Below are 57,671 nucleotides of genomic sequence, written 5' to 3' on the forward strand. Positions count from 1 at the left end.
AAATAAATCCAAGCTTGTAAAACAGATAAAACCGTTTATGAGGACCAATTTAGAATCTGGTTTGATCCAAATCAATACGGATTTTTCGCATCGGATGGCATTCTCCAGTCTCCGCGCGGTGATAATGATACAGTACCGACCTTAGGACCATCTGGCAGACAGGAGCGCTTGAACTGCTGCGCATAGAAACGTCTAAAGAAGTTATCGAGTGTTGATCTAATCTCCTCTTTTGTCACGTTCTTCTGTGCAAATGCTATCTCTGCAAGCTTTTGAATCTTCTCTTTTGTGAAGCCATTTCTGACAAAGTGATACAAGAAGAAATCATGCAGATCGTACTTTCCAATCGTTGCCTCGGTTGACTGGGCAATGTTTCCCTCGGCATCTGGCGGCAGAAGTTCTGGACTGATGATTGTGTCACAGATAGATTCGAGCGTATCATGGACAGCTGGATGAAGCTCAGCATAAGCGCGCACCAGATATTTAACAAGTGTCTTCGGTACGCTGACATTTACTGCATACATAGACATATGATCACCATTATAAGTACACCAGCCAAGAGCCAACTCAGACATATCACCTGTTCCAACTACGATACCGCCCTCTTTGTTTGCGATGTCCATCAAAATCTGGGTACGCTCTCTTGCCTGCGTGTTCTCATATGTGACATCATAGCTATCGCGTTTGTGACCGATATCTTCAAAGTGCTGCAGACATGCATCTGTAATGTTGATCATACGAATAGTAATGCCAAGCTGCTCCATTAATTTCCATGAATTAGTCTTTGTAAGATCAGTTGTTCCAAAACCCGGCATGGTAATTCCGATGATATCTGTAAGCGGCCAGCCAAGCATATCATATGCTTCTTTAATGACAAGGAGAGCCAGTGTTGAGTCAAGACCACCTGATACACCTATTACACACTTGCGGATGCCAATCTTTGTCAGACGCTCTGCAAGACCTGTCGCCTGAAGGCGCATGATCTCTTTGCATCTTCCGGCACGCTCTGCCTCTGATGGAACAAATGGATATGGATTTAATGATTCTGGCCAATGTGCTACGCTGCTTGTCTGCGTATGGAGTCTTACATAACCTTTTCCATTTGATGCCATCTGCGAATATCTTGCTGCAGCATAGGAAATACTGTTATTCTTTATTCGGTCGTTATTAATTCGCTCCAGATCAATAAGTGCCTCTGTCGCTTCTTTGTTGCTGTCCGCCAGAATTGTTCCATTTGCTGCAATAATATTATGACCTGAGAAAATCAGATCAGTTGTACTCTCGCCACTTCCCGAAGAACAATATACATAAGCACACATATTAGTACCGGACTGCATGCGAACTAAATCTCTGCGATACTCTGGTTTCGTTACAACATCATTTGATGCTGACAGATTTGCAATCACATTTGCTCCTGCTGATGCATGAAATGAACTCGGTGGAATATTAACCCACAGATCTTCACATATCTCGCATGCAAGGCGCATACCATTTCGTCCCTCAATAATAAGATTCGGTGTGAATGGGAATGTTCGTTCACCATTCAGTGAAGCGCCTTCATCATAGAAAATTTCATCATAGCTAATCGTATCTGAAAAACGCTGATCTGCTCCTGCAAACCATCTCTTTTCGTAGAACTCCTTATAATTAGGTACAAATGTCTTCGGCACAATACCAAGCAGCTCATTGCCTTTAAAAATCAGCGCGGTATTAAACAGCATGCCGTCCTTTCTAAGCGGGGCTCCAACTGCAATAAGTGTATCTGACTGCGGCAGATTATCACATAGATACGTGATTGCCATTCTGCACTGTTCATCCATAAAGGACTGCAAAAACAGGTCACCACAGCTGTAACCACTTATTGAAAGCTCGCCAAACACAATAAGGTCTGGATTTTTCGCCTCATACTGCTTTACCTGCCTTACAATCTCCTTTGCATTCTCCATTGGTCTTCCCAGCGACGTTTTCATATGAACTGCCACTGCTTTTATATAGCCGCTCTTACTCAATGCCATTTGTACACCTCTCTATTTCTTTTCATTTTTCGTTCCCAGTTTGATTGTCACACGATTGATGTGTCCTGCTCAGATGCAGAAATCTTTTCTAAGTCCGACACAATCTCATCTGGCACAAACTCTCTCCACTTTCCATCACCTGATTTTAAACTGTCACGCACTTTTGTCGCACTAAAATCTGGATAGATTCTCGGCTCATGACTAACCAAAATTCGATCGCGACGCTCACTTAAAAATGGAATTTCTTCAATCATTTTCTCAGGCTCATCTCCATCTCTTGGAATCACCAAAATCTTAGAAAGTGTAAAAATTCCTTCTGGATTATACCAAGTTGAAAGCTCTGAAAGCTTATCGGTACCACAGACATAGACAAGCTCAGTCTCCTGTCCATAACGATCTCTTAAATACTGCATCGTATCATAGGTTCTTGCGCTTGTCTTTCCAAATACCTCGCTGTCCTCACACAAAAATCCATGTGGCTTTACTGCTTTTTCTAGCAGCAAAAGTCGCTTTTTTCCCGACAGGATCTCTTTTTTCTCCATCGACTTCCATGATGTCAAAAAGTGATCTGGTGCCGGGATATATAAAATCTGCCAACCTGGCAGTTCTTTACTCGCGATCTGTCCGATCTCTACATGAGCCTTTGTTACCGGGTTAAAAGACCCGCCAATGATTGCAAATTTTTTCACCGACTTTTGCTCCCTTCTGTTTCGCTATCTGTTATTACGATACTTACGAATTACTCTGTTGCAAAGCAAGCTTATACAGTTCTGATATTGTGAAGCATGCTCATCTTCATCTCGTAGTAATCCGGGCTCATATCAATGTAATGCTTATGCGGATTCTCGAAACGCTGCTCCTCTTCCCAGATCTCATTGTCAAGCTGTTTCTTTACATAAGCCTGAAGTTCCTGAAGCGTCTTTGTCTTTGTCAGGCGCTTTCCACCCTCAATTACCTTATGAAGAAGTGGCTTTGCAGTGCAATTCTCATAGCTTCGATTCTTCCATGGCTTCTCAGGATCTACGTAGCGATACGGTGTGCTAAAATCAACTTTCTCGTCAAAACCAGTAATCAGATCTGCCACTGCATGACCTTCCTCATCATATACACGATATACACTCTTTAGTCCCGGATTAGTGATCTTTTCAACTGTCTCAGAAACCTTAATTCTCGGTGCAAATTTACCATTTTCCTCAACTGCGCAGATCTTATAAACAGCGCCAAAAACAGGATCAGTCTTTGCTGTAATCATGCGCTCACCAACACCAAAGCTATCGATGCAGCCGCCCTGAGAAAGAATAGAAGTGATTGTATATTCATCTAAGCTGTTTGATACAACGATCTTTGCATCGGTAAAGCCTGCCTTGTCAAGCATCTTTCTTGCCTTTCTGGACAGATATGCAAGGTCGCCGCTGTCAAGACGAATGCCATAACGTGTCAGCGGGATTCCTGCATCCTTCATCTCCTGAAATACCTTGATTGCATTCGGAACGCCAGACTTTAAAACATCATATGTGTCAACAAGAAGTGTACAATTATTTGGGAATACCTTTGCATAACTTCTAAAAGCTGTCAGCTCATCGCTGTGTTCCATTACCCAGCTGTGTGCATGAGTTCCGCCAACCGGAATACCAAACATCTGGCCTGCGCTAACTGTTGCAGTACCATTTACACCACCAATGTAGGAAGCACGAGCACCGTAGATCGCTGCATCCATGTTGTGTGCACGTCTTGCACCAAAATCAGATACACCGCGTCCTGCCGCTGCCTTTACGATTCTTCTTGCCTTTGTAGCAATAAGACTCTGATGATTGATCTGGGCCAAAATTGCAGTCTCAACAAGCTGTGCCTCAATTAACGGTGCAACAACTGTTACAACTGGCTCATTTGGATACATGATCGTTCCCTCTTCAAATGCATAAACATCTCCATGGAAGCGGAAATTCTTTAAATAAGTAAGAAAAGCCTCATCAAACAGATTTAATGAACGGAAGTATTCAACATCCACATCATCAAAATGCATATTTTCCAGATACTCGATCACCTGCTCAAGTCCGGCAAAAATAGAAAATCCGCCACCATCTGGGTTCTTACGGTAAAATACATCAAATGCGACCTTCTTCTCTGTATCATTTTCCTTGAAGTATCCGTATGCCATTGTCATTTCATACAGATCCATCATCATTGTTATATTTCTTGATTCAAACTGTGTCATTTTCTTTCGCGCCTTCCATCATTCTTTCTTTTTGGCTATTTCAGGAAATATCATTACCATTCCCTTAACACCCTATGATACCTGTGATTGAAAAGAACGTCAAGGTTTTTTGCTGTGATTTGCTCATAAAAAGCAAATAAAATGTTACTGTTCATGCGTAATGTAACGAAAGCCCTTAGGTGTAATGGTTTCATGAAATCCATTCACCTTCGGGCTAAACATCTATTTAGATATTCTTTTTGTCATAAATATAGCAAGAAGCAATGTGACAGCCTCTGCTGCTGGAAATGCCATCCATACACCTGTGATGCCAAGAAATGTCGGAAGTACTAGTGCGAAAATAATGATTGCAATTATTCCTCTGCTGATTGCTACGATTGAAGACTCTTTTGCATGATCAGTAGCACTTAAAAAGCCTGCACAAATGATATTGATTCCGGCTGCAAAAAATCCAATAAAATAAATACGTATTCCTGGAATAGCATAAGCTGCTAGCTGTGCAGATTGTTCACTGTTAAAGGCACTTGTTATATCTGCTGCAAAAAACCATACTCCTGCGATAAGAACAATTGCAAGAACAATTCCTGTTACTATACTTTTTACAAGAATCTGATGCTTTTCATGTTCTTCTCCACTCGCATGCGCCTCACTTGCAAGAGGCTGAAGTCCCTGGGAAACACCGTTGAAAATAGCTGTACCTACAAGTGCTGTATTGGCAATTACACCGTAAGCAGCAACTGCTGTATTTCCATCAAGTCCCAGAAGGACAAAATTAAAGACCATCGTTGTAACTGCACTTGCAATCTCTCCGACAAAGGCAACTACGCCAAGACTGCAGGATGAGATAAGCATTCTTACAGATGGCACCATAAAATGAAATGATACGCTACTTTTTGGTGACAGATAGTGCACCATACAAATCAAAATACTTACAATTGGTGAAACTGCTGTTGCAAGAGCTGCACCTGTCATACCCATTCCAAGCGGAAACATAAATACATAGTCAAACACAATATTAAACAAACTGCTAAGAAGCGTTGCTGCCATAGCAATATGCGGGGCATTATCATTTCTCACAAATGCAGTAAATGCATAATTCATCATGAAAAATGGTGTAAAGCATAATACTATACGGGTATATGGCATACCAATTGATTCAATTACTGTATCAGCACCCATCACTCGCATAACTTGTCCTGGAAAAAACAGTCCTGCAGCGATAAAAATTACACTAACAATCACATCCCATATCAATGCATTTGAAAAATATTTTTTTGCCTCCTGCTGACCAGTCGCCTTTGCCAATGCGTAACGAATAGCAGAACCTGTTCCAATCATGGAACCAATCGCAAAAATAATACCATAAATTGGCAGTGCCAGATTTAGTGCAGTAATACCATTTGTACCCTGTGCTGTTGCAATAAAAAAAGTATCTGCTAAAATGTAGCATGATATTCCTACCATTGCCAATATATTTGGCGCGATATACTGGTATAAGCGTTTTTGTTTCACAAAATCTTCCTCCTGTTAAAAGTAAATTCAAAGCTATTTTTTTCAAAAGATGGGGGCTACCTTTCGGCAGCCCTCATTCTTATTGTTATCGATACTGGCGGATAATCCGCTGTATACTCTTTTCTGTAAGATAATATTTCTGGGATAATCGCGGGACACTTTCGCCCTCTCTATGCTCCCTGCAAATGGCACTGTTGCGCGCATCCAGCTCCTGTCTTGCCTGTGTGCGCTCGCCCCAGCCCTTTCGATGCTCCAGCTTTCTCGGAATATAAATATTTTCTCCGTCCACGTACTGCTGAATCACCTCGATTAATTCTCTTGGCAGGATCTCCTCTGCCTTTCTATAGCTCATGCCTTCCTCTCATTCTGCGCTGCGGCTGCAGCGGCTTTCCGTGCGGTACTATTCACCGGAAAGCAATGGCTATACAAAACAATTTTCTCACAATTGTCTTTTTGCATTAGCCACTGCTATGCGTCGCACCAATCCTTTGCTTCCACTTCAAACGCCACCGTTCGTTTCTTTATAATTAACATAATGCAATCCTCCTTTTCGCTCTTTTTCGTTTTTTGGTCTTGTTCGTGTTGTTGGCTTGACCCTTCAACGTTATCTGTGTCATTATACCATATTTTCTTTTTTATTACCAGACCTTATTTCTTTTAAGAAATATCTTTGCTCATTGAACTGTTACATTTTACAAAAGCCCTAAGGTGCAATGGTTTCGTCGCCGGACCAAATTCTTCTTTCCAATCAATGCTTTCCATGGTATACTGAGTTTACATGAAACTTACTAAGATTGGAGAATTACTATGAGCAATTTAACTGCTGATATTCAAGCCTCTATTTTAAAGGCAAAAAATTATGTGGATGCGCTTACTATAAACTCTTCATGCAACATTCCAAAGGAAGTCGTTTCTGATGAGCACAAGTTTTTTTCATGGGATAATGAGAAGCGTACTCCTTCTGTCAAACCATATCTGTTTGACTGGAGCTATTACAATGGTGTTGTGATGGAAGGTCTATATGATACATACGAGGCACTACCAGATGAGGGTGCTGAATATAAGAATTATGTATTAGAATATTTGAATGCAATGCTTGTGACTGATGAAAATGGAGTACATCATTTAAACCGCAGCCTTGCAGGATATGTAGATCACCACGGTGCTGACTGCTATAAGACCGCTGCGCTAGTCATGAAGGCTTTTGATGAAAATCCAGCTTACGCTGAGGTTATGGCTGAACTCTACCGCGATCTGACTGATCCAAAGCACGTCAATTCAAAGGGTGATGTTATAGTTGAAAAATATACAGAAGAAGCTCTTGGTGAGAATTACTGGCACTGCTGGGCTGGCGGACAGCCACCTAAGTATAAGGTATGGCTCGATGGTATCTATATGCTGCAGCCGTTTTTGGCTCACTATGCTGCAAAAATTGGCGATACAAAGCAGCTTACTATTATCAATGAGCGCTTGAACTGGGTTGCTGATGTTATGCTTGCTCCTAATGGAATGTATTATCATGCATGCAACAGCCGTGAGGATGTATGCGCGTACCACTGGACCCGCGCAATGGGCTGGTATGCAATGGCAATGGTTGATGTGATGGAAGTGCTACCAGAATGCTATCTGGAAGAAAGAAAAGCTGCATTAAAGCTCTTTGCTGATGGCATGTTAAAGTATCAGGATGAATCTGGTCTGTGGGCAAATTTAGCGGATCAGCCTGTCACCGAGACAAATCGTCTTGAGGTCAGTGGTACTGCAATGATGATTTACATGCTGTTAAAGGGTGTAAGAAAGGGTTGGCTTAACGAGTCCTACCGCGAACCTGCTATCAAAGCATTTAACGCAATTGTAAATACTAAGCTTCACGACAATGTACTGGAAGATATTTACTTAAAGGCAAGTGCAAACAATACCAATAATTATGAGATTCCAGAATATTATCTGCCAGATGAGGGCAAAGGAAGTGGTCCTTTTATTATGGCGTATTCAGAGATGTTATATTTATGAGAGAAAGGCGGCCCAGATTGGACCGCCCTTTTTTGATATACTTAGCACCCTCTCAAAATGCGAACTGTGTCAGTGACTGCCTCGATGATTGTCTCTACCTCTTCTGGTGTGTTTTCATAGTCAAGTGTCAAGCGAAGGGATCCTCTTGCTGTCTGTGGATCTCGTCCAATTGCAAGAAGCACATGGCTTGGATCTAAAAAGCCCGATGTACACGCTGAACCTGAAGAAGCACAAATTCCTTTATTGTCAAGTAATAGTAATAGCCCCTCTGCCTCGGTATCCAGAAAGCAGAAGTTTACATTTCCTGGAAGGCGTCTTATTTCGTCTCCGTTTAATAGCGCACCTGAAATTTTCTTTAGTCCTGCTATCAGCTGGTCGCGAAGCTTTGTCACATAGATGGAGCGCTCTTTTTGAAGTGCACAAGCTTCCTCTAATGCCGCTGCCATTCCCACAATTGCAGGCAAATTTTCGGTTCCAGCTCGCTTTCCTCTCTCCTGTTCGCCACCTTCGATCAGATTGGTCAAAAATACACCTGTTTTTGCGTACAACACTCCGATTCCCTTTGGACCGTTAAATTTATGGGCCGATAAAGACAGCATATCAATCTGATCTTCTTTTACATTAATAGGAAGATGACCTGCTGCCTGTACCGCATCGGTGTGAAACAGCACACCATTTTGTCTGCACACTGCTCCGATCTCACCAATTGGCTGAATAGTTCCTATCTCATTGTTTGCATACATAATAGTCACAAGTGCCGTGTCTGGTCGAATTGCCTTTTCAAGCTGATTTGGGTCTACGATTCCAGACTCTCCCACATCAAGAAGAGTGATTTCAAATCCTTCTTTTTCTAATTTTTTTAATGTATGCAAAACAGCATGATGCTCGAATGCAGTTGAGATGATATGCATCTTGCCCTGTCTCTTTCCAATCGCTGCTGCCGATAAAATTGCCTGATTATCAGCCTCGCTTCCGCCTGAAGTAAAATAAATTTCCTTTGGAAGACATCCTAAACAACGTGAAATTCTTACGCGCGCATCCATCAGCACACCAGATGCCTGCTGTCCCGGTGTATATAAGCTTGACGGATTGTACCAATTTTCTTCTATTGCAGACAGCATCGCCAACTTTGCCGTCTCGCTCATCTTTGTTGTTGCCGCATGATCCGCATAAATCATAAACCACTGCTTCCTTTCTGTACGAACCTCATTTCAATGATTCGCCTATCAGTATTAGCTTACCCTTACAATAAGCGGCTGTCAATTCATTTTTCTTGCAAAATTTACAATGCAAAATCCTCCCTGACATAAGATACCAAATACAAATACATAGTATCTTCATCAGGAAGGATTCTAAGTTCATGAAAAGCCCTTTGTTAAATTTCAGGCTGCCTATTACTTATTCTTTATGTGACTCATTCCACAACTTCTCTGCTGATGGAGTCCAGTTCTTTGCATACTCATCGCACTTGCTGCAAAGATGCTCTGCACTCTCTGGGCTTTGCATATCAGTTGATTTTGCCTGTGTCTTTGCTACCATCTCGCGTAATTTCTGCGGATTCTCAAGCATTGGACATGGGCGAAGATGATTTTCGTTAAATGGCTGATTCTCATGATATGCCATAAATAACGGAGACTGCAGACACTCAAGAAGTGTCTTCTCACGAATGTTGCTGTCAGAGTAATGAATAAATACACAAGGATCTACATCACCATTTGCATTGATATGCAGATAACGGCGTCCTCCAGCTACACATCCTCCAACATACTCGCCATCATTCTGGAAGTCGATTGCAAAGAGCGGCTTTGTACGTCTGCAATAACGAACACGGTCATACATCATCTCTCTCTGAGCTGGTGTCGGCATAAGCTGCGTTACTGCATCATTTCCAACTGGCATATAGTGGAAATACCATGCAAATAATACACCTTTATCAACAAGCCAATCATAAAACTCATCACTGCTGATACTGTCGCAGTTTGCACTTGTATAACAGCATGAAACACCAAATGGAAGCTTCTTCTCCTTTAACAGCTTCATTGCCTTTTCTACCTTCTCGTAGGAGCCTTTTCCTCGTCTGCCGTCATGTGCTGCCATATCACCTTCTACACTGATTGCTGGAACAAAATTCTTTACGCGAAGCATATCATCAGCAAAAGCCTCATCAATCAGCGTTGCGTTTGTAAATGAAAGGAAAATACAATCAGAATGCTTCTTACACAGTGCAATCAGATCATTCTTTCTGACAAGCGGCTCACCGCCGGTATAAATATAGAAGTAAATGCCAAGCTCTTTTCCCTGTTCAATAATGCTGTCAATCTCATCAAATGTAAGATTTAATTTATTGCCGTACTCAGCAGCCCAGCATCCTGTACAATGCAGATTACAAGCAGATGTCGGGTCAAGAAGAATAGCCCACGGAATATTGCAATTATATTCAGCTCTTAACTTCTCCTGTTTTGGCCATCCAAGAATAGCTGCATTTAAGAAGAAGTTTGAAAATACTGTCTTCACAACCTCTGGATCAACCTCTTCAATGACACGCATGATCAGCTGATACATATTTGATTCTGGATGATCTAAAATATCCCATATTACCTTTCTTTGCTCCTCAAAGCTATCTGGACCTTCTCCTGCAATGCGGTCCACCCAGGTCATAAGCTTCCTTAAATTATCCTTTGGATTCTTCTCAATATAACGGTATGCAGTGGCAATACCCATTTTCTTTAATTCCTGTCCAAACATATCGATTCCTCCCATCTCTTGATTGCAATTCGTATTTTGTGAACTGTAATCCTTCGTGGCTGCATCTTTTGTATAAATGCTATTGCCTTTGAATTGACTTTATTGTACCTATTGTTGGAAATAAAAGGAATAGACAAAAAAAAGCACTCTGTTTAAATTTAAACAAAGTGCCTGTTTTGTCTAGCTAATTTTTTTTATTTTTTTCTCCTGCCGGTCGCAATGCCTTACGATCCTTGTTTTCAAATGCCTTCAAACTTTGTGCTATGTACTGGCTAGAGCCCGTCATGACATACATGATCTTTTCAATATCACCTGTCATCTCACTAATCTCCATGCCTGTCTGAATCCATCGCATCACAAGATCCACCCAGAACAAATCATACATGCGAATCATAAATTCGCGGTTTTCCTCAGAAATATCCACATCCTGAATATATTCAGTAAGAATTTCTTCTACAGCCGGCCGAAAATAATTTTGCATAAAACGGTCAATCTGCATAGGGTTTACAGAATAAAATGCATTCAAAATAAGACGTCTATTATCTTCCTTATTCAGTTCATCAATTACAGCATGAAGCCTATCCTGCCAATTTTTCTTTTCTGCTGTTTCTTTTCTGACGCGCTTTCCTTCTTCCACAAAAATCCATTCCAATAATTCATAAATATCCTGAAAGTTATAATAAAAGGTCTGGCGATTTACACCGCAGGTAGCCACCAGCTCTTTTACTGTGATTTTATCTAATGTTTTTTTCTCCAGCAGCTCTTTTAAACCGTCCGCCAGAAGTTTTTTTGTCGCTATAGCCATGAAAAACCCCTTTCCAAAAAGCGGTAAATCGCTTCATATAGCAAGTATACCGCCATTTTCGAAAAGAGGCAAGTTAAATTCCTATAAACACTTTTGCGCTTACTCCGCAAAAATCACATAGTTTTCTTTTCTCGGTGCAGCTGTTGGCTCTTCACAGTCAGCATAACCTAAAATACAATGACCGATGCCTTCATAATCACCTGTAATGCCTAAATCTTTTAAGATCTGCTTTCCTTCTGGGCTTTCAAATTCTTCTTTTGCACGGTGGATCCAGCAGCTTGCTATGCCTAGCTCATGTGCGGCTAACATCAGATTACCCATGACAAGGCTTCCATCGTAAACATAAGTGCCATAATTTTTATTTGCCAGAACGATTAAAACTACTGGTGCACCGTAAAATGGATCGCTGTTTGATCCCATAACCTGTGCATTCATTTTGGAAAGACGATCTCTAAGTTCTTTGTTTGTAACGGCAATAATGATTGGAGACTGCTTGCCCATGCCAGTTGCAGCGTATGTTCCAGCCTCTGCAATCTTCTCAATAATTTCCTTCGGAACCATATCCGGCTTATATTTGCGGATACTTCTTCTTGTTTTCATGTTCTCTAATACCTGATTTTTTTCTCCACTCATTTTGTTTTCCTCCTAATTTTCTAGCTGTTCATCGCCATTTTAACAAATCAAGGAAGTCCCCTGCTTCAATTGCGAAGAGCAATAAGCAGTAGGTGGGGACTTGCTTGTATCAGGAGGGGTACAAGCCCCTCCTGATAAACTGCGAAGCAGTTATTTGGTTATGAGCAAGTAGCGAAGCGGATTGCGAATATCCGCTTGACTGGCAGGTGACAATCATGTTTGCTCGCTCAAAAGTCCCAAGAGAAGCTTCGCTAATCCTGCAAGCTGTCCTGCACTTTCAGATGCGGCTGGAAGCATTAGCTGTGTTTGCTGTATTTTCATAATATAATCTACAAGCGCGGCCTCACTTGACTTTGGATCATTTACGGCGCGTCTTAGCCATTCCCTGCAAAGCATAAAAAGCAGACCGCTGTTTTTATAAAGTGCGGCGGCAAGTCCTTCCTCACTCTGATTTTCGATAAGATCAATCACAAACGCATCCTGGTACATATTTTCCGTTGTCTGACTATGTCTGATAAAAGGAACAATTCCCAAAGAAGAATCCTCATCACGATAACATGCCGTAATTTGCCCTTTATTATAAGGAAAGATGGTCGATAACACTTCATTGCAAACTGATGCCAATAACTGCGCAAGCTGTTTTTTCTCTGAACTCTCACTGCACATAATTGTAAGCTGCAAAAAAACTGTCTCGTACTGATCAGGCTGTCTAAATACTGATTTTTCTTCATATTCCTCATGTATCATATGATCATAATCAGAAAGACTCCTTGTTTCTGCAAGAAAATAAACACCCCTGCATGTTCGTTTTATCTTTGCCTCACAAAGCTGCATACGCCAATTGTTTTGCTCAAGCTTGCTTCCAAGCGGCGCCACATCTTCCATTTCATAGACCATATCCGGCAGGCGAATCATTTCTGGTCGAGTGCTGATAAGCTTTTTCTCTGTGTCTCTCCTTGTCAAAATTGCCTCTGCTGCTGCATCGCTTAAGCGAACTTTCCATTTGCCATGCGGCCAGGCTGGCTCCTCCTCAAATGAAAAGATATCATAGATGTTTTGCACCGGATAGTCTGGAAGAACAGCTGACAATACGTTTTTTAGAAACTCCTCTGTTGATGCATGCTCCATACCAAAGCGCTTTTTTTGTCTGATAAGCCAACTCTCAGGCACCCCATTTTCTGCCTTCATTAAAAGAAGTAATCTTCTGTAAAGACCTGCCTGTGATACAACAAGCCATGGAACTAATTCTCTGCTTTCCTCATTAGATGCTTCTTTTTCCCAGTCAGCTTGATCTTCAACATCGCCTCCTGCATAATAAACAAGTGCTTCTTTTTCCTGTGCGCTCATTGTACAGTCTAAAAATAAATACTGAATCGAAGATTTGCTGCTCCTTTGTGAAAAATCCTGACTAGCCATCTGTCTCCAAAGAGCAAAAAAAGCATCTGCCTGTGTCGTATCTGCCAGAAAACGATGTGAATCAGACAAAATGACGAATCCAACCTGAAAAAACCACTGCGGCCAAATTTGCTGTAAATTTGTATGTAAAAATTCATCCGCATCTGCCACAAGTATATCAATATCTTCGCGATTCTTCAAGTGTATTGATTCACCAATTCTAATCAAGCAAATTTCACCAAATCGTCCTGTAAGCATATCAGTTAAAGTCATCTGCCAATGCAATTTTTCTTCTTTTCCTCTGCATAGAAAGACTACTCTGTGGCGTCTTTGAAAGCATTCATACAGATAATCTGGAAGCACCATTTTCAAATCACTTCTAGATGCCACCCTCAGATTAACACCCAAAAGCAATCGCTCATACGATGCTTGCTTTTTTTCAGCTTTTTGTGTTGCTGACTCTTGTGGTGCTCCCTGTTCAAGTGACCATTTGACATCATAGCTAAGTGCTCTGCCAACACCAGCCATTACAAGACTAATCAAAAACGTAAGCCTAAAAAAGCCGTATAACCACTGTGTTTTTCTTATATAAGAAAACTCTGGAATTTTCACATACACTGCAATCAGTCCGCACACAATTTGAATAAAAAATAAAACGAGCATCGCACTGCTAAGATTCCAGATCCATTTACCAAGTATAGTTGTAAATGGACGTTTTCTCATTTTTTCTTTGATATATATGGCTGCATTTTGCACGCATGTCAATTTGCTCATAAGTAAAATAAACCACCAAATCAAAAGACCAGCAATGCATACTGCAAAATTAATCATCAGTATATAAAAAAGAAAGTATAAAACCTGCGGATTGCTTCCAGACAAAAAATTTGTTTTTATATAAGAAAACAATGCTGTCTTTTTCATTGACTGATACATGCCTTCGCTTCCAATTCCGCACGCAAATACAGCCACAACACCAAAAATTCCATAGCAGACAGCTGCCGCTGCTCCCTGAATCTTGCTTCCTGCCTTTATGAGCCTCTTTACTGAAACAATCAGAGACAAATCAAGTGCCAGAAATAATAAAGCAAAAATAATCGTCACAATTTCTTTCACCTTCCTTGCCCCCTTTCAATCTCATTTTCTGTCCAAACTGGCCAATAGCATTCGTTTCCAAGCTCTTTTTGACTATAATCCATTGGCTGCACAATGCGTGATGCAATCGCTGCATCTTCTGTTTGTACAGTCACATGATTATTCTGCTCAAACCCAAATGAATCCAGCAAATCTAAAATGCGCTTGATGTTCGCAAGATGCCATGCACGCGCTGATATCTGCTCATTTTTGCCTTGATTTTTTTGTGCCTGATCATTCTTAAACTGCTGCTTATTAAATTCACACAGCCATTCATTCAGACAATTTTCATAATCCTGTGCTCTAAATTGATACGCCTTCAAAACTTGCTCTATCTGGTTTTGCAAATGTGCATAGCTCTTACGAATCTCCTTCATAAAATAGCCAGAAATATTAAAACTGCCCACCGCCAGAAAAATAATGATAACAGCCATAGCGCAAAGACCTGCATACACAGACTGTACGCCTTCGCCCTTATGGACTGGAAAATAGACACCTGCAGCAAATGCCATGCAGCCGCACAGATACAAAAATGATGGCAAGAATCCTGTAAGCTTTGCGCAGTGCACAAGAAACTGCATATCTTGCTTCCATTTTGTGATCATTTCCTTTGCAGATGCTTCTGTCTTTTGCTTCTGTATTTTTTTTGTTTGAATAGATGCTTCGCTTAGCTTATTTACTGATGATACTGATTCAAAACCAATTGAAGCAGACTGCTCTATCTCCCGATAAAGTGTCTTCGCTGCCGCCTTTTGATATGCCACAAGCTCATCCTCTAAACCATCTGTTGTCTTAAAAAGAATATCAGAGGCCTGCTCTATACGCTCCTTCATCTCACTTTTCTTTCCTTCTTTTAAAGAAAGCTCACAGATGTCAAGCTGCATCTTTACATTTTTTAAATGCTCCTGATATTCCTGCGGTGCACTTGGAACCATCAAAGGTTCTATACGAATCCTTTGTTCCTGCTCAAAAGATGTTTCTTGGTCATTTGATGCATATAAGTCTGCATGCTCTGCCTGAATTTCACGTATGATCTGCTGACGTTTTTTTCTAAGCTGATATCGGTATCCATCCAGAACATCCAAAAAGTGTTCCTGCAATTGTTTGGCTGCACGAGGATCTCCATGTGTCAAATAACGCTGTATGCTTTCTTGTGTGATTTCTTTTTGCATACACAAAAGCTCCACAAGCCCAAACATAGCAAGTGTACTCGCCTGGCTGCTATTTGCTGCAACCGACCAATAAATAACTTCACATACACGCCCTATCTGACTTCCTTCGATTACACTTCTAAGACGATGGCTTATATATTCGCCATAATTGTCATCTGATATTTCATCTAGCGAATCTATATTATCAATCTGTGGAAGTTCCTCCTCTGGCATTCTCATTTTCTCGTCAAGCAACTTTTCTTCCTCTATTACAGAAAGAATCCTTCTTTGAAGCCATGTCTGTGAAGATTCCCTCTTTGCGTTAAGCACTGCAACATTAAGCGCCTGAAAAAGAGTATTCTCCCACTCCTTAGGAGTAAGCACTGATGGCAGTCCAAAGCTGTCTACCATGACATATGAATTTTTCTCACCAGACATATCTTCATGATCACTCTGATCATTTTGTATCGCCTCACAAGCAGCCTGCAGACTTACTAAAAAGGATCTAAGACCTTCCTGTTCCTCCTCCCAGCTGCTTATCTGCTGTGCACTTCCAAAATATTCCTGCTCAGACTGAAAAACAATTTTTATTTTTCTTGTATACGATGAAGTCAGTACAGATGTCATACCAGACTGCTCAAGTGCTCTTGCTGTGAGTGTCTTTGCATATAGTGTTGTGTCATGCCATATAAGCTGAGCATTCATCTGATGTCTTGATGCTCTTTTATGTTTTCTTACACATACGATGACCTGATAATCATTATCTTCAAACTCGCGGCGGTTTATATGCGCTGCAATTTGTGAAAATACATCTGTCAGTGACTCAAATGTCCATTTTGCCTCAAACAGCTCTATCTTTTGCTTTGCTGCAGGCTCATAGAAAAAAATACCATAATTTTCCTGATGAATACACGCTTCCACATTCACCACATACAGCATTTTTTCACCCCCTTACTATAGCGCTGCCTTTGTTTAGGCAAGATCATCATAATCATCTGTAAAAATTTTCTCACCTGGCTCATCTTTTGCGACTGCAGCTTCTGCATCCGGATCATCAGTATCATAAAGGACTTTGCTTAATCCTGCATTTGAATCTGCCATGTCATCTTCTTCATAAAGCTCAAGGAAAACTGACAATAAATGTTCTTCTCTGTATGTAAGCTTTTCCTGTTTGCTTCTTTGATAAAGCTTTGAGAATGTTGCAATAGCATTTCTTATATTTCGGCATGCGTATATTACCTTGACCTCGTCCTTATCAAACATATACTCACAATACTCACGAATAAACTGTGCCAATCCCTCTAACAAACGATTAAACTGTGCACTTTCCATACTTCTTGACATCTTTTCAAAAATATCAAGCATGTTTTCATCGTCTGGCTCTTTCTCCTGCTGAATCATATCGGCAATTATCGGCTGCGTGTAAATTTCCTGCTCTAGCTGATCCTGCATGCTTTGAGCCTTTATACGATGCAAATGATTTTTTCCATAATATAAAAGTGTATATTTCATATCCCTGTTAAATTTCATCGCTTCATACAGATCTGCATAAGAGCTTCCAATTGGGACACCTGCTGCCTTGACGCGAATCGTATCCATACCACGAAGAAACCACCATGATATTTTTCCCTTAGTATTTTTCAAACGCACACAGCAAGGTTTTTCAAGTGTTAGTGCATAGAAAAAGGCTCGCATGTTATTTTTTTCATCCACAATTCGCTGCGATGGATAAATACTTGGAAGAAAGCCCTCCTCGCACCAATATTTATTTAAATGAGGATTGATTACAGTAATGATCTCTGACTCTCTTGACGTACCTGGCAACTGACCAATACGGTTGATTCGCTGCTCATAGTAGCGATGCGCCTCTCCTTCCCGTTTGAATTTATCAAGATTTTCAATAAGCAAGTTGTAGCGTGCCTTATAGCAAATCAATTCATTCTGGCGGAAATTATCATGGATCAGCACAGTAACTGCATGACCCTGTGGTGTTGTTCGTTCTTTTAAATAACGTGCTGCTGTCGCCTCGACAGATGGTGTATTATCCATTCTAACAGCATTGTCAGGATGCATTGCAAGATAAACAGACATAGTCGTCGCACCCACTGTATTGCATATGCCGATCCAAGGCTGCGCCATTGTCATGGCAGCTGATACCTTGCTTTTAATCCATGCATCTAGCATTGCATCATAACGATCACGATCATGCTCACGCACAATGCCAAGCTCTGTCTGCATCTCAAGTGCAAATGCATCATATATACTTATTTCCACTACTGAAGAAGCCTGCTCACGCGCTTTTTGCTGCATCACCTCTGCCACCGCCTGATTAAATATCGTCCTCATGCGGTTATTATAAGCCATATCCTCTCTGCGGCGGTCTTCCATATTGTTTTTCTTTAATTCCAGCTCCATCTCTCCGTAAATATTTCGAAGAATCATTCTTGCCGACTCCTGCGGAAGCTCGGCGCCTGTATTCTGACACATAAGAGCAAATCTTTCATATAATGTTTCCAGGCACGATTCACTGCAGCAAATATATTGTTCTCCTACAGATGACTGTCTTCCCATCGTTTTGAGTTCACGAATCTGTCTTCTAAGATCCTCCGTAGAGCTTTCTAATACATTGAAAAAACGTCTGTACAGATCACACAGCTTTTCAAGACGTTTTTGCAGCGTCTCATAAACATTTGCGCGCAGCTGTGCCGACAAATATGCAGTCAAATTTGCAGCTGTTCTTCCAGATGCATCCTCATACACCTCAAGTACCTGACGCATTTGTTTGCGATTCATCCTTTTTCCAAGAATAGCCTCTATCGGAAGCCCTGGATTTTTGCCGCTTATATCATAATCTGCCTTGCTGATCAGATCAAGTTCAAGTCCAAAGCAATCCTCATTTGCCTCTCTTGCCCGTGCTGCAGTCTGCTCTAAAATCGCATACAAAAGATAACGAGCCGCAATCGGATGTACACGTCCAAGAATCTGAGAAATACAGCTGTCACGGTCACTCATCTGAATCATTGCGCTAAGCGTTGCCGGAATCATTTGATTTGGAAGTGAATATTTCGTATCATCAATAACCTTCATGACAGCAGCCCTATAATTTCTAATTGACTGCTTATTTGTTGCTACTCCCTGTCTTGCTGCTTCCGGTGACTGAATCCATTGATCAATAGAAATATCCATACAGGATTCTCCAAGGCGCTGCAGACTTTCCTTTGAAGTCGCATCCTCTATCATCTCCTCAATCTGCTCCAAAAAGCGGTCTGCAAGCGAAAAATCTGTTCCATCATCACTCTGCATGAAAACCTGAGCATATAAGGATGCCATACTTGCATGTTCTCCTGATGTCTCCTCCAAAAAAATCTCCTGATAACGCTCGATAATTCCAGGCAGCTGAATACGCGGATTCATTGCCTGTTCTTCCCTTGCCAGAATAAGTTCTTCTTCAAAGCGCTTATCAATACGCATCCAATAAGAATCAACAAGCTCTGTAATCCATCTCATTGAGCAATACTGCATGATCTGCTCACCTGGATAAATAATCTTGCAAAGACCTGCGCTTCCAAAGCGAGCCATACCATTGCTTCCAATCGTGGAAAGAATAAAATTATCCTCAACAGACAGCGCATTTTCTCCTACATCTGTAAGCAGATGCACATATGCCATGGACGCAATCATGCGCTCTACCTCTGCCAACTGCTTTTGTCCAATCGTGCCGCCATTAAAGCTGCTGTCAAATAAAAACAGATGATCATATGGAATAGTTCCGTTTCGCTTTAGATATTCCTCCTGTACCTCCTCTGGTATTTCTTCATCTAATACAGCCACGCCCTTTGACGAAAGATCCTTTGCAATTGCCTGATACATCTGGCGCGACTCCATCACCTCTGCCTCAAGATCCTCATTTTCTCCGTAATCATAATATTCCATGCGAAGAAGTGACGATGAAGCATCACGTCTCTGCAATAAATAAAACGCATTTAATTCTTTTAGGCAGGCATATGCATTAACATATACAGCCTGACGATTTAAATCTCCCGGCTGAATGGGAGCCATAATATCAGGTCCCAAAAACATGCCTCTAACCATCACATTTGGAATTGCAAGCACCTTTTGAATGATTTTTTTGACATAAAATGGGATCTGGATAAACATGCCTGCTCCTGTACCGCCGCATATTGATCCGACAACCATCGTCATGATATTTTCCTTTAATCCACTTCCCGTGACAGCTGCAATTTTTCTGACTGCCTCTTCAATCGGGCGAAACTTTCCTTCTTCCTCTGCTGCTAGCGCAGCGAGTCTTGAAATTGCACGGATCTGTCCGGCTCCCTCAAGCATTCCTCTGTTATTCAAAAAAATGTTATTCGGAAACCAACTCATATACTGCGGATGATCCTTCAAATATTGACGAACCAGACGCTCATCGCTGATCTGAATTGTCTCTATTCCCTGCTCACGCAGCTTTCGAAGATCCTTTACATTTGTGTCAATTGCAAGAATCGCCACCTTATCGCGCCTTGGTGAATCCTTTGCCAGCATTTTATCTATCTGTGCCACAATTCGTCCTCCGACACCGCCCATACCAATCAGCAATATCGGTGCACCCTGACTTTTTTCAAAAAGCTCTCTTCCCATCTGCTCATATGCATCCATACCAATACCCATACCTTTCTGCTTACCCTGTAATACGGTATCCAGTCAGCGCCTGCGCATTTTTATCTGGTGCCACATAAAGTTCCATGCCGCGCACCATGCGCACATCACGCTTTGCCGGTTCCATCATACGAAGCAAACGTTTCATGTTTCCTGCACTTCTTCCCATAAACCGAACCTTACCTGAATATACAACACGTCCTCTCACACAATCCTTATCTAGTACGATTTTTCGACCTGGCGCTGCAATAAATACAAGATCACCTACACGCATGCGACATGCACGATATGGAATCAATCCGATGCGACGCTTCATAACCTTGATGCGCGGTGATTCCTGAATTGCACTTCCAAACTTTGTATATACCACAATCTCCATGATCTGATTATTGAATTTAGGCTGACGAATCCACCCTATGATACACCAGAGAAGAAAAAGTGAGAATAAGACAAAACCAATCGGTATCCAATAAAGAAAACTTCTTTCCTCTATTGTAAAGACTGCCGTACACGATGCCTCCTCAGAGAGTGTCAGTGCCACTTCTCCAGTTCCATAAAACCAGCTTAGGCCTTTCGGCTGGTATACACATGTTCCATCATCTTCAATATACCACCGTCCAGAAATGCCATTTCTTTTTTCGCCTGTTTTCCATATAAAAAATGAGCTGTCTGTCATCTTAACAGCTAGCGTAGGCTTTGTCTTTAACGCATCAATTGCTGCCCTATCAAGTGTCTCTGCATCAGCTGTAATCTGAAACTTTATTGGCTCCATTTGCCCAAGAGATGTCTGCGCTGCATGAGCATCCTGTCCACCAATCTGTATAATCTGATAATGTATTCTTGGAATCACATCAATAACTGCCTGACCTGATGCCTCTAATTCTTCATTTTCTACATAAACCGTAAGTGTGCCAGTACTGTCTGTTTCACCCTTTGGCTTAAAAATCCACTCACCACTATCCTCATCCTGGTACCACTCATACTCCACCTCTACACCAGTTAATACCGGTGTAGAAAGCGGGTAATTCTTTGCTTCATCAGCACTCATTTTCACGCCATCTGCTGTAAGGTAAAAACGAATTTCTTCGCAGGAATCTAACTCATTCTGACGCACAGATACATCAGCTGCATCTGATTCTACACGATATACAACTTTTGACTTTGTCGTAAAACGCTCATCTGCCGTCTTTGGCAAAAAGCCTGGCATCTGAATTTGTCCGCTTATGCGCCCCGCACCAAGCTGCAAAGTGATCGTCAGCTCACCTGTATCGGAACGTACAATCTCATTTCCATCTACCTCATAGACAAGTGTATTGGCAGTTCCTTCCTCCAAAAATGAACTATCAACCACCGTATCGGTTCCGCTCTCAACAGCCTGCGCCGTGATCGTCACAGTCTCACCCTCTGGAATTTCTGCTAATTTTTCTGCCGAAACTGTCTCCCCATTATATTGTACAGCCAGACGGCACTCTACAGCCGGCTCAATCATAACATTCAGACTGGCCGGATCAACTCCTGCTGTAAACTGCACCTGATATGTACCTGCAGGCATATTCGCACCACCTGCATCAGTCACGATTGCATTTCCAAAAAGTGATGGATCGGCATTATATCCATCTGGTGCAAGAGTCACGTTTCGTCTTATTTCATAGTTTTCGCCATTTGGTCCAGTGACAGAAGATACTGCTGCCCCTCTTCCCTGCGATAAAAAGGATACACTCTTTAATGGAAGTTCGCTAGTAAAACTGACAAGCGTATCATAAACAGAAATCTCTGAAGCATCAAGATGATAGCGGCCTGAAATAGTATAAGCTAACGCTCCTATTGCAAGAATCATACTCTGACCATCTGACGCCGTCTGCGCATGAAAGTTAAGATCTGGTCTATCAGTAAGCGCCACTGCTTCTGCACCAATTGCCAGATAATATGTATTCATATGTGTCTGGTTTGGCATCAATGTTCCATAAAAGGATTCAAACTGTCCCTGCACAGTCCCAGTGTCAATCGTAATCTGATTTGTCGCATCGTCCATAAAACCACCATCTGACAATACAATCAGATAATATTGTGTGGAAGAATCAGTATCTTCATGAGATACTAATTCATTGTATCCCATCTGCACTGCACCAAACGGTGTTCCTGCACCCTGCCACGGATTATTTCTCACCTGATCAGCACCTGATTGCGGATTTGTCAGGTCAATATCTTTTGCAATCGCTGACGGATCAAAATTTCCCGGCTGCGCCGCCAGCTGTCTTGCAGCATCACTCATATAAATTAAATGAAGTTCATCCTCTTCATTTAAAAGCGCAATAAATGCCTGAATCGCATAATTAGCATTCGAGTAGCGATTCTCATTTGCCATACTAAAGGAATCATCAAAAACAATAGTCACGATCTTTCTTCCTGATGACTCGCTTGCATAGCCAATCGTATTCTGTAAAGGAAAAACTCCTGCTGTCATAAGCGACAACAGGAGCACAAAAAGTATAATTTGTTTTTTCATCCAGCCTCCCCATGCGCATCACATTTGACTGCACTGTTTTGCATCTTTCGACACAGCTTTTTCTTTTACTATAGCACAGCGATGTGTCAAACACAAGGAAGTGATTCTTACGGTTTTTTTAATTTTTTGCGAAGATTACAATTAAAAAATGTTTTATTTTAAATATGAAACAGTCCAGGTTCCAGAGCCAATCTCTGCACAGAAAAGTCCATCCGCTCCTTGTTTCATGCAAAAATCGCCACTTGGATCGTGCGCTTCTTTTTCAAGTATCAATTGTGCAGTTGTGTTACAAAAAAGCTTGACCAGTACACTTCCTCACTTATTTAAAACTGAACTGACTGCATTCTTCCAGCCTGAGTACTTTTCTTTTCTTATATTCTCTTCCATGCAAGGTTTATATGACGTGCGCTGTAGCTTTGTAAAAATTTCTTCTCCCCACAGGCCAAGACGATATCCTGCCGCATAGGCAGGTCCAATAGCTGAAAGCTCCTCTGCGTTTGGTACAAGAACACTAGCACCCAAAATATCACTTTGAAACTGCATCAAATAGGAATTTCTTGTTGGACCACCATCCACACAAAGCTGCTTTACACTAATCTCAGCATCCTCCGACATTGCATTTACAATATCTGTAATTTGATATGCAATACATTCCAGTGCTGCCCGCACAAACTCCGCTTTTTTAGTAGTTCTGCTCATTCCAACAATAGAAGCCTTTGCCTCGCTGTCCCAATATGGTGCACCCAGTCCGCTAAATGCCGGAACCAGATATAGCTTATCTTCCTTTATAGCACGTCTGGCCAGATCTTCTGTCTCTGACGCTGAGCAGATCAACTCTAAATCATCCTTTAACCATGTAATCACAGCACCCGTATAATTTAAATTCCCCTCTAAAACATACTTAACACTTCCGCCAATTTTCCAAGCAAGCGAGGTCACAACTCCATGCGTGCTTATAATTGGTTTTTCACCAATATTCATCATAATAGAAGAACCTGTTCCATATGTTGCCTTAATACTTCCTGGCTGCAGACAACCCTGTCCCAAAAGTGCGCCATGAGAATCTCCCATTACACTGTGAATCGGAACCTTTTTTGGCAAAAGACCTTCAAAATCTGTTTCACCAAAACAAGCATCAGAATCTGTTACCTCTGCCAGGTTTGTCGGATCAATTCCAAATAAATAGCAAAGTTCTTTATCCCATTTCAATTCAAAAATGTTAAATAACTGTGTTCTTGATGCATTGGAATAATCTGTACGATATTCCTTTTTGCCTGTCAGTTTATATACAAGCCAGCTGTCAATTGTACCATGACAAATTTCATGCTTTTGTGCTGCCTGCATTGCTCCCTCTTCATTTTCAAGAAGCCAAGCCAGCTTTGCGGCTGGAAAATAAGGAGAAAGATTCATTCCTGTCTTTTGGCGGATCTTTTCTGCCAGAAGCTTGATAGACTCTCGCTCACAAATTTGTGATGCTCTCGCACATTGCCATACAACTGCCTGCCCATATGGTTTTCCACTTATTCTGTTCCATGCAAGTGTAGTCTCACGCTGATTACTGATTCCTACACCTGCAACACAACTTTTATCAATTCCATCAAGAAGCTCTTGTGTCACCTTAAGCACATTTTGATAAATTTCCTCTGGATCATGTGAAACCCAGCCTTTCTCGTTAATTATCTGCCGATGGGCACAATCTGTGCGGCGCACAATCTGTCCGTTCTCATCAAATAGCAGTGCTTTTGTTCCCTGCGTACTCTGGTCTATGCTTATAATATACGCTGCCATTATTTTGTTCCTTTCAGTGCCTTGACTGCTTTATCTGCAATTCCCTTTGCATTTAATCCATAGTAATCAAAGACCTCCTTTGAGGTTCCTGTTATAACTGGAGCATCTGGAAGCGCCATGTTAATTACCTTTTTAGGACACACTCTAGCTACTGTCTGCGCAACCATCGCCCCAAGACCTCCAAACGGTGAATGTTCCTCTACTGTAATCACGACCTTTGCCCGCTCTGCTACATTTCTCACAGCAGTTTCATCAAGTGGCTTAACACAATACATATCAAGCACACTAGCCAAAATTCCCTGCTCCTTTAATAATGCTGCTGCATCCAATGAAGGGCGTACCATCTCTCCGCATGCGATAATAGCCACATCGCTTCCCTCCTGTAATACAGTTGCCTTATCCATCTCAAAAGGACAATTTTCCTGTGTATATATATCCTCAACTGGATTTCTTCCAACGCGAATATATGCTGGCTTTTCATCCAAAAGAAGAGACTCAATCAGCTTTTTTGTCTGGTGACGATCACTTGGCAAGTAAACACGCATATTAGGAATTGCTGCCATTGATGCTATATCCTGTGCTGAATGATGACTCATTCCTAATGCACCATAGCTGACACCACCACTTATTCCAATTAATGTCACATTTGTATTAGAGTAAGCAACATCTATCTTTGCCTGCTCATAGCTTCTTGTTGAAAGAAAACATGCCGGTGAACAGGCAAACGTCTTTTTGCCGCACTTAGCAAGACCTGCTGAAATACTGACAAGATTTTGCTCAGCAATGCCTGTTTCAACAAACTGTTCTGGAAAGGCATCCGCAAATGGTGTCATAGATGCTGAACCTCTTGAATCAGAGCACAGTACTACAATATTTTTATCTTCTTTTGCTCTGTCCATCAATACTTCACAAATTGCCTGTCTATTTGGAATCTTATTCATGAAGAAGTGCCTCCTTTCGCTTTGCAAAATCTGCTATGATCTGATCATATTCTTCCTGTGTTGGAACCTTATGATGCCAATTTGCCTTATTCTCCATCACGCTTGATCCGAATCCCTTGATTGTGTTTGCAATCACTGCAGTCGGCTGTCCCTTCACGGTCTTCGCCTCCTCAAATGCTGCATTTAACTGATCTAGATCATTTCCATCTGTTACTTCAATCACATGCCAGCCGAATGCACTAATGCGCTCTGCCAACTTTTCATGCCCCATCACATCCTCAGTATTTCCAGAGATCTGAAGATGATTTCGGTCAATGACTGCACACAGATTATCTAACTGATACTGATGACCTGCCATGAAGCCTTCCCATACAGAGCCCTCTGCCAACTCACCATCACCCATTACAGTATAAACGCGGTAGGATCTTTTATCCATCTTTCCTGCAAGTGCCATTCCAACACAGACCGGAAGTCCATGTCCTAACGATCCAGAGTTCATCTCAATGCCTGGAAGCTTGTTGTTTGGATGTCCAATATATTTGGAACCAAATTTCGAGAAATTTGCCTTTACATCTTCCAGATCCAAAAAGCCTTTTGCAGCAAGCACTGCATAGTAAGCCTCAACCGAATGCCCCTTGCTTAACACAAAGCGGTCTCGATCTGGATCCTCTAAACGATCCGGTGACACATTCATCTGGCAAAAATACAGACTAATCAAAATGTCCATCACACTCATATCGCCGCCGATATGGCCACCTTTTCCGGCAACAATAATATCAACTGCATCTTTTCGTAAATCAAAAGCCTTTGCTTTTAAATTTTCCATTCTCATTCACCTCTTAAATATGCTTTTACATCCTCTTCAATCGGATCATACAAATCTGGTGTGATTCCCATATACTTGCATGCCTCATAAAGTCTTGCTACAACATCCTTATGAATTCCTACACAGTGATGAATATAAGGTCCCTCTACGATTTTTGCTTCCAGTCTCTTAATATTTTCAACCTCAACCCACAGATAGGTTCCCATTCCTTTTGGTCCATCAACACCCTTTGCTTTTCCTAACAGCATTGAGTAGTTTCCGTTATCTCCATCAAAGCGGGCAAGTGTCACCTCTCCATGCTTTGCCTCTGCTGTGATGCTTCCTGGATGAGAGAATGCAAGTGGATAAGTCAGCTTTGGCTTTTCCTTTGCAACTGAAATTGGCCATGGTCCACAGTGCTGTAACAGTTCTCCGTTTGCAATGTCTGGATGACGAATTGTCCAATCTGCAAAGAAGCTTCTGGTATCATCGAGTGCTGCTGCCTCAACCAAAAGTGCTGTGATTGCACCGTGAATATCGGTCTCACATACAACCGGAATGCCCTCTTCATTTAACAGCGCATTTGCTGCACATGGCATAATGCCAATTTCCTTTTGTAGCTGATTCCAGCACTGAATTGCAGCTGCCTGGCATCCATACTTTTGGATCAAATTCTTCATTGCAACCTTCAAAGCAGCAACATTTTCAAGCTCATTTTCCTTGATGCAAATCTCCATGTTCTCACGGCAATACTGCATAACCTTTACTACTTCTTCTCCCTGCTCTTTTGCCTTTTTCATCTCATCGGTAAGCTCTGGCATTGGAATTGGTGTCAACTGAATATTAAACTTTTCCAACAACTCACCTTCATTGCACATTGTTGACCAGAATTCATACGGTCTTGTTGAAATCTGAAGAATTCTCATATTGCGGAAGGTCTTTACTACATTACAGACTGCCAAAAAGTCACGGATTCCTCGTTCAAACACAGGGTCATTCAGTCTACAGTTTGTCAGATATGTAAATGGAACCCGAAATCTTCGCAATACCTTTCCTGTCGCAAATAATCCACACTGCGTATCACGAAGACGTACACCATTTTCATCTGGTCTTTCGTCAAGTGGTCCCCATAGCAAGACTGGTACATTCAGTTCCTTTGCCAGTCTTGCACATTCAAACTCTGTTCCAAAGTTACAATGTGCAAGAAGCAAACCATCAATCTTTTCCTTTTTAAATTTCTCTGCAATTCTTTTTCGACCTTCTTCATCATACAGAAGACCTTCCTCATTTACATCCGTAATATCAACAAAATCAACACCCAATTCTCGTAATCTGTCTGCTGTCAATCCACGATATTTTACCGCATCTGGTGCACTAAAAATACTTCTTCTTGTTGGTGCATATCCAAGCTTTATATTTGCCATTTTTTCTCCTCACCTTCCCAGCAAAATCAAATCTTTCACTTTTTTTGCTGATGATATGTTTTAATAATTAACTTCTGGCTTTAGTATATTTCTGTTTCAACTTTATTCCAACAGATAATAAAGTATTTTTCACTTTATTTTTACTTTATTTTATTCAAATTTCTTGTGTATTTTCGATGCATGATGTACAATCACTTTATTATATTTTCTAATCAGGAGGTCTATTATGTCCATTACTGCCAAAGAACTGGCACAAAAACTTGGTCTGTCCCAAACTGCAGTTTCTATGGCGCTTAATAATAAGCCTGGCGTCAGCACAGAAACACGCAGGATGATTATCGAAGCAGCTGAAAAATATGATTATGATTTTACAAAACTTTCTCTTAAAAAAAATAAAGCTGGCAGCATTTACGCTGTCAGCTATCGTTCTCACAATGCTATTTTATCCTATTCTCCTATTTTCGATACTATGGTGGAGGGAATGGAATCTGTAATACAAAAAGAATGTTATAAATTAAAAGTTGTCAATTTCTATGAAAAGCGTGACAACCTAGATCATTATCTGGAGGATTTACGCGCAACTGATTGTGTGGGCATTCTATTATTTGGAACAGAAATGCGAGAGGAAGTCGTCAGACCTTTTTTTAAACTTCCGTTCCCTGTTGTCATCATGGATGCCTATTTTGAAGGGCTTGACTTTACCTATGTTTTGCCAAACAACCGACAAGGTGCATATCTTGCCACTGACTATTTAATCAGCAGATGCTTAAAACAGCCTGGATACCTTCAGTCCTCATATCCGCTTCGAAATTTTTCTGAACGTCAGGAGGGATTTTTCCGTGCGGTGCAGGATAATGGAATGTCACGCTCTCGCTGCATAATCCATCAGCTTTCTCCTACAATTGACGGTGCTATGGCAGATATGCTCGCCATTATTGACCGCGCCGATACACTCGCTGACTGCTATTTTGCAGACAACGATTTAATTGCAATTGGTACCATTAAAGCGCTGAAACTGCGTGGCTTTCGCGTACCAGAAGATATCGCTGTAGTAGGCTTTGACAATATTTCTGAGGGACGCATAATTGATCCTGCACTGACCACTATCTCAATTCCAAGACACTATATGGGAGAGGTGGCTGCCCGTGAACTTCTCTCTCAAATTGAAGAGTCCAAGCAACACACCTGTAAAATTGAAGTCTCCGCAAAACTTGTGAAGCGATTCTCAGTGTAAGCAACCCTTACTGCTGATATGTCGATAAGAAATCACGCAAATTGTTTAATGATTCCTCAAGTATCTCAATACGCGGCAGATATACAATACGGAAATGGTCTGGCTGCTTCCAGTTAAAGCCACCTCCATGTACGATCAGAACCTTCTTCTCCTTTAAGAAATCAAGAGCAAATTTCTCATCATCGACGATATTGAAGCGTTTTGTATCAATCTTTGGGAAGGCATAAAAAGCTGCCTTTGGCTTTACAACACTGATGCCAGGAATATCATTTAATACCTTATAGATATACTCTCTTTGCTCATAAATACGGCCGCCTGGTATAATATAATTATTTACGCTCTGATATCCTCCGAGTGCAGTCTGTACGATAGACTGTGCCGGAACGTTGGAGCAAAGTCGCATGTTAGAAAGCATGTTTAAGCCTTCAATATAATCCTTTGCCATCTCCTTCTTTCCGCTTAAAATCATCCAGCCAATACGAAAACCTGCAATCATGTGAGATTTAGACAGGCCACTGAATGTTACGCAAAACAGATCTGGTGCCAGCGATGCAATTGAGATATGCTCTTCTCCATCCATAACAAGACGATCATAAATCTCATCTGAGAAAATGATTAACTGATGCTCTCTTGCAATTTTTACAATCTCCATCAATACTTCCTTTGGATATAATGCACCAGTCGGATTGTTTGGATTAATCAAAACAATGGCCTTTGTACGGTCTGTTATCTTCTTTTTAATATCATCCATATCAGGATACCATTCTGCCTGTTCATCACAAATATAGTGAACAACCTTTCCACCGGCAAGTGTAGCTGTTGCTGTCCACAGCGGATAATCAGGTGACGGAATTAAAATCTCATCTCCCTCATCAAGAAGTGCCTGCATAGACAGATTGATAAGCTCACTGACGCCATTTCCTGTATAGATGTCATTGATCGTAACATTCGGAAGATTCTTTAACTGTGCATACTGCATGATTGCCTTTCTTGCTGAGAATAAGCCCTTAGAATCAGAGTATCCCTCACACTCAGTAAGCTGCTGGCGCATATCAAAGATAACCTCTTCTGGTGTACGAAAGCCAAACGGTGCCGGATTTCCGATGTTTAATTTCAGAACATGCATACCTGCATCTTCCATTCTCTTTGCTTCCTCTACAACCGGTCCTCTCACATCATACAATACATTGTCCAGCTTTGATGATTTATTAAATGTTCTCATACCGTCTTCTCCTATACTCCATGAATTTTTACTCTGCTGCTCTTTTGCCGGCTGACTGTCTGCTGTCATTGCCACATCATCGCCTTCAAGCCACAGATAATCTACCTCAAGCGCCTGCGCCAAAACCTTTAAAATATCACGCCTTGGCTCTGTCTTGCCACTTACATATTGACTCATATGGCTCTTGCCGATCCGAATGCCGACCGGCTCTCCAAATGGCTGTGCCAGACGAATAACATCTGCCTGTTTTAGCCCCTTTAATTCCATAGCCTCTTTCAATCGCTCTGCAAATGCTGCCATATCCACTCCTTATTATCTTAGTTCAATTTCCTACATGCACACTATAGCACGGCAGCCGTAAAAGTTCAAGTTTTATTTTTGAAGTTCAGCATCTTGAACTTTTTTATTTCTTTCCCCGAAACTGACAACTTGCGATATATTTTTCATTGTTTTTTTGTCCTTTTCGCGCATAGTCCAAAATCACTTTTTGCTTTATAATAATATGTAGTGTATTGTATGTCTTTACACTACTATTTTATTAAGGAGATGTTCTGCAATGACTCTGAAATTGAGACATGATTCTTCTGGTTATCTTACATGCGAACATGTAAGTGTTTTCTATCTTTTAATGCTGAATTCCGGTATTATGGGTGCTTACACATATGTTGTACGCGGCGGTGTTTTCTGTAATGCACAGACGGCAAACTTTTTGATGCTGGGAATTTCACTTGGAGAGGGCAACTTTAAGCACGCACTTTTCTATTTTATTCCAATATCTGCTTATGTTCTTGGTGCGATTGCCTCTGAGATTCTCCCTACACCAATAAAGCACTACGGCCTGTTTCGCTGGGACACTTGGCTTGTTGGATTTGAAGCACTTATTCTTTTTATCATTGGATTTATTCCAACAACAGTACCAGATCCTGTTGTTCAGGTCGCTGTTAACTTTATTGCCTCAATGCAGTATAATACATTCCGTCAAGCTGAGGGTATTCCGATGGCAACAACCTTCTGCACCAACCATATTCGCCAGGTTGGAATTGGCGTTGCAAAGCTAGTTAGAAAGCATGATCAGAAAGGTTTTCATCGTGGTATGGAACATCTTGGCATGATTGTCTGCTTCTGTGTTGGTGCTTTCTTACTTTCAGTCTTCTGTAAATTTATGAACGAAAAATCAATCTGGATCGCTCTTGTTCCTCTTTTAATTCTTTTCTACAGACTCGCTCATGCGGATCTGACCTGGGAACACGATCTATTAAACAAGAAACCGGCTGGCCACTAAGGCTCGCCGGTTTTTTTGTTTAAATTGTAACTACTTAGATCTATTTGAAATTGTAGTTACTATAAATTTACATTCCGTACCATTTTTTCTGTCAGACGGCAGATCGCCATGTCACTGTCTGGACGCACAAATTTTCTCTGTGCCAGCTTCATTGTCTCACAAAGCTCCTTACCCTGTATTCTATTCACTGCACGAATCAGCTGACCCTTTGTTTTTTTCACACCTATGCTCATGCCGCATGATTCAAAAAATTCAAGATTTCTTGTTTCACAGCCTGGAATTGCCATTGCATGTATAAATGGTATATTGGCAACTGCAGCCTCTGTACTTGAAAGACCACCAGGCTTTGTAATACACACATCACTTGCCTTCAGATAAAGTGCCATCTGCTTTGTAAATCCAGTCAATATAACACAATCATCATCGCCAACAATTTTTTGCAGTGTCTCATACAGTACCTTATTATTTCCGCATATAATAATTAACTTTGTCTGGCGCTGATTTTCATTCTCGTTCTTACGTTTTTTCTCAAGCTTCTTATTTTGCTTTTTGCACCAACGATACAAAAGCTTAATTGTTTTCACAATTCCGCCCGCTCCCATGCTGCCTGCACTTACAAGCAGATAAAATGTATCCTCCTCTAATCCAAGCTCTTTTCTGGCTTCCTCTTTTGAAACCTTTTTAGCAAACTCCTTTCGAACAGGAATGCCAAGTGATTTTATCTTTTCTTCTGGTATTCCTCTTCTTAAAAAATCATACCTTACATGTCTTGATGGAATTACATACGCATCACAATTAGTTTCTTCTGTAAATGGAGTACATACATAGTCAGTCGCGACAAAAATCGTTGGAGGAAGATTGATCCCTTTTGCCTTCATCTGCGTTACCATCTCCGCCGGAAACAGATGCGGCATTAAAATCGCGTCATATTTATTTTCCTTTAAATACTTATCCATAACAGGAACCATCTGTGCATTTACAAAATAGACTGGTGAACGCCATGGCAGTCTGCGGTAGGCATCACCAATTTTATAAACACAGCCAAATAATGTCGGAGATATCTGCACCAGCCGTACATAGACAACGTCGATAATTTTGGCTAGCTTATTAGTTTTTAATGTATATGGATTCAATACATCTGCACTGTGACCACGCGCCTCTAACGCTTCCTTCATCGCACTTGCTGCTGCATTATGTCCTCCGCCTGTACCGCACGATAAAATTAATACTCTCATATGGTTTTCCTCCTTCTTTCCATCATTATGATGTATAATACCAGATTGCTACGTACTTTGCACTCCCGAACTCTTCATAATAATGCTACCATATCCATTTTAAAATGTCTACACTTAACTTTCTGCTTGCCATTCAGCCTGAATAGTGCTATAAAAAAAGAAAAGCAGCTTTGCTGCAATTTATACGGAAAGGCATGGTATTTTTTTATGAAAACAATTCGTTTTTCAATCTGGGAAGATGGTGAATACACCTGGCCTCAGGGCTACGGATTTGTTCCGTTTCTGACTGGCTATCTTCATGAAGACAATAAAGAGCGTCCTTGTGTGCTCGTTGTTCCAGGAGGCGCCTACTATATTGCATCACCAACAGAGGCAGGCATTGTCGCTCTTGATTTCTACCATAAGGGTTATCAGACTTTTGTTCTCACCTACACGACAAATCTGCTTGGAACGATCCCTCTTAAGGATCAGCCAATGCGTGATCTTGCACGTGCTGTTCGCATTGTCAGAAGCCGCAGCAATGAATACAGCATCAAGCCAGACTGCATTGCAACATGTGGCTTTTCTGCCGGCGGCCATCTGACTGCCAGCGAGGGCGTACATTATAATGATATTGAAGAAAAAAATCCGCTCTATAGTAATGTCAGTGCAAGACCAGATGCAATGCTTCTATGTTACCCTGTTATTACCTCTGGTCCTTATACACATGAAGGCTCCATGCAAAATCTGCTTGGTGCTAACCCAACAGCAGATGAATTAAAATATATGTCTCTTGAGACACAGGTAACTTCACAGACACCTCCTAGCTTTCTGTGGCAGACTGTAACTGATGAAGTAGTTCCTGTTGAAAACAGTTATCTTTTTGCTGATGCCTGCAAGAAAAATGGTGTTTCTTTTGCTCATCATGTTTTCTCACAGGGTCCTCATGGACTTTCTTTGGCAACAGCTTCCTGGGCACAGGGAATCTTCGGTGAACTGTATACACTAGATCCATTCAAATATACTATTGATGCGATTAAAGCTGGTACTGCCAATGTTGACGTATCCAAAGAAAAGCTGGCAGATTTAGAAAGAGAATTTCCAAACCATATGCCTGGTAATCCTTGTTCACGTGAGCCTAACGCAGAAGTTTCCATTTGGCCTTGTCTTGCAGATGCATGGCTTCGCACACAATGGTCACTCTAATATATTGTCTGCATCTTAAATTACAACATATCAGCAGCTAGTCAATTTTCTGTAATATAGTAACAATTATGGCTGCAGTCATTTGCAAACAGCCTGCTTTTCATTTGTTTTTTATAGTCTTTTTCGCAGGTTGATTTTTCTAAAATATTAAGAGCATTTTTTAATTGGCGGATATCTTCTATGGTATCCGCCGTATAATTTCCCCGGCTTACAAGCTTAATATGAGTAATGCCTGCATCTCGCAGCTGCCAAAGTGCACACAGACCACATCCGCTTTGTCCAAGCACAAAATTCTCTACTGCATTTTCCAGATCTGCCTGATCTGGCTGTCTCTTATAATTCAAAATATCTGCTTGTTCTGTTCTTATAAGTCTATAAGGTAGACGGCAGGCAGGTGCTAATTCATCACAATGAAGACTGCTGCAAAATGCACCTGTAAAATGACAAAGCTCATTTAATGCAAAAGCCTCATACTCGAGCGGCTGTTTTGGATACTGCATTTTTTGATAATCAATACAGCTTTTCATCTCCTGCGGTGTTACCTTACGATGAAAAATAATCCGTTTTGCCCCAAGACTTCTCATCTCATCAATCATTATATGATTTGATTCCGACATTTCACCACTTACATGAATTTCTGCCGGAACTGTCAGATTCTTTTTTAAAAAGACAAGCAGCGCCATATCTCCAACAATAAATGTCGAAAAACCCATATGAAACAAACGCTTAATAAGTGCTTCTATCATCGGATATTGATGAGGTGCATAAAATAATCCATTTAACGCTACTGTGACTATTTTTTTCTTTCTTCTGACAAGTGCTGCTAAGATCTCCATTTCACTTTCAGATCCGATCTGCACGTTATAATAAAGCACCTCTCTGCGATTTAGCGGATATGTCAATCCTCCGTTTTTCATCCATTCATATGGCACATAGCCGCAAAAAAATTCATCTGCCCCTGCTTCCACATAAGGAAGATAATCATCCACCGAGCCTAATCCTGCCGTAATTTTCATAGCTTTGTCCCCTTTGCCGAATCGTTTTTTAATGGTGCATTTAAAAATCCAGCCACAAGACGAACTCCTTCTTTTTCTATTCTAATCGAATCATTATATCCAAAAATACTGTTATACCGCCCTGTCATGCAAAGAAAATCAGGATACTCAAATGCATATGTCATACATTCACAATGGCAATCATCAACTGCTTTCTGCCTTCCTCTGCTGCCTCTGTAAAGCATTGCCAAAAGCGGACACCATCCAGAAGTATTCATTTGAAAATATGGAAAATGAAGCGTCATGCCAATCATACTGTCTGGCGTAAAAAATGATTGATCAATGCCGCTGTTTTGAAATGACACACGCGTTATATTAAAATGCTTGGCAAGATACTGTCTGTAAAATGGAGCATCTACCTGACTTTTTTCTTTACTAAGCTCATTGTCATTTCTATTAACATAGTTCATTCTTGTGTCACGTCTTTGTTTTGACAAAAGGCAGCCAAGCGTCAGCAAAAACTGATTCGGATATTTTTTTCTGATCAGACCTGCCATTCCCCAATCATTTATTACAAGCTCAGTTTTTACACATTTATTTTGACACCAATCTGAAAGAAGCTTTAATATTTCTTCTATTTTTATTAGATCTTTTTCTTCAACAGGTGCAAACACACAAACAGGGAAAATATGATCACTCCACGTCTTTTCAAGCATAGCCTCTAACTGTGTCTTTTTAGGAAACAGATGAAAACAATATGCATTTCCAATATAAAAATATTTTGGTACACGCCATGCAATCTTACATAAATCTATATCAATCCATCCACTGCTTTCCCAATAAAGAGAAATAAAATCCTTAAGAGGCTTTGACAGATATGCCTGATACCAGGCCGGGTTATCTAGCTCAATGCCATCTACTCGCTCTGCCAGTGACTTCTTTGCTTCATTAGGTACTTGTGTCCATGCTGCTCGCTGTTTCTTTAATGTATCTGAATAAGTTTGTTCCTTTTCTGACGGATAGCCAACTAATGCCTTTGACATATCTGCCTCTGTCTCATCCAGCTTTAAATATATATAATTCATATACTCCTTATTAAAGCATTCCGTATATATACGGTATTCTTCGTTTTTTACATCAACACGAATCTCGCAGACAAGCCCCTCCATCTGTTTTTGCGGCATCAATGCAATTTTTACAACGTCCCGTGTACAATTTAGTATCACTTCATGATAGCTTCTTTTTTGAAACTGAAAAAAGGACAGCACTACGTTGCCTTGCTGTCCTGCATCTGATAACTGCTGTGCATATTTTTTTGCCTGTTCTTTTAACAGACGAAAGGTAAAATAATCAGGCGACAGCTCCAAAAGACGAATCTCCTTTTCATCTGTCTTTGTCTTTATTTTGCCTGATAAAATCGCAAATGGTATCATCCTAAACCTGCCTTTGCCATCACACGCCTAATGCATGCTATTTATTTTTGTTTTTAAAATGCTCCCACACTAGATAACCTGCAAGACCAAGCGCCATGATATAGCCTAGAAAACCAAGCGCTGGTATTCCAAACAAGTGCGGCTGCATTTGTGTGGTACATAAAATACTTGATGCCAGAAGAAGTGCTGCTATAACAAGTCCCATAACCATCTTCGAGACAAGCTTCTCAAGCATCTGTGACAAATCCTCTGTCGCGTGAAGATCAAGCTTAATTCTCGTCTCATTATTTCGATAGCTCTGTAAAAGATCTGCCATTATTACGGGAATGTCCATTGCCCTGTTAATGGAGCGATACAGCTGGCTTCCCTCATTTTTGAGTTCTTCCTTCCAATTTACATTTTCCCAAAATGATGCCGAAATACGTCCCGACGCTACCTCCACGATATTGACTTGAGGACTTAAATCTGCAATTACACCCTCAATTGTCGTCATTCCTCTTGCGAGAAGTGTCAGCTGTGCCGGCATTGCAAGCTCATTGGCACTCATTATCTCTATCAGTTCTGTTAAAAGTGCAGCAATGTCAATACTGCCGATATCCAGCGTGCCGTAACGCGTCATAAGACCTTCAATATCGGTATACAAGCGGATTCGATTTGGTTTTCCATGAAAAATGCCAAGCGCCAGTATCACATCCACTAACTCAGAATTATTTCCTCTTGCGATTGCTTTTACTGCCTTTGCTATCAGACTTTTGTCTCTTGGCGTGAGGCGCCCCATCATTCCCATATCAAGCCAGACAATTTTTCCACCGCGAATCCTAAGATTTCCCGGATGTGGATCAGCATGGAAAAATCCATCCTGCATAATCTGACGCACATAATTGTCAGCAAGCTTTTCTCCTATTTCAACTAGGTCATAGCCTTCCTGTTCTAGTGTATGCTTATCTGAAACGCTGTAGCCATCAATATACTCCATGACAAGAACCTGTGCTGTTGTCAGCTCACTGTACAGCTTAGGAGACGCAACAAAAACGACATTTTCATTGTTTTTTGAAAATGTTTCCATATTTGCAGCTTCACGAAGAAAATCCATTTCCTCTTTAGCTGCTGACCAAAACTCACTTATCACTCGCTCTAAATCAACAAGACCTTTCAGGGCAGGCGGCACAAAACGAAGCATACGCTGCATCATGGCAACATCTCTTTCCATGGTGCCATAAATGCCGCGCCTTTGAACCTTGAGAACCACATGCTCACCACTTTTAAGAAAGGCTTCATGAACCTGCGCAATCGAAGCAGACCCGATTGGAGTCTTTACAATTGATGCAAAAACATCCTCTGGGTCTTTTTTGTATGCTTCGTAAAGTACAGCCCTAACCTCATCATATGGCATTGGGCTGACCTGAGAGCGCAGCTTCTGCAGCTCTTTGCAATACTCAGATGAAATTAAATCTGTTCGTATTGAAAGAATTTGTCCCAGCTTTACATAAGTTGGTCCTAGTTCTTCTAATATCTCACGTACTTTTACCGGCGTTATCCCTTTTGTAATGCGATAACGCCGCAGTATCTGCATGATTTCAGAAAGTCTCGATCTGTCTTCTCTCTCACTCATCCTGTGTATTCTCTTTTTGCTCTGCCTTTTGTTCTTCATCCTGTGGTGCTTCTGCCTTTGCCTCTTTATCCTGTGGCTTAGCTGCCTTATTTAACAGCTCCTTTAAAGCATCAATCTGATCTGGTGTCATCGCTGACAGCAGTTCCTCAACAGAAGCATCCTTTTTTTTCTTATTATCCAAGGTTTCTTTAATGTTGTGTTTAAGTTCCTCGTTTAACACTTTTCCCTGCTCTACGGTCAGGCTTCCCTTTTTTACGAGTTCATCCGCAACATCCTTTGCCTTCTCGGTTGTCACTGCTGCTGCACCAATACCTGCCAAAACTACATTCTTTACAAGATCTGTTACCTTAAAATCCATACTGTTACCTGCCTTTCTGCTTGTGTTAAATTTATAATCCAAAAAGCTGTGCCAATTTAGGGAAGAAAATTAATCCGCCTACAATGGCTGCCGTGATGGCTGCTACAAGCACAGCACCTGCCGCTGTGTCTTTCGCTAAACGTGCCAGCTCTTTGTGTTCCTCTGTCACCAGATCAACTACTGCTTCTATTGCAGTATTGACCTGCTCAAGTGCAATGACCATTCCACATAATATAAGGCAAATGCCCCATTCGGTCACTGTCAGCTTTAATGTGACACCAAAAACTACAACTAATACAACTACTGAATAATGTATCATCATATTTCGTTCATTTTTGATGCCGTCAAATATACCTCGAAATGCATAGGCAAAACTTAAAACAAGCTCTTGCTTTACATCTAAATGATGATGTGCCGCATCTAATGCCTCTGCTGCAAAGTAATGACTAATAACCTCAGTATATAAAATCAGATACATTACTGAAACGCAAAATCCACCAATAACGTCAGTTGCATAATGCACGCCAAGATAAATTCGACTGCAGCCAACTAAAAACACAATCAGCGCATTAAGCACTGTAAACGCATATCTTTGACTTTTTTTCAAGTCTGCCTGCTTAAGCATATATGCAAGAAATCCATAAAATGACGCTGCCACCATGGCATGTCCACTCGGAAAGCTATAACCACTCTCCATAACAAGATGCATCTCCTGCGGCGGACGTATTCTCATAAAACTACCCTTGATTGCTACATTCAAAAGGACTGTCAAAATCAAATTTCCAAGCAAAGCTATAAAATATTTACGCTGCTTTAAAATATGAATCATCGAAAGACTTATTACTAAAAGTACTACTGGATGAACCATGTTAGTCATTATTTTGAAAAATCCTGTCGCTGCGCTGCTCTCAAATGACCTTAAAATATGATACGCTGCAACATCAATCGGTGCAGTCACATATGATCCACTGATATCAGCCGCCAATAGTCCAAATAAAACTGCACATACGACAAGCGTTGGAATCTTCCACAATTTTCCTTTTTTATATTTCACTACATCACCTGCCTGTCTTTTCTTTTGTCGTCATTATAGTACAGCACGACAAAAATGGCAAGACCATATTCTTCCAAAAAGTATATCATTTAAGTAAAATCCTACATGGAAAAACATATTAAACCATGATATGATAGCGCTGTTTCTGCATTTTATTATTGTTTTTGGGGAGGTTTTTCTTATGAAGCAGAAAAAATTTGACTGGGGGTACTTTCTAAAGCACATTGCCATTATTGCGATACCAGTAGCCCTCCAGAATCTGCTCACCACCACAGGCAGTATGGTTGACACCATTATGCTGGCTTCTATCGGAGAAAAAGCGGTTGGTGCTGTCGGACTATGTGCTCAATTTTCCAGTTTGATGTTCTCCGGATACTGGGGTTTTATTGGCGGCGGCATGCTATTTTTCGCCCAATATTGGGGTGCAAAGGATCATGATGGAATTACTCGCTCCTATGGAATGACGCTTCTTTTTATGACGACCGTTGCTCTTGTTTTTGCAGGTCTTGCAATCGGAGTACCTTCTTTTATCATGGGAGTCTACACCGACAAGCCAGAAATTCAGGCGATTGGTATTTCTTACCTTAGGATTGTTGGCTTTGCGTACCCGCTCCAGGTTTTGTCAATGGCAATGAGTGCACTGCTTCGTTCCATCGAACGCGTGAAAATTCCGCTTTATGGCGGCATCGCCTCTGTTATCGCCAATTGCTTTTTTAACTATCTTTTCATTTTTGGAAAATTTGGACTTCCAGAAATGGGTGCCGCTGGTGCTGCTGTCGGAACTGTTCTTGCCGGTGTTGTGAATCTTTTAATTTTGATTGGCTTTATCCTTCATCAAAGGATTCCATTTGTCTTGGAATTTTCCAAACATTTTCGTTGGACAAAGGAATCTCTGCAAAATTATCTGATCAAGTGCTTCCCAATCATATGCAACGAAGTTCTGATTGGTATTGGAAATATGATGATTAACGTTGTTCTGGGACGTCAAAGTGAACAGGCAATTGCCGCTGTCGCTGTCTTTCGTACTATGGAAGGTCTCGTCATTGCATTCTTTAGCGGTTTTTCCAATGCAGCCTCAATCCTCGTTGGAAAAGAAGTTGGTGCTGGCAATCACGAGCTTGCCTTTGAGCGCGCTAAACGTCTGGTTTATCTATGCAGTGCCATTATAAGTATTGCCTGTCTGACACTTTTGCTCGTTCACAATCCACTTCTTCATATGCTCGGACTTTCAGGAAAATCGTATGAAATTGGTACTGGCATGCTTATCATTTACAGCATTGCCGCCATCATTCGTATGGGAAACTGGGCACAAAACGACACCTACCGTTCTGCCGGAGATGCCGCTTTTGGTTCCATTATGGAGATTACATTCATGTATCTTATGGTGCTTCCATTTGTATATCTTTCTAATTTTTATTTTCATGCACCATTTCTTCTTGTGTTTGCGTTCTGCTATATTGATGAGCCGATCCGCTACATTATCATGCAGTGTCATCTCTACTCTGGAAAGTGGATCCGTCCTGTATCTGATGCCGGTCTTGCCACCATTGATAAATTCCGGGCGCAACACCACATTGAAGTTAAAAGGCAGAAGCAATCACACAATAAAAGTTAATTTCATTTGTAATTTAATGCTAGTCTAATTGTATGATCCACTATATTTTTTCGATTTATCATGATTCGTTGTCATTACGCTTTTTTAAACGCTGGTTCAGCTTTTGTGCTTCCCTATTTCCCTTCGTCCACGAATATAGAGAAATAATAAAAAAGATAATGGCAACGGATAATGCCATCATAGCAACCTGCAGCGGCTCATGAATATCAAACCAGCCAAACAAGCTGCCGCCACCAAGCACAATCCCATTCATAATCATATAGTGAATGGCAATGCGAATCACAAACTCTTTTCTTGTCATGCTGCGATCCCAAGGATAAATCAGAGAGGAAAGTGCTCCCAAAAATGACAATACTGGAATCTGCCATAGAATAGAAGCCGGAACCATGCCATCGCCTCCGTTTAATACTGTCATAGCAATCGCCGCAAACAGCGACCAAACCGTAATTTCATAAAATTTATTCAAAACGAACTCAAATTTTGTCATGTTCCTTCTCCCTTCTAATTTTTCAGTCCTAATCGAACCTTTAAAAGTGAAACGTACTGTCTAGATATTACGACATGCTCTTTGTTGGTCATGCAGGCATCCATGCGTCCCTGAAACATTGGACTAAAATGATCGACCTTTGATAAATTTACGATGACTGATTTTGAGACTCTGAAAAAATCTGCATTTCCATACTGCTGCTCTAACTCATACAACTTTGAATGAATTTCAAATACTTTTGTATCCAGATAGGCAAACACACGATTGTCAACTGCCTCAAAATAGCAGATATCGCGAAGCTGTACTTGATGCATTTTTTCTCCGTCAAATACCGTCAATTTTTCCTGATCGGATTGGAGTGCCTTAAGAAGTCGACTGATTCTTTCATCTATTCCACGGCATCGGATGATGACTTCCTCTTCCTCCTCTGCCGAACACTCCTGTATTGTTACTTTCATAAAATCCCACCTCTCAGACCTTTAGCGATCTTTTAATTTTCTTCGTTTTGCGATTGCAGCTGCAATTACGATGACAACCACTGCCCAAACAATCAATAGTAAAATCTGTCCCAATATACTGATTGTCTGTGAGCCATTTTTTAGTGTGACACCCATCTGTTCGAAAAATACAGTCTGTACGGTATCTGACATTCCTGCAAAAACTGTTTTAGATGCACTTTGCATACAAAATCTTCGCATCAGAGCAGTTCCATGAATCACTGGAAGAAGTTTTACCACATTTTGAAGCCATTCAGACATGGACGCCACTGGAATGTAAGTACCACCCAAGAAACCTACAAGTGTACCAGCCACAGTCAACATACCACTCCATGCACTTCCTGTGCGTATAAACAATGCTGCCAAATAGCCAATTGTTGAAAATACAAACGTATTTAATGCAATCACACCGACAAGTGATACCAGATCAACAATTCCAAGTACTGGATGTCCTTTTAATGCAAAGAACCCTTCTCCCACTGCCAATGTCGTAAGGCAAATCACCATACCACTAACCCAAGCTGACAAAATATAACCCAGTGACAGATAAAAACGACTTGCTGGTGTCACATAAAATGAACGTAACCGTCCTCTTTCTTCATCCTCTACCATTGCACCAATCGCAGTTAGCGATACTGTTACGCTGTTAATACCCAGAATACCACCCATGATCCACAATTGAACCAGCCACGAGGCATTTTTTGCATTTTCCTCTGCTGTGCCAGTTCCATATTGGTTCAATGCATCAAGCAAACCCTCTGATGACGACTCTCCAAGAAAGACAACCATAATGGCAAGCAAAATCAGTGCTGATAATATCGAAAAAAAGACAGCACTTTTGTTTCGAAAATAAATTAACAGATTTCTCTTTGTCATTGCTTTGATCTCGCTCATATGTTACCTCCTTTCAAGCTCTTTCCAGTAACTGCCAGAAACACGTCATCCATGGTACCTTGCTGCAACTCAAAGCCTTCAAGCTGATCTGATAACTGATTTAAAATTGGGATTGCTTCCATGCTGTTTTCTAATACACGGATCTCTGATTTTGCTGTTATCGGTATTGTATCATATATTTTTTCATTATCAGAAGTAAGTATGTCTTTCTCTTGTTTATAATACAACGTCAGCATATCCTTTGCATAGCGCATTTTTAATTCCTGTGGTGTACCAAACTCACAAATTTTTCCCTTATCGAGAATTACAATATGACCGGCCGCAGCTGCCTCTTCCATATAGTGAGTGGTCAAAAAGACCGTCACTTTGTCATCTCTTTGCAGAGATTTCACACTTGCCCATACTTGCTTTCTCGTCGCCGGATCAAGCCCCGTCGTCGGCTCATCCAAGAACAAAACCTCTGGATCATTTAGCAGTGCTGCCGCAATCTCACATCGCCTCTTTTGTCCACCAGAAAGTTTTGCATAACGTCTTGCATAGATATCCTCTAAATGAAGTTTTTCACAGACAGTGTGAATGCGCTCTTTTTGCCATGCACTTTTTGTCTGATACATTGCAGCACGCACTTGCAAATTTTCCTTAACTGTCAAGCGATCATCTAACACATTCTCCTGCCAGACGACACCAATTTTCTGCCGGATCTGTTCATCCGCCTCTCCCACTCGCAATCCGCCGATCTCTATCTCTCCTCCAGTTGGTGAAAACAACGTGCACATCATGCGAATTGTTGTTGATTTTCCAGCTCCATTTACACCGAGAAAGCCAAACAATTCCCCTTTTTGCACGGTAAAACTGATGTCATCGACGGCTTTGATTTCAGCGAAATACTTTTTCAGATTTTTTACGGTGATCTCTGATTGCATATGCATTCCTCCCTTATATGTTCACAGGCTCACCTGCGTAGTGATTATCCCATGAATATCATTCACTAATATAAGGATAGCGAAATTAGGAATATACAGCAAGCAATTCGCGGCAAGATGCGCAAAGGCAGCGGTAAGATGCAAATTGCCGCATCTTATCGCTGCCGAATGTCCCCCTCGGTGAAGTGATTGCCCACGAGCCTAACCGTTTCACTTTACGGCGTCGTGGGCAAAGCACTTCCACCTCGGAAAGCTATATTCATAAGAGGTGTATATCTGCGCCTTCTCTCCAGATCTGCACTGCCATATATGGCTTTGCTGGAAGTGTTACCTTAAATTTGCCTTGGAAGCTACCGCGATCTTCGATTGTCATGTTCCAGGTATCGATTACACGCACATGCCAGCTTGACTTGTCGTCGAAATGAAACTCGCGAAAGGCTGGACGCATGAAGCTATAATAAATCAGATAATATTCTTTGCAGCCACACTCTGCCTCTCCAGGCGTAATCTCCTGCGGCACAGCACACACCTCATCCCAAGTTCGATTGCATGGTTGAAGACCAAGTCCTGGTGTTTCTTTTAATCGATCAAGCAAAAATCCAAAGCGCTTATGGCTCTCTCCGTGAAGCTTGCCACCATGTGACCACCACAGAATATTTTCTTTATTTAAATAGGTTTCACCGTGACCCGGATAGCCGCCTCTGCAAGCTGCCTCCCAGAAACGTCTTAGCATTTCCTCTCCGGTTAAATTTCCCCATCCGTGCTGAATATCACCCTCATAGGCAATCTCATCGAGCACAACTGGCTTTCTGTAGCGTTCACGAAGTTCATTCGTGCACTCTGCACTCTTATACAGATCGGTTCTTTGCACGCTACAGTGCGTGATCCATGGCTTTGAAAAATCATATAAAGAAATGCAGTTATGGATGGATCTCATATGATGATACGGATCTTTCTCACAAAGAATTGTCGCATAATGTTCCCAGTCGTCGAGAGTCTTGTGTGGCATCAGATCATACTCATTTGCCAGTGACCACCAGACATTTGCAAATGCGCTAAATCTTGAAACTGCATAGTTCCAGTACAGATCATCCTGTTCTCTTGTCATTTGAGAGAAGCCCCAGCGGTCATACGGGTGCATCATGATAAGATCGGCTTCGATTCCAAGCTCGCCTAGACAACGAATGCAATTTTCAATATGCTGGAAATGTGCTGGATTAAAACGAGTCAAATCCAAGTGATTTCCTTCTGTTTTTCCCGTATAGTCCCAGAAATTTTCCGTTGTCAGCACACTTGAATCCATTGGTGTTCCCTCATATGGATATGATCGTGGCTCACGCAGGTTATAATCATAGTGCTTCGGGAAAATGCAAAAACGAATTTTGTTAAACGCACTATTTTTCAATGTCTCAAATGTCTGCTCAATCAGCTCATCGCTTTGAAGCTCCCATACATAGCAGGTTGTTCCAATTGAATAGTATGGTGTGCCATCCTCGTAGGCCATATGGTAGGTGTTTGCAACACGCACTGGACCATGTGCATTTTCTTTTGGAGCTGTTACGGTAAAACTACCAGCACAATCACCTCCAAATGTGGTCTGAATCTGGTAGGTGTACACACCCTCAAAAGATGGCATAAAACGGATGCGATACACACCGTCTCCATCGTAGAAACCGTCACAAGACACAGTTTCATTGTCTCCCTTAAAAATTCCTGTCACTTTTTGCTCGATAAATGGGTTTCCATCCTTTGGTCCGTCAATACCGACTTCAAAAATGCCCCATCTGCTGCAGGTGGTTTGCTGCATAAACATTTCATTTTTTTGATCCATGGCTTTTCCCGTGTTCCTTTCATATTTTTGTATTTTACAAATTGTTTATCTCAGTATAATTTACTGATAGCTTTATTTCAATCTAGAATCAAGTATTTTTTACTTTATTTTTTTCTGTATTTTATAAATTGAAATATTCTCACCATTTTAATTGCCTCCGATTAGTACTCGTCTTCCCTCAAAAGCAAAACCATAGTGTCGTATTTGTTTTTTGCTGATTCCTTGCTCGACAAGCATTGAATCATAAGCTTTTTCTTCTATCTGCTTTAACGCTGATTCCACAGTCTCTTGAAGCGTCTTTTCTTCATCTGGATCATGCACCTTAAATTCCAATACAATCGCCGGATCTGTAGTTTTTTGGGGAATTAGACAAATATCATAGCGACCATATCCGCTCTCCTTATTTGACTGCACACTATAGCGACCACGAAGTTCAACCAACAGTCCTAGTACAAAGCCATGATAAAAGCGCTCTGGCTGAGTTCGCGCTGATGGATGCTTTCCTGTATCAAAAGCACTAAATGTTGCGAGCGCGACATCATTCATAAACAGATTCATTTCTTTTAGATTTCCACTAAGTAGTGCCCTCACAAAACCATTGTAGTTGGCATCCGAACTGGAAAACCATCCACGAAACATAGCAGAAAACATGCCTACTGTCTCCAGATTGGTAATACGAAGCGTATACCAAGGTTCCAAAAAAATCCCTTTGTATTCAATATTTTCAATCTTTAAATAGCCAGATGCTGTTAGCAAGCTCCAGATGGCACTCTCGTTTTCATCCAACTGACTATAAACGATCTGCTCATCAAAATTTACTGTTATCGACTGTCCATTTAGCAAAGTTTCCATTTTTTCCTTTAGATCAGCCGATGCCGTTCGAATCAATTTACTGGCAAGTCCATTTGAGCTTGTTGATGCCCAATAAGGAAACAATCTTTTTTCTTTTAAGAAATTTGTGATTGACCAAGGGTTATAGATATCACGGTGACTTCCAAATGTAAATCCATTATACCACTGCCTTACTGATGCACTGCTTTCTTCCAGTCCATACTCATCAAGGGCATCTGTCACTTCCTGTTGCGTAAAGCCAAAACAGGATGCGTATTTTTCAGAAGTCGTTGTCACCACAGTCAAATTATTTAGGTCGGAAAATACAGATTCTTTTGAGACACGAGTAATACCCGTCATGATTCCGCGTTCCATATAAAAATTGCTTTTAAAAGTGGAGTTAAATAGTCCGCGTATAAATCCAGTAAATTCATCCCAGTATCCGTGAAGATAAGCTTCCTGCATCGGCGTATCGTACTCGTCCAGAAAGATTAACACTTTTTTCCCACATCGTCTTGACAATTCCTCTGACAAGATCTGCAAAGCACTTTGCGCTGCAACATCGCTCATGTTTTCTTGCATCATCTGCACAATCTGAGATGGCAATTTATCTTGTGTATCAAAAAACTGGCGATACACCCCAGTAATAATTGTTTTGATTTTCTGTATAGCATCTTTACAGTTATTCTGCTTTACATCAGCAAAGCTTAAGAAAATGACAGGATAGCTTCCCTGCAATCTTCTGTAGACTTCTTCTTTCCATATAGACAGCCCCTCAAACAAATCTCCTCTGCCCTGAAAGCGATTTGAAAAGAAGCAGTTCAGCATGTCCATATTTATGGTCTTTCCAAAACGGCGCGGACGCGTAATTAATGTCACACTGTCAGCTGACTCCCACCACTCTTTGATCAAATTGGTCTTATCCACCAGAAAATAGCCCTTTTCTCGAATTTCTTCAAAACTCTGGTTTCCAATGCTGATTGTTCTTGCCATCTCTGCCTCCCTTCGTCTCACCCAAAAAACATCAATTCCTTGAACACTTTTCTGCATCCATGGCTAGTACAAACATCAAGACATGGAGTTCATCTGTCGGATTTTGTATATCAAGCACATAGGTATCTGTCATATGTAGTAGTTCCTTTGTGATCGTCGCAACAGTACTTCCATTTGATCTCAAGATTGTGTAATCCCACTCTAGCCAGTTTCCTTCTACCTGCCACCCATTAAAATCAATATTATATTTAGGCTTAAAAAATGTAAATTCTTTGCTGATGCAGCCAAGATACTGCTCTCGCTCGTATATTTCAAATTTCGGCAAAAATGTCAAGACCCTCTCCTGCACATAGCCAAGCTTATTTTCATAAGCATCATAGATATTCAAAAGATGACCCCAAGAAAGTTGTCCTTTCACTACGTATACAGTATTGCCATTTTCATCGTAAATATCGTAACTGTCAAACCAAGAAAACATGCGTTGACGGAATAATAGTCTCATAGTTTTACCTCATTTTAGAATTAATTCTTACTCAATCTAGATATTTCTGTACTCAACAGTCGGATGTTACCTTCATATTTTTCTTTTGTCTTCTTAAGCGAGCCAATCTCTTCAAAGCAAGCACTGATTTCCTCATCCGCTGATTTCAGAAAACCTTTCTCAAAAGCATCTGGCAATATGAAATTCTTTGCACCTGCCGTAAATTCCACAGTCACATACTTTCCATTCTGGTCAGTTACATTTCCCTCTCCGTATCGAATATTCTTGACTTTCATGCCAATAATATCAGGAAATTTCATCTCGTTTAATTGCTTTTCTAGTTGCTCGAACTGCTCATTTTTTTCTTCTCTCTGAGCAATCAGATCTTTCACTCTATTTTCTTTTTCCTGTCTTTTTTGTTCGACGGCACTTAATTTTTTCCGTTTTCGAACGGAAATATTTTCATAAAGATTATATGCATGTGCACAATATATAAGATCGTATGCCAAAATATTATATTTACCTGCAACCTTTGTCACAGGATTTGTTTTGTCCTCATCTACTTCTGCCTCGTACTTTAATTTTTCCTCTAAAAGTGCACACAAATCTTTATGCTTTTTTATTTCATCAACCAACTCTCGGCACATTCTGTAATAAACATCTAATCGAAATGTTTGTCCACTTCCTATATCTTCCCCAAATTCATAGCAGTCTGCAAATGCCTTAGCCTCTGTCGATTTAAACATAAAATTATCATCTGGTGCAATAAAGTTAAGATACATAATTACAGATCGTCTGTCTTGATTATATTTCCATTTATTAGGTGCTGCTTTTTGCAATTTTTCATTAATCGCATCAACAAACATCTGAATGCGATCTTGTCTCACCTTTATATTTCCTTCGTCTGGCGCTAACAGCTTCCGAAATTCTTCTTGTACTTCTCTTTCTGTTTTCTTATCCTGTTTGCACAGAAAGACAATCCCGCTCGTTGGCTGGGCAATACCGTTATTGATGAGATTGAAGGATTTTTCCATTGCCTGCTTAAACATTTCTCCAAATTCGTCAGTATCCAAATTCCAATATTTCTGAAAATGATTGACGGCCTTCCATTTATAAATTTCATCATGTTCCGCATCATTTAACAGATCATATTTTTCCATGTAATTATGGATTAGCTGTTCCAAATTATCTTTATTCATCTTCGTACCTCCTGTTTTATAATAGAATAATTTTCCTCTGTTCTTTTCCAGTATCTACCCCTATTATATCAAACCTGATCCCCGCTTCAACCTATTTTTATATAAAAAAATCCCACTTGCCTCAGTGGACAATCTCCACCAAAGCAAGCGGGTATATAAAATTATTAGTTGCAATGTGAACACTCCCCATGTCCACTGCACTTATCACATTTAAGCATCTCTTCCATGGTATGCCATCCGAGCACTGCACACTTTACACGTGCCGGCATATGCGCGATATCTTCAAGCGCTGATGCTTCTTCAAGACTTTCAATTTCTTCTTCTGTAGCTGTTCCCTTGATCATCTTTAAGAAGTTATCTGCCAATTTCTCGGCATCCTCTACCTTCTGTCCGATAATCAGATCAAGCATCATATCAGCAGATGCCTGAGAAACTGCACAGCCCTCGCCTACGAAGGAGCCATCTACGATCACGCCATCTTCAACCTTGAGCTTCAGCCAAATATGATCACCACATGTTGGATTTAAGCCTTCCATCACCATGTTTGCATCGTCTAAATCATGCTTGTGACCTGGATGCATGTTGTGATCTATTAAAATTTCATTATAAAAGGTTTTGTTAGTCAACGTAACCCATCCTCCTTCTTACCTGAGCGAGGCTCTCTGCCAGAGCATCAACCTCTTCCATTGTATTATAAAATGCAAAACTTGCACGTGTGGTTGCTGACGTATTTAAATGCTGCAGAAGCGGCTGTGCACAATGATGACCTGCGCGTACTGCGATGTGGTCCATATCAAGAATAGATGCAACATCATGCGGATGCACATTGTCAACAAGGAATGTCACAATGCTGTGATGCTCACTTGGATCCTGTGAACCAAGAATATGCACGCCAGGAATTGCCAACAGGCGCTTTACTGCATACTGCGTTAATTCTGCCTCACGTCTTTCAATAGTATCAAATCCAATCTCTTTTAAGTAACGGATCGCTGCCATAAGTCCAACTGCACCTGCTGCATTAACAGTGCCTGCCTCAAATTTATGCGGAACTGGTGCATACACGGCACCCTCTCTTGTGACAGTATCAATCATCTCTCCACCAAATAAAAACGGCGGCATTGATTCCAACAGTTCCTTCTTTCCATACAGCGCACCAATACCCATTGGTCCCATCATCTTATGACCGGAAAATGCCAGAAAATCAACATCAAGTGCCTTGACATCGACCTCAATATGAGGAACGCTCTGTGCGCCATCTGCTACAATCAGACAGCCTTTTCTATGACAGATCTCTGCAAATGATTTAATATCATTTTTCCATCCAAGTACATTTGAAATCTGAGTCACAGCAAAAATCTTTGTTTTATCAGTAATAGCAGCCTCTACCATCTCTGCGGTAATCTTTCCATCCTGTGTGCAGTCAAGATAGCGAAGTGTTGCACCAGTTCTTTTGGCTGCCTGCTGCCATACTAAGAGGTTACTGTGATGTTCCATAATGCTGACAAGAACCTCATCACCAGGACGAAGCACAAGATTTCCTAAACTGTACGCAATCAAATTCAGACTCTCTGATGCATTTCTGGTAAAAACGATCTCATCTGCATTTGCATGAAGAAGCTTTGCTACCTCTGCTCTAGCCTCCTCATAATGCTCTGTAGCAAACTCGGCTAGCTCATAAACACCACGAAATGGGTTAGCATTATATTTTTCATAAAATGCTGATTCTGCCTGAATGACACAAGATGGCTTTTGCGTGGTCGCTGCGTTATCCAGATAAATCAGCTCTGGATACTGTGCAAACAGTGGATATTCCTGGCGAAAGCGTGCATCTTCTGCCTTTCTTTCTTCTGTCGTCATTTTACTGCTCCTCTCCAACCGGCTCCTCGCCATCTAACATTTCATTAAGTTCTGCGCGAAGACCTTCAACCGGAATCTTCTTGCAGACAGCCTTTAATCTTGCCTTTGCCATCAGCTCATATGCAGCCTCTTCACTGATTCCTCTTGATTCCAAATAGAAAATCAGTTCATCATCAAGGCTTCCGATGGATGCGCCATGATTTCCTTCTACATCCTCCTCTGCACAAAGAATCAACGGGATTGTCTGGTTCTGAACGCCATCATCAAGAAGAAGTACATCCTCTAACTCATCACCCTTTGCACCTTTTGCACCCTTCTTAAAGTCAATGGTACCGCGAAACAGCTTCTTTGCATGATCGCGAAGCACACCATTTGCTGTCATGCTGCTCGTTGTCTTCTTGCCCTCATGAACAGCATTGTAATTCATATCAAGACGATTTTCACCTGTCACCTGATAGCCTATTGCTGCTGTAAAATCAGATTCCTTTCCGGCAAGTGTTGTCTCTGCACCCATATAGACATTTTTTCCACCGATGATCAGCTGTACGAGTTCAACTCCTGCACCATCTTCGCAGTAGGCACCGATATCATTCATGCAGTCAAAGCCTTCTCCAAGACGTTCAATCTGAATCAGCTTTAACTTTGCATTCTTCTCTGCGTGAATCTTTGTCTGAATTGCAGCAGTACCAGTACCCTCGCTGCTGTGATAATCCATTACAACTGTCATCTCACTATTTTCTTTCAAATACAGATCAATTCTATTTCCCTTGCGGTCAGTATCCTGATAGCCAAATGAAAGTGTTACTGGAGCTGCCTCCTTTACACCTTCCTCTGCTGTAAAACAGATTGCCTGTGTTTTAGACTCCTGCAGCAGCTTTGTCATATCTTCGCCCATACCTGTACGAATTTGATTAAGCTGTTCCTCTGATGTTTCTGTCTTCACAATCGCATCTGGACATTGAATCGCAACCTGACATAACGCCAGATCTGCTTCCTGCTCAATGCGAGCATTATTCATATGCAGCCATCTCCATGTTCCGGCCGGCAATTTATTTATCTTCATCTCCAAAACGTGTTCACCTCTCTCCATCATCCGATGCTGCCCTTCATCTCTAGGCGAATCAGATTGTTCATCTCCATTGCATACTCAAGCGGCAGTTCCTTTGATACTTCATCTGCAAATCCGCTTACGATCATCGCTCTTGCATCTTCCTCTGAAATACCTCTTGACATCAGATAGAATACAGCCTCATCACTGATTCGTCCGATTCTTGCCTCATGACCGATATTGGCATCCTTTGTGCGGATATCCATAGCCGGAATTGTATCAGAACGTGAAATATCATCAAGCATCAGTGACTGACATGAGACGGCTGACTTGCTGTGCTTTGCCTTGCTGTTTACAACAACGCTGCTTCTAAAGGTACTTACACCGCCATCCTTGGAAATAGACTTTGTATTTACATAGGAGGACGTATTAGGTGCATTGTGAACTACCTTTGTACCAGTATCCAGGTTCTGACCCTTTCCGGCAAAGGTAATTCCTGTAAACTCAGCGCTTGCACCCTCACCGTTTAAGATGCTCATCGGGTACAAATAAGATACATGAGAACCAAATGAACCAGATACCCACTCAATCTTTCCGCCTTCTTCAACTTTTGCACGCTTTGTATTTAAGTTGTACATGTTCTTGGACCAGTTCTCGATAGTGGAATAGCGAAGTGTCGCATTCTTTCCAACAAACAGCTCAACGCAGCCTGCATGAAGGTTAGCCACGTTATACTTTGGTGCTGAACATCCCTCAATAAAGTGCAGATATGCACCCTCATCAACGATGATAAGTGTATGCTCAAACTGACCTGCGCCTGGTGCATTCAGTCTGAAATAAGACTGTAATGGAATGGTAACTGATACACCCTTTGGAACATAGACGAAGGAACCGCCAGACCATACAGCACCATGAAGTGCGGCAAATTTATGATCAGTCGGCGGAACAAGCTTCATAAAGTGCTTGTGTACCATATCTGCATACTCACCATTTAATGCGCTCTCCATATCAGTATAGATAACGCCCTGCGCTGCTACCTCTTCCTTTACATTGTGGTAAACAAGCTCAGAGTCGTACTGAGCACCAACACCAGCCAGAGACTCACGCTCTGCCTTCGGGATACCAAGCTTTTCAAAAGTATCCTTAATCTCTTCCGGAACCTCTGACCACTTTGCTGCCATATGAGTGTTTGGACGGACATAAGTTACAATGTTATCCATATCAAGTCCCTCGATGGATGGACCCCATTCATCCGGCATCGTACTATTATTGAAAATCTCAAGAGATTTCATACGAAATTCTTTCATCCACTCTGGATCATGCTTCTCGCTTGAAATCTGCTCTACAATTTCAGGATTCAAACCTTCCTTTACTTTATAAGCATCTTTGTCTTCATTTCTAAAGTCATACATGCTTCTATCGACATCTTCTACATAAGTCTTTTCTTTCATAATCGCTTTGCGTCTCCTTCTATCCTATTACAGAAAACGCTCAAAACCGTTTTCGTTGATCTCGTCTACTAAAGATCCATCTCCTGATGCCACAATACGTCCATCTACAAGAACGTGAGTAGCATCTACGTGAAGAGACTCTAAGATTCTTGTGCTGTGTGTGATAATTAAAAGACCGCCGTGAATGCTCTTTTGATACTCTTCTACACCGCTTGATACAGTTCTTACTGCATCAACATCCAAACCAGAGTCTGTCTCATCAAGAATTGCAAAAGATGGCTTTAACATTAACATCTGTAAAATCTCAGCCTTCTTTTTCTCACCACCTGAAAAACCTACATTTAAATCTCTCTCTGCATAGGACGGATCCATCTGAAGAACCTTCATCATTTCCTCAAGCTCCTTCTTATATGCAAAGAAACGGATTCTCTTTCCAGTGCGCTGTTCTACGCCGCTGCGGATAAAGTTTGTTAAAGATACACCTGGAATCTCAATCGGATTCTGGAAAGATAAGAACATTCCATCTTTTGCTCTCTTATCCGGTGTTTCTTCAGAAATATCCTTACCCTCAAACAGGATCTTTCCTCCAGTAATCTGATACTTAGGATTTCCCATAAGTGCATAACCAAGTGTAGACTTTCCAGCTCCGTTTGGTCCCATCAAAACATGGGTTTCTCCTTTTTTAATCTGCAGATCAATTCCGTGCAGAATCTCTTTATCCTCTACGCGAACTGATAATCCTTCTATCTGTAATAATGGTGCTGACATCGCAGTGCCTCCTCGTTAAAAATATTTGTTATGTTTCGGTGGGTTCCAAGCAAGGAATCCTTATCGTGCAAGCACGATCGGCTTCCCTGCTTTTGACCCTGGCAGTACAAAATCCTATTTCCTACGGTTTTTATAGGTTGATACTGGCTTATTATACAACATTGTTAAAAAAAAGGCAAGCACAGAAGTGCCTACCTTTTTTGTTTTTTTTGCTTATTTTTCCTTATTTTGCACTGTTTTTCCTAGTTTATCCTTCGCTTAGCAAGTTTGTTTCCACTAACCCGTGTGTTTCGAGACGATATACCTTCTCGCATACCTCTATGATGTATTTTCGGTCATGGGAAATGCTAATGATCGCCCCTGGAAATGCGGCAAGCATCTGACGGATGACAGGACCGGACAATGGCGAAAAGTTTCTTGTCGGCTCATCAAGAATTAGGACATTTGCATTTGACAAACTCATCTTTAAAAGAAGAACCTTTGCCTTCTGTCCACCAGACAATTCCCGGATGGGATGATCCATCTCATCTGCCGTATATTTGAGTGCGCCAAGATACGTACGAATCCGCGTCATCTCCTCCTTGTCGCCAGTTGTATTTAAATATTCAACTGGTGTGAGCGACATGTCAAGCTGATCTTCGTAATTTTGCGGCATATATTCAGCACGAATGTCCAATCGTTCCATAAGGTCTTTTGCAATCTTTTTTAGAAGTGCTGTTTTTCCGACTCCATTCTTTCCAATGACGCAAATCTTCTCGCTGCCGCGAATGCGAAGCGAAATATTCTCTGCCAACACACGGCTGCCATCCGGCGAGGTCAGCTGATCAAGCGAGTAGTCAAGTACCGTTTTTCCCGACGGAATTTTCGAGTCCTTCGTTCCAAGCTCAAAGTAGATCGCGGTCTCCTCCTCTGGCATGGCAGTCATGTTTTCATCCTCCCGCTCAAAACGGCGTCCAATTGACTTGACAGCGTGCATCTTTTTCTTTAGGAGACGTCCACCGGACGGATTTTGACGCGTAATTACCGCTTGTGCATGTTCGACGCTCTGATATATTCTTTGGAATTTCTCATCGCGGATTTGCTTCTGGCGGCGCTCATCTGCCGCCTGGCGTGCCTGATTCTCCATCTGGCTACTGCGATTTTTGAGATATTCTGTGTAGCTTGTGTTTGCGATGCAAAAGCGGCTCTTTGTCTTGCGGCGAATCTGCTCGATGTGAATAATCTTGTTCGCCGTGCGCTCAATTAAAGTTTCGTCATGCGAAATATAGATGACGATCTTGTCCCACGATAAAATCAGCTCTTCAAGTGTCTCTAATGTCTCAATGTCAATGTCGTTTGACGGCTCATCGAGCAACAGGACAGTTGGTTCTGCGAAAAGGATTCGCATCAGCTGTGCCTTTACCTTCTCTCCACCAGAAAGCGTGCTCATTTGCTGCTCCCTGTAAAAAAAGTCAGGAGCGATGTGAAATTTTACCGCTTTTTGGTTCAGTTCTTTTGGTGTCTGATTCCAGAAGCTTTCTTGTTCCGAAAAAAATTCATAGACGCTTTTTTGCTGGTCTTCTTTGGGCAATTCCTGCGCAAGATACCCAAGTACTTCTCCTGATATAAGGCGCTCCCCCTCTGCCTCACAGTATTCCTCGACCATTAACGGATCATACAGCCATTTTAGAAGAGTTGATTTTCCGTTTCCCTCCTCGCCAATGATTACGGCTTTGTCGCCATTATTGAATACGCAGGAAAAGTCACTTAAGATTTCTCGCAAATCCTTTTTGTGTGTCAATGTTAAATTTTTTATTTGCAGCATATACTTTGTACCTGTGCCTTTCTTGCACACCGAAACAGTCGTTGATTTTTCGCGAATCTTCTTCTAAAATATGCACTGCCGAAAGCCATTGGGCATAAAAATAGAGAGAATAACTCCCGATAAACTGATTCGGCGCACACAAACAAGACCTTTACGGTCTTACCATTTTGTTACTCCAAATCAACTTATCGAATAATCATTCCCTCACCGTACATGCAGTTACCCTTTTTTAGAGTATCACATGCCTTTCTTTTTTCTGTTTTTCAGTATAGCAGACTTTTACTGATTGTCAATGCCAAATATGCAGAACATGCAAATAATTAGAAGCATGCCGACTCCAATAAAAAACCATCCGATTCCTACTGCCGTCAGCACTGCCGATGCAAATAGGAATGCTTTGTGACTCTTTTATTTCGTTGCCATGTGATAACAGTTAATGCGGCATGGTATCTCCTTCTCACTTTTGTATGATCACAAAAGCCAGATTTCTGGCAAATCTGGCTTTCAGTATATATAGCATATCATTTTTAATTGTCAATTATAAACATGCATTATTTCATGGCATTTATTATGTCGTTTAATTTATAAGAAATGCTCTCGCTTCCATCTGGGTGCTCAATTACAAGGCGTGAAAGTGACTCTTTTGTATCTGCAAGAAGAACGGTCTGTGTCTCACCTGGCTTTAATGTATCTAGCTTGATTTGGCAGATTCGACTTCCAATACTGTTGAAACCTGTCAAGTGATAGCCGCAAACTTCATAGCGTGGAAGTGCTGTTTTATTGGCAATGACAACTTGAAGTTTTCGTTGTGACTTCGATCTATCTGCTGCGATTTTCGAATCTTCTTCGCTTTCTTCTCTATTATTAAGAAGAATAACCGATTTGATATAGAGTGGCGCACACTCATTCTTGACGGTCTCATAGGATGGCTTTGGATTTCCGTATAGATCTGCTGATCCGTGCACTCTGCGGCGAAGACGACCTTCGCCCTCCTCGCCCATCTGAGTGCGATAATCATTTAAGCAAAACCAAATGATTCCATTTACACCAAGTTCACGATAAATCTTTATTTTTTCTAGGAAGATCTCTGCTCTTCTTGGATCACCACCGGCAAAGGCAGGCTCACAGAGACCAAACTCGGAGATTACGATTGGCTTGTCTTTGTGCTCGTTCCAAAAACGAGGAATTTCTACTCTAGGATCTTTGTTTCCATGCCAAGTGCCCATGTAATCGTTTGCCATAATCATATCGCCGAGAGCTGTTGCATCCTTTGGTGTCTCCCAGAGGGTATTGGATACATAGCTCATCAGTCGATTCGAATCTTTTGATGCAATATAAGATTTCATATCCTTTACATACTGGCCCGTAATTTCGCTCTGTCCATCTAACTCGTTTCCAACTCCCCATGCGATGATCGATGGGTGGTTAAAATGAGATTCCATCATCTCGTCAATCTGGGCAATTGCAAGGGCTTTCTCATGGGTAACTGGCTCTTTTGGCTGTCCCCAAAGCGGAACCTCTTCCTGAACCAGCATACCATGGCGGTCACACCAGTCAAAGAATGAATCGTCCTGCTGCCAATGTACTCTTGTGAAAATACAGTTGCAACCTTTCAGTAGAGTCAGCCATCTTGCGATATCTTCCTTTGTC

The 57,671-nt window shown here is 41.3% G+C and carries 44 protein-coding genes and 1 pseudogene (1 of these 45 only partly in view); 5 read left to right on the top strand and 40 right to left on the bottom strand.

The genetic code is table 11. From position 1 onward, the window contains the following. Positions 1-71 precede the first annotated feature (71 nt). The 5 genes from LKD48_RS00465 to LKD48_RS00485 form a co-directional block, all read right to left on the bottom strand. Positions 72-2,012: an NAD(+) synthase gene (locus tag LKD48_RS00465; protein ID WP_308730816.1), complete on the bottom strand. Its 1,941-nt coding sequence runs from the start codon at positions 2,010-2,012 to the stop codon at positions 72-74. Positions 2,013-2,059: 47 nt separating this feature from the next. Further along, positions 2,060-2,701, bottom strand: a complete 642-nt coding sequence (locus tag LKD48_RS00470; RefSeq protein ID WP_308730817.1) for a nicotinate-nicotinamide nucleotide adenylyltransferase — start codon at positions 2,699-2,701, stop codon at positions 2,060-2,062. A gap of 71 nt (positions 2,702-2,772) precedes the next feature. Further along, positions 2,773-4,227 (bottom strand): nicotinate phosphoribosyltransferase, encoded by a 1,455-nt coding sequence (locus tag LKD48_RS00475; RefSeq protein WP_308730818.1) that lies wholly within the window; start codon positions 4,225-4,227, stop codon positions 2,773-2,775. 222 nt (positions 4,228-4,449) lie between these two features. Beyond that, positions 4,450-5,739: an MATE family efflux transporter gene (locus tag LKD48_RS00480; RefSeq protein ID WP_308730819.1), complete on the bottom strand. Its 1,290-nt coding sequence runs from the start codon at positions 5,737-5,739 to the stop codon at positions 4,450-4,452. Positions 5,740-5,824: 85 nt separating this feature from the next. Further along, the gene (locus LKD48_RS00485) at positions 5,825-6,091 is read right to left on the bottom strand and encodes a CD3324 family protein (protein ID WP_308730820.1); all 267 of its coding nucleotides are present in this window, start codon (positions 6,089-6,091) and stop codon (positions 5,825-5,827) included. A 455-nt stretch (positions 6,092-6,546) separates the two neighbouring features. On the opposite strand from LKD48_RS00485, the gene LKD48_RS00490 reads away from it, so the two are divergent. Beyond that, positions 6,547-7,749: a glycoside hydrolase family 88 protein gene (locus tag LKD48_RS00490; RefSeq protein WP_308730821.1), complete on the top strand. Its 1,203-nt coding sequence runs from the start codon at positions 6,547-6,549 to the stop codon at positions 7,747-7,749. 41 nt (positions 7,750-7,790) lie between these two features. Here LKD48_RS00490 and LKD48_RS00495 read toward each other — a convergent pair whose 3' ends face one another. From LKD48_RS00495 to LKD48_RS00550, 12 genes are all read right to left on the bottom strand, one after another. Beyond that, positions 7,791-8,927: a cysteine desulfurase family protein gene (locus tag LKD48_RS00495; RefSeq protein ID WP_308730822.1), complete on the bottom strand. Its 1,137-nt coding sequence runs from the start codon at positions 8,925-8,927 to the stop codon at positions 7,791-7,793. 220 nt (positions 8,928-9,147) lie between these two features. Continuing rightward, positions 9,148-10,494, bottom strand: coding sequence for a radical SAM/SPASM domain-containing protein (locus LKD48_RS00500; protein ID WP_308730823.1), 1,347 nt, complete (start codon positions 10,492-10,494; stop codon positions 9,148-9,150). A 184-nt stretch (positions 10,495-10,678) separates the two neighbouring features. Then, positions 10,679-11,299 carry a TetR/AcrR family transcriptional regulator C-terminal domain-containing protein gene (locus LKD48_RS00505; protein WP_262538037.1) on the bottom strand — a complete coding sequence of 207 codons (621 nt, stop codon included), beginning with the start codon at positions 11,297-11,299 and terminating at the stop codon, positions 10,679-10,681. Between the two features lie 99 nt (positions 11,300-11,398). After that, positions 11,399-11,932 carry a nitroreductase gene (locus LKD48_RS00510; protein WP_118613907.1) on the bottom strand — a complete coding sequence of 178 codons (534 nt, stop codon included), beginning with the start codon at positions 11,930-11,932 and terminating at the stop codon, positions 11,399-11,401. 213 nt (positions 11,933-12,145) lie between these two features. Further along, the gene (locus LKD48_RS00515) at positions 12,146-14,440 is read right to left on the bottom strand and encodes a hypothetical protein (protein WP_308730824.1); all 2,295 of its coding nucleotides are present in this window, start codon (positions 14,438-14,440) and stop codon (positions 12,146-12,148) included. Next, a complete protein-coding gene (locus tag LKD48_RS00520) occupies positions 14,437-16,548 on the bottom strand; it encodes a hypothetical protein (RefSeq protein WP_308730825.1) in 2,112 nt (703 codons plus the stop codon). Before LKD48_RS00520 ends, LKD48_RS00515 begins: the two co-directional genes overlap by 4 nt. A 33-nt stretch (positions 16,549-16,581) precedes the next feature. Then, on the bottom strand, positions 16,582-20,280 hold the full coding sequence (locus tag LKD48_RS00525; protein ID WP_308730826.1) for a tubulin-like doman-containing protein: 3,699 nt from the start codon (positions 20,278-20,280) through the stop codon (positions 16,582-16,584). 10 nt (positions 20,281-20,290) lie between these two features. Beyond that, a complete protein-coding gene (locus LKD48_RS00530; RefSeq protein ID WP_308730827.1) occupies positions 20,291-22,774 on the bottom strand; it encodes a vWA domain-containing protein in 2,484 nt (827 codons plus the stop codon). 315 nt (positions 22,775-23,089) lie between these two features. Beyond that, the gene (locus LKD48_RS00535) at positions 23,090-24,562 is read right to left on the bottom strand and encodes an FGGY-family carbohydrate kinase (protein ID WP_331466758.1); all 1,473 of its coding nucleotides are present in this window, start codon (positions 24,560-24,562) and stop codon (positions 23,090-23,092) included. Continuing rightward, a complete protein-coding gene (locus LKD48_RS00540) occupies positions 24,562-25,503 on the bottom strand; it encodes a transketolase family protein (protein WP_308730828.1) in 942 nt (313 codons plus the stop codon). Before LKD48_RS00540 ends, LKD48_RS00535 begins: the two co-directional genes overlap by 1 nt. Continuing rightward, a complete protein-coding gene (locus LKD48_RS00545; protein WP_308730829.1) occupies positions 25,496-26,329 on the bottom strand; it encodes a transketolase in 834 nt (277 codons plus the stop codon). The genes LKD48_RS00540 and LKD48_RS00545 overlap by 8 nt, the downstream gene beginning before the upstream one ends. Positions 26,330-26,331: 2 nt before the next feature. Further along, positions 26,332-27,732, bottom strand: coding sequence for an L-fucose/L-arabinose isomerase family protein (locus tag LKD48_RS00550; RefSeq protein ID WP_308730830.1), 1,401 nt, complete (start codon positions 27,730-27,732; stop codon positions 26,332-26,334). Between the two features lie 226 nt (positions 27,733-27,958). Here LKD48_RS00550 and LKD48_RS00555 point away from each other — a divergent pair, with 226 nt between their 5' ends. Then, entirely contained in the window at positions 27,959-28,966 is a 1,008-nt protein-coding gene (locus LKD48_RS00555; protein ID WP_308730831.1) for a LacI family DNA-binding transcriptional regulator, read from the top strand. Between the two features lie 7 nt (positions 28,967-28,973). On the opposite strand, the gene LKD48_RS00560 is transcribed toward LKD48_RS00555, so the two are convergent. Beyond that, positions 28,974-30,488 (bottom strand): aminotransferase class I/II-fold pyridoxal phosphate-dependent enzyme, encoded by a 1,515-nt coding sequence (locus LKD48_RS00560; RefSeq protein ID WP_331466759.1) that lies wholly within the window; start codon positions 30,486-30,488, stop codon positions 28,974-28,976. Positions 30,489-30,744: 256 nt separating this feature from the next. Between LKD48_RS00560 and LKD48_RS00565 the strand changes: the two genes are divergently transcribed. Then, the gene (locus LKD48_RS00565) at positions 30,745-31,470 is read left to right on the top strand and encodes a YoaK family protein (RefSeq protein ID WP_227101200.1); all 726 of its coding nucleotides are present in this window, start codon (positions 30,745-30,747) and stop codon (positions 31,468-31,470) included. 59 nt (positions 31,471-31,529) lie between these two features. Here LKD48_RS00565 and LKD48_RS00570 read toward each other — a convergent pair whose 3' ends face one another. Continuing rightward, complete coding sequence (locus LKD48_RS00570; RefSeq protein WP_308730832.1) at positions 31,530-32,705, bottom strand: MGDG synthase family glycosyltransferase; 1,176 nt, start codon at positions 32,703-32,705, stop codon at positions 31,530-31,532. Between the two features lie 207 nt (positions 32,706-32,912). Here LKD48_RS00570 and LKD48_RS00575 point away from each other — a divergent pair, with 207 nt between their 5' ends. After that, positions 32,913-33,890, top strand: coding sequence for an alpha/beta hydrolase (locus LKD48_RS00575; RefSeq protein ID WP_262538026.1), 978 nt, complete (start codon positions 32,913-32,915; stop codon positions 33,888-33,890). Between the two features lie 41 nt (positions 33,891-33,931). Here the strand turns inward: LKD48_RS00575 and LKD48_RS00580 are convergent, their stop codons facing one another. The 6 genes and pseudogenes from LKD48_RS00580 to LKD48_RS16485 all read right to left on the bottom strand — a co-directional run. Continuing rightward, positions 33,932-34,906, bottom strand: a complete 975-nt coding sequence (locus LKD48_RS00580; RefSeq protein WP_308730833.1) for a U32 family peptidase — start codon at positions 34,904-34,906, stop codon at positions 33,932-33,934. Then, on the bottom strand, positions 34,903-36,318 hold the full coding sequence (locus LKD48_RS00585; protein ID WP_308730834.1) for a hypothetical protein: 1,416 nt from the start codon (positions 36,316-36,318) through the stop codon (positions 34,903-34,905). Before LKD48_RS00585 ends, LKD48_RS00580 begins: the two co-directional genes overlap by 4 nt. A gap of 37 nt (positions 36,319-36,355) precedes the next feature. After that, entirely contained in the window at positions 36,356-37,930 is a 1,575-nt protein-coding gene (locus tag LKD48_RS00590) for an ABC1 kinase family protein (protein WP_308730835.1), read from the bottom strand. After that, the gene (locus tag LKD48_RS00595; RefSeq protein ID WP_066559214.1) at positions 37,923-38,288 is read right to left on the bottom strand and encodes a hypothetical protein; all 366 of its coding nucleotides are present in this window, start codon (positions 38,286-38,288) and stop codon (positions 37,923-37,925) included. The genes LKD48_RS00590 and LKD48_RS00595 overlap by 8 nt, the downstream gene beginning before the upstream one ends. 31 nt (positions 38,289-38,319) lie before the next feature. Beyond that, a complete protein-coding gene (locus tag LKD48_RS16480) occupies positions 38,320-38,739 on the bottom strand; it encodes a diacylglycerol kinase family protein (protein WP_262538056.1) in 420 nt (139 codons plus the stop codon). Between the two features lie 15 nt (positions 38,740-38,754). Next, a pseudogene (locus tag LKD48_RS16485) lies at positions 38,755-39,165 on the bottom strand (phosphatase PAP2 family protein); the annotation flags it as partial. A 358-nt stretch (positions 39,166-39,523) separates the two neighbouring features. Here LKD48_RS16485 and LKD48_RS00610 point away from each other — a divergent pair. After that, the gene (locus LKD48_RS00610) at positions 39,524-40,957 is read left to right on the top strand and encodes an MATE family efflux transporter (protein WP_308730836.1); all 1,434 of its coding nucleotides are present in this window, start codon (positions 39,524-39,526) and stop codon (positions 40,955-40,957) included. 58 nt (positions 40,958-41,015) lie between these two features. Here the strand turns inward: LKD48_RS00610 and LKD48_RS00615 are convergent, their stop codons facing one another. The 15 genes from LKD48_RS00615 to LKD48_RS00685 form a co-directional block, all read right to left on the bottom strand. After that, positions 41,016-41,444 (bottom strand): DUF3021 family protein, encoded by a 429-nt coding sequence (locus LKD48_RS00615; protein WP_308730837.1) that lies wholly within the window; start codon positions 41,442-41,444, stop codon positions 41,016-41,018. 14 nt (positions 41,445-41,458) lie between these two features. After that, a complete protein-coding gene (locus LKD48_RS00620) occupies positions 41,459-41,902 on the bottom strand; it encodes a LytTR family DNA-binding domain-containing protein (protein WP_066559207.1) in 444 nt (147 codons plus the stop codon). Between the two features lie 21 nt (positions 41,903-41,923). Further along, a complete protein-coding gene (locus tag LKD48_RS00625; RefSeq protein WP_308730838.1) occupies positions 41,924-42,835 on the bottom strand; it encodes an ABC transporter permease in 912 nt (303 codons plus the stop codon). Beyond that, on the bottom strand, positions 42,832-43,758 hold the full coding sequence (locus LKD48_RS00630; RefSeq protein ID WP_308730839.1) for an ABC transporter ATP-binding protein: 927 nt from the start codon (positions 43,756-43,758) through the stop codon (positions 42,832-42,834). The genes LKD48_RS00625 and LKD48_RS00630 overlap by 4 nt, the downstream gene beginning before the upstream one ends. Before the next feature lie 259 nt (positions 43,759-44,017). After that, complete coding sequence (locus LKD48_RS00635) at positions 44,018-45,589, bottom strand: DUF5605 domain-containing protein (RefSeq protein WP_308730840.1); 1,572 nt, start codon at positions 45,587-45,589, stop codon at positions 44,018-44,020. Between the two features lie 147 nt (positions 45,590-45,736). Then, on the bottom strand, positions 45,737-47,413 hold the full coding sequence (locus LKD48_RS00640) for an AAA family ATPase (RefSeq protein ID WP_308730841.1): 1,677 nt from the start codon (positions 47,411-47,413) through the stop codon (positions 45,737-45,739). A 31-nt stretch (positions 47,414-47,444) separates the two neighbouring features. Beyond that, the gene (locus LKD48_RS00645; RefSeq protein WP_308730842.1) at positions 47,445-47,915 is read right to left on the bottom strand and encodes an LURP-one-related/scramblase family protein; all 471 of its coding nucleotides are present in this window, start codon (positions 47,913-47,915) and stop codon (positions 47,445-47,447) included. Positions 47,916-47,935: 20 nt separating this feature from the next. After that, the gene (locus tag LKD48_RS00650; RefSeq protein ID WP_308730843.1) at positions 47,936-49,093 is read right to left on the bottom strand and encodes a hypothetical protein; all 1,158 of its coding nucleotides are present in this window, start codon (positions 49,091-49,093) and stop codon (positions 47,936-47,938) included. A 164-nt stretch (positions 49,094-49,257) separates the two neighbouring features. Further along, positions 49,258-49,719 carry a Fe-S cluster assembly sulfur transfer protein SufU gene (gene sufU / locus LKD48_RS00655; protein WP_308730844.1) on the bottom strand — a complete coding sequence of 154 codons (462 nt, stop codon included), beginning with the start codon at positions 49,717-49,719 and terminating at the stop codon, positions 49,258-49,260. After that, positions 49,712-50,950, bottom strand: a complete 1,239-nt coding sequence (locus tag LKD48_RS00660) for an aminotransferase class V-fold PLP-dependent enzyme (protein WP_308730845.1) — start codon at positions 50,948-50,950, stop codon at positions 49,712-49,714. Before LKD48_RS00660 ends, sufU begins: the two co-directional genes overlap by 8 nt. 1 nt (position 50,951) lies before the next feature. Further along, positions 50,952-52,013 carry a SufB/SufD family protein gene (locus tag LKD48_RS00665; RefSeq protein ID WP_262538055.1) on the bottom strand — a complete coding sequence of 354 codons (1,062 nt, stop codon included), beginning with the start codon at positions 52,011-52,013 and terminating at the stop codon, positions 50,952-50,954. A 26-nt stretch (positions 52,014-52,039) separates the two neighbouring features. Further along, positions 52,040-53,449, bottom strand: a complete 1,410-nt coding sequence (gene sufB, locus LKD48_RS00670; protein ID WP_066559195.1) for a Fe-S cluster assembly protein SufB — start codon at positions 53,447-53,449, stop codon at positions 52,040-52,042. Positions 53,450-53,476: 27 nt separating this feature from the next. Further along, on the bottom strand, positions 53,477-54,217 hold the full coding sequence (sufC, locus tag LKD48_RS00675) for a Fe-S cluster assembly ATPase SufC (protein ID WP_066559192.1): 741 nt from the start codon (positions 54,215-54,217) through the stop codon (positions 53,477-53,479). A 247-nt stretch (positions 54,218-54,464) separates the two neighbouring features. Further along, a complete protein-coding gene (locus LKD48_RS00680; RefSeq protein WP_308730846.1) occupies positions 54,465-56,021 on the bottom strand; it encodes an ATP-binding cassette domain-containing protein in 1,557 nt (518 codons plus the stop codon). A gap of 551 nt (positions 56,022-56,572) precedes the next feature. Next, positions 56,573-57,671 carry the 3' portion of a glycoside hydrolase family 2 protein gene (locus LKD48_RS00685; RefSeq protein WP_308730847.1) on the bottom strand. 1,040 nt of this gene lie beyond the right edge of the window, so the window shows 1,099 of its 2,139 coding nt (coding positions 1,041-2,139); the start codon falls outside the window, past its right edge; the stop codon is at positions 56,573-56,575.

Source organism: Anthropogastromicrobium aceti (assembly GCF_020687335.1).
Lineage (GTDB): Bacteria > Bacillota > Clostridia > Lachnospirales > Lachnospiraceae > Anthropogastromicrobium > Anthropogastromicrobium aceti.

Excerpts from the sequence above, each read along its gene's own strand:
- LKD48_RS00465 (WP_308730816.1), bottom strand. The coding sequence starts at position 2,012 with ATGGCATTGAGTAAGAGCGGCTATATAAAAGCAGTGGCAGTTCATATG.
- LKD48_RS00475 (WP_308730818.1), bottom strand. The coding sequence starts at position 4,227 with ATGACACAGTTTGAATCAAGAAATATAACAATGATGATGGATCTGTAT.
- LKD48_RS00485 (WP_308730820.1), bottom strand. The coding sequence starts at position 6,091 with ATGAGCTATAGAAAGGCAGAGGAGATCCTGCCAAGAGAATTAATCGAG.
- LKD48_RS00490 (WP_308730821.1), top strand. The coding sequence starts at position 6,547 with ATGAGCAATTTAACTGCTGATATTCAAGCCTCTATTTTAAAGGCAAAA.
- LKD48_RS00495 (WP_308730822.1), bottom strand. The coding sequence starts at position 8,927 with ATGATTTATGCGGATCATGCGGCAACAACAAAGATGAGCGAGACGGCA.
- LKD48_RS00500 (WP_308730823.1), bottom strand. The coding sequence starts at position 10,494 with ATGTTTGGACAGGAATTAAAGAAAATGGGTATTGCCACTGCATACCGT.
- LKD48_RS00505 (WP_262538037.1), bottom strand. The coding sequence starts at position 11,299 with ATGGCTATAGCGACAAAAAAACTTCTGGCGGACGGTTTAAAAGAGCTG.
- LKD48_RS00510 (WP_118613907.1), bottom strand. The coding sequence starts at position 11,932 with ATGAGTGGAGAAAAAAATCAGGTATTAGAGAACATGAAAACAAGAAGA.
- LKD48_RS00520 (WP_308730825.1), bottom strand. The coding sequence starts at position 16,548 with ATGCTGTATGTGGTGAATGTGGAAGCGTGTATTCATCAGGAAAATTAT.
- LKD48_RS00525 (WP_308730826.1), bottom strand. The coding sequence starts at position 20,280 with ATGGGTATTGGTATGGATGCATATGAGCAGATGGGAAGAGAGCTTTTT.
- LKD48_RS00530 (WP_308730827.1), bottom strand. The coding sequence starts at position 22,774 with ATGAAAAAACAAATTATACTTTTTGTGCTCCTGTTGTCGCTTATGACA.
- LKD48_RS00535 (WP_331466758.1), bottom strand. The coding sequence starts at position 24,562 with ATGGCAGCGTATATTATAAGCATAGACCAGAGTACGCAGGGAACAAAA.
- LKD48_RS00540 (WP_308730828.1), bottom strand. The coding sequence starts at position 25,503 with ATGAATAAGATTCCAAATAGACAGGCAATTTGTGAAGTATTGATGGAC.
- LKD48_RS00545 (WP_308730829.1), bottom strand. The coding sequence starts at position 26,329 with ATGGAAAATTTAAAAGCAAAGGCTTTTGATTTACGAAAAGATGCAGTT.
- LKD48_RS00550 (WP_308730830.1), bottom strand. The coding sequence starts at position 27,732 with ATGGCAAATATAAAGCTTGGATATGCACCAACAAGAAGAAGTATTTTT.
- LKD48_RS00555 (WP_308730831.1), top strand. The coding sequence starts at position 27,959 with ATGTCCATTACTGCCAAAGAACTGGCACAAAAACTTGGTCTGTCCCAA.
- LKD48_RS00560 (WP_331466759.1), bottom strand. The coding sequence starts at position 30,488 with ATGGCAGCATTTGCAGAGCGATTGAAAGAGGCTATGGAATTAAAGGGG.
- LKD48_RS00565 (WP_227101200.1), top strand. The coding sequence starts at position 30,745 with ATGACTCTGAAATTGAGACATGATTCTTCTGGTTATCTTACATGCGAA.
- LKD48_RS00570 (WP_308730832.1), bottom strand. The coding sequence starts at position 32,705 with ATGAGAGTATTAATTTTATCGTGCGGTACAGGCGGAGGACATAATGCA.
- LKD48_RS00575 (WP_262538026.1), top strand. The coding sequence starts at position 32,913 with ATGAAAACAATTCGTTTTTCAATCTGGGAAGATGGTGAATACACCTGG.
- LKD48_RS00580 (WP_308730833.1), bottom strand. The coding sequence starts at position 34,906 with ATGAAAATTACGGCAGGATTAGGCTCGGTGGATGATTATCTTCCTTAT.
- LKD48_RS00585 (WP_308730834.1), bottom strand. The coding sequence starts at position 36,318 with ATGATACCATTTGCGATTTTATCAGGCAAAATAAAGACAAAGACAGAT.
- LKD48_RS00590 (WP_308730835.1), bottom strand. The coding sequence starts at position 37,930 with ATGAGTGAGAGAGAAGACAGATCGAGACTTTCTGAAATCATGCAGATA.
- LKD48_RS00595 (WP_066559214.1), bottom strand. The coding sequence starts at position 38,288 with ATGGATTTTAAGGTAACAGATCTTGTAAAGAATGTAGTTTTGGCAGGT.
- LKD48_RS00610 (WP_308730836.1), top strand. The coding sequence starts at position 39,524 with ATGAAGCAGAAAAAATTTGACTGGGGGTACTTTCTAAAGCACATTGCC.
- LKD48_RS00615 (WP_308730837.1), bottom strand. The coding sequence starts at position 41,444 with ATGACAAAATTTGAGTTCGTTTTGAATAAATTTTATGAAATTACGGTT.
- LKD48_RS00620 (WP_066559207.1), bottom strand. The coding sequence starts at position 41,902 with ATGAAAGTAACAATACAGGAGTGTTCGGCAGAGGAGGAAGAGGAAGTC.
- LKD48_RS00625 (WP_308730838.1), bottom strand. The coding sequence starts at position 42,835 with ATGAGCGAGATCAAAGCAATGACAAAGAGAAATCTGTTAATTTATTTT.
- LKD48_RS00630 (WP_308730839.1), bottom strand. The coding sequence starts at position 43,758 with ATGCAATCAGAGATCACCGTAAAAAATCTGAAAAAGTATTTCGCTGAA.
- LKD48_RS00635 (WP_308730840.1), bottom strand. The coding sequence starts at position 45,589 with ATGGATCAAAAAAATGAAATGTTTATGCAGCAAACCACCTGCAGCAGA.
- LKD48_RS00640 (WP_308730841.1), bottom strand. The coding sequence starts at position 47,413 with ATGGCAAGAACAATCAGCATTGGAAACCAGAGTTTTGAAGAAATTCGA.
- LKD48_RS00645 (WP_308730842.1), bottom strand. The coding sequence starts at position 47,915 with ATGAGACTATTATTCCGTCAACGCATGTTTTCTTGGTTTGACAGTTAC.
- LKD48_RS00650 (WP_308730843.1), bottom strand. The coding sequence starts at position 49,093 with ATGAATAAAGATAATTTGGAACAGCTAATCCATAATTACATGGAAAAA.
- LKD48_RS00660 (WP_308730845.1), bottom strand. The coding sequence starts at position 50,950 with ATGACGACAGAAGAAAGAAAGGCAGAAGATGCACGCTTTCGCCAGGAA.
- LKD48_RS00665 (WP_262538055.1), bottom strand. The coding sequence starts at position 52,013 with ATGAAGATAAATAAATTGCCGGCCGGAACATGGAGATGGCTGCATATG.
- sufB (WP_066559195.1), bottom strand. The coding sequence starts at position 53,449 with ATGAAAGAAAAGACTTATGTAGAAGATGTCGATAGAAGCATGTATGAC.
- sufC (WP_066559192.1), bottom strand. The coding sequence starts at position 54,217 with ATGTCAGCACCATTATTACAGATAGAAGGATTATCAGTTCGCGTAGAG.
- LKD48_RS00680 (WP_308730846.1), bottom strand. The coding sequence starts at position 56,021 with ATGCTGCAAATAAAAAATTTAACATTGACACACAAAAAGGATTTGCGA.